The organism is Sinorhizobium garamanticum, assembly GCF_029892065.1.
Classification (GTDB): domain Bacteria; phylum Pseudomonadota; class Alphaproteobacteria; order Rhizobiales; family Rhizobiaceae; genus Sinorhizobium; species Sinorhizobium garamanticum.
Genome location: NZ_CP120373.1, coordinates 1295172 through 1352842, shown reverse-complemented (window position 1 = coordinate 1352842; position 57671 = coordinate 1295172). Strand labels below are relative to the sequence as shown.

48 protein-coding genes (2 of these 48 cut by a window edge) are annotated in these 57671 nt (G+C 61.8%); 28 read left to right on the top strand and 20 right to left on the bottom strand.

The window, feature by feature from the left end; all coding sequences use genetic code 11:
- Together PZN02_RS06365 and PZN02_RS06360 are read left to right on the top strand one after the other, a co-directional pair.
- Window positions 1-3081: the 3' portion of an NAD-glutamate dehydrogenase gene (locus tag PZN02_RS06365; RefSeq protein ID WP_280660756.1), read on the top strand. 1701 nt of this gene lie to the left of the window's left edge; the window shows 3081 of its 4782 coding nt (coding positions 1702-4782); its start codon lies off the left edge, out of view; its stop codon occupies window positions 3079-3081.
- Between the two features lie 122 nt (window positions 3082-3203).
- On the top strand, window positions 3204-4592 hold the full coding sequence (locus PZN02_RS06360) for an MFS transporter (protein WP_280660755.1): 1389 nt from the start codon (window positions 3204-3206) through the stop codon (window positions 4590-4592).
- A gap of 51 nt (window positions 4593-4643) precedes the next feature.
- Here PZN02_RS06360 and purH read toward each other — a convergent pair whose 3' ends face one another.
- The 4 genes from purH to htpX form a co-directional block, all read right to left on the bottom strand.
- Entirely contained in the window at window positions 4644-6254 is a 1611-nt protein-coding gene (gene purH, locus PZN02_RS06355) for a bifunctional phosphoribosylaminoimidazolecarboxamide formyltransferase/IMP cyclohydrolase (protein WP_280660754.1), read from the bottom strand.
- Window positions 6255-6395: 141 nt separating this feature from the next.
- Window positions 6396-8072 carry a heparinase II/III family protein gene (locus PZN02_RS06350; protein WP_280660753.1) on the bottom strand — a complete coding sequence of 559 codons (1677 nt, stop codon included), beginning with the start codon at window positions 8070-8072 and terminating at the stop codon, window positions 6396-6398.
- A gap of 416 nt (window positions 8073-8488) precedes the next feature.
- Window positions 8489-9910 (bottom strand): RsmB/NOP family class I SAM-dependent RNA methyltransferase, encoded by a 1422-nt coding sequence (locus tag PZN02_RS06345; RefSeq protein ID WP_280660752.1) that lies wholly within the window; start codon window positions 9908-9910, stop codon window positions 8489-8491.
- Entirely contained in the window at window positions 9910-10869 is a 960-nt protein-coding gene (gene htpX, locus PZN02_RS06340; RefSeq protein WP_280660751.1) for a zinc metalloprotease HtpX, read from the bottom strand. Before htpX ends, PZN02_RS06345 begins: the two co-directional genes overlap by 1 nt.
- A 186-nt stretch (window positions 10870-11055) precedes the next feature.
- Between htpX and PZN02_RS06335 the strand changes: the two genes are divergently transcribed.
- Complete coding sequence (locus PZN02_RS06335) at window positions 11056-11256, top strand: DUF1674 domain-containing protein (protein ID WP_280660750.1); 201 nt, start codon at window positions 11056-11058, stop codon at window positions 11254-11256.
- Window positions 11257-11451: 195 nt separating this feature from the next.
- On the opposite strand, the gene acs is transcribed toward PZN02_RS06335, so the two are convergent.
- Entirely contained in the window at window positions 11452-13401 is a 1950-nt protein-coding gene (gene acs / locus PZN02_RS06330; protein WP_280660749.1) for an acetate--CoA ligase, read from the bottom strand.
- A 343-nt stretch (window positions 13402-13744) separates the two neighbouring features.
- Here acs and PZN02_RS06325 point away from each other — a divergent pair, with 343 nt between their 5' ends.
- Window positions 13745-14443 carry a DUF1013 domain-containing protein gene (locus tag PZN02_RS06325; protein WP_280660748.1) on the top strand — a complete coding sequence of 233 codons (699 nt, stop codon included), beginning with the start codon at window positions 13745-13747 and terminating at the stop codon, window positions 14441-14443.
- A gap of 64 nt (window positions 14444-14507) precedes the next feature.
- Here PZN02_RS06325 and PZN02_RS06320 read toward each other — a convergent pair whose 3' ends face one another.
- Complete coding sequence (locus PZN02_RS06320) at window positions 14508-14894, bottom strand: ectoine synthase (protein WP_280660747.1); 387 nt, start codon at window positions 14892-14894, stop codon at window positions 14508-14510.
- Window positions 14895-15032: 138 nt separating this feature from the next.
- Here PZN02_RS06320 and PZN02_RS06315 point away from each other — a divergent pair, with 138 nt between their 5' ends.
- Window positions 15033-15908, top strand: a complete 876-nt coding sequence (locus PZN02_RS06315; protein WP_280660746.1) for a LysR substrate-binding domain-containing protein — start codon at window positions 15033-15035, stop codon at window positions 15906-15908.
- A 7-nt stretch (window positions 15909-15915) separates the two neighbouring features.
- Here PZN02_RS06315 and PZN02_RS06310 read toward each other — a convergent pair whose 3' ends face one another.
- Both PZN02_RS06310 and PZN02_RS06305 read right to left on the bottom strand, forming a co-directional pair.
- Window positions 15916-17823 carry an AMP-binding protein gene (locus PZN02_RS06310; RefSeq protein WP_280660745.1) on the bottom strand — a complete coding sequence of 636 codons (1908 nt, stop codon included), beginning with the start codon at window positions 17821-17823 and terminating at the stop codon, window positions 15916-15918.
- 174 nt (window positions 17824-17997) lie between these two features.
- Entirely contained in the window at window positions 17998-18657 is a 660-nt protein-coding gene (locus tag PZN02_RS06305) for a YggS family pyridoxal phosphate-dependent enzyme (protein WP_280660744.1), read from the bottom strand.
- A 213-nt stretch (window positions 18658-18870) separates the two neighbouring features.
- Here PZN02_RS06305 and leuS point away from each other — a divergent pair, with 213 nt between their 5' ends.
- From leuS to holA, 3 genes are read left to right on the top strand one after another with little or no spacing between them, the layout of a single operon-like run.
- Window positions 18871-21501: a leucine--tRNA ligase gene (leuS, locus tag PZN02_RS06300; RefSeq protein ID WP_280660743.1), complete on the top strand. Its 2631-nt coding sequence runs from the start codon at window positions 18871-18873 to the stop codon at window positions 21499-21501.
- Window positions 21488-22033 (top strand): LPS assembly lipoprotein LptE, encoded by a 546-nt coding sequence (locus PZN02_RS06295; protein ID WP_280660742.1) that lies wholly within the window; start codon window positions 21488-21490, stop codon window positions 22031-22033. The genes leuS and PZN02_RS06295 overlap by 14 nt, the downstream gene beginning before the upstream one ends.
- Before the next feature lie 10 nt (window positions 22034-22043).
- Window positions 22044-23078 carry a DNA polymerase III subunit delta gene (gene holA / locus PZN02_RS06290; protein WP_280660741.1) on the top strand — a complete coding sequence of 345 codons (1035 nt, stop codon included), beginning with the start codon at window positions 22044-22046 and terminating at the stop codon, window positions 23076-23078.
- Between the two features lie 227 nt (window positions 23079-23305).
- Here the strand turns inward: holA and PZN02_RS06285 are convergent, their stop codons facing one another.
- The 8 genes from PZN02_RS06285 to hemE form a co-directional block, all read right to left on the bottom strand.
- Window positions 23306-24196, bottom strand: a complete 891-nt coding sequence (locus tag PZN02_RS06285) for a ParB/RepB/Spo0J family partition protein (RefSeq protein ID WP_280660740.1) — start codon at window positions 24194-24196, stop codon at window positions 23306-23308.
- Window positions 24197-24229: 33 nt separating this feature from the next.
- Window positions 24230-25024 carry a ParA family protein gene (locus PZN02_RS06280; protein WP_280660739.1) on the bottom strand — a complete coding sequence of 265 codons (795 nt, stop codon included), beginning with the start codon at window positions 25022-25024 and terminating at the stop codon, window positions 24230-24232.
- 15 nt (window positions 25025-25039) lie between these two features.
- A complete protein-coding gene (gene rsmG / locus PZN02_RS06275) occupies window positions 25040-25681 on the bottom strand; it encodes a 16S rRNA (guanine(527)-N(7))-methyltransferase RsmG (protein WP_280660738.1) in 642 nt (213 codons plus the stop codon).
- Complete coding sequence (mnmG, locus tag PZN02_RS06270) at window positions 25678-27561, bottom strand: tRNA uridine-5-carboxymethylaminomethyl(34) synthesis enzyme MnmG (RefSeq protein WP_280660737.1); 1884 nt, start codon at window positions 27559-27561, stop codon at window positions 25678-25680. Before mnmG ends, rsmG begins: the two co-directional genes overlap by 4 nt.
- 106 nt (window positions 27562-27667) lie before the next feature.
- On the bottom strand, window positions 27668-28993 hold the full coding sequence (mnmE, locus tag PZN02_RS06265; protein WP_280661403.1) for a tRNA uridine-5-carboxymethylaminomethyl(34) synthesis GTPase MnmE: 1326 nt from the start codon (window positions 28991-28993) through the stop codon (window positions 27668-27670).
- Between the two features lie 478 nt (window positions 28994-29471).
- On the bottom strand, window positions 29472-30737 hold the full coding sequence (gene rho / locus PZN02_RS06260) for a transcription termination factor Rho (protein WP_280660735.1): 1266 nt from the start codon (window positions 30735-30737) through the stop codon (window positions 29472-29474).
- A gap of 194 nt (window positions 30738-30931) precedes the next feature.
- Window positions 30932-31474, bottom strand: coding sequence for a protoporphyrinogen oxidase HemJ (gene hemJ, locus PZN02_RS06255; RefSeq protein ID WP_280660734.1), 543 nt, complete (start codon window positions 31472-31474; stop codon window positions 30932-30934).
- Window positions 31471-32502 (bottom strand): uroporphyrinogen decarboxylase, encoded by a 1032-nt coding sequence (gene hemE / locus PZN02_RS06250; RefSeq protein ID WP_280660733.1) that lies wholly within the window; start codon window positions 32500-32502, stop codon window positions 31471-31473. Before hemE ends, hemJ begins: the two co-directional genes overlap by 4 nt.
- A gap of 406 nt (window positions 32503-32908) precedes the next feature.
- On the opposite strand from hemE, the gene PZN02_RS06245 reads away from it, so the two are divergent.
- The 5 genes from PZN02_RS06245 (at window position 32909) to dnaQ (ending at window position 36609) form a co-directional block, all read left to right on the top strand.
- Window positions 32909-33730, top strand: coding sequence for a pyruvate, water dikinase regulatory protein (locus PZN02_RS06245; RefSeq protein WP_280660732.1), 822 nt, complete (start codon window positions 32909-32911; stop codon window positions 33728-33730).
- Between the two features lie 28 nt (window positions 33731-33758).
- Entirely contained in the window at window positions 33759-34358 is a 600-nt protein-coding gene (locus PZN02_RS06240) for a Maf-like protein (RefSeq protein ID WP_280660731.1), read from the top strand.
- Window positions 34351-35211, top strand: a complete 861-nt coding sequence (locus tag PZN02_RS06235; protein ID WP_280660730.1) for a shikimate dehydrogenase — start codon at window positions 34351-34353, stop codon at window positions 35209-35211. The genes PZN02_RS06240 and PZN02_RS06235 overlap by 8 nt, the downstream gene beginning before the upstream one ends.
- A complete protein-coding gene (coaE, locus tag PZN02_RS06230) occupies window positions 35208-35792 on the top strand; it encodes a dephospho-CoA kinase (RefSeq protein WP_280660729.1) in 585 nt (194 codons plus the stop codon). Before PZN02_RS06235 ends, coaE begins: the two co-directional genes overlap by 4 nt.
- Window positions 35793-35910: 118 nt before the next feature.
- Complete coding sequence (gene dnaQ, locus PZN02_RS06225; protein WP_280660728.1) at window positions 35911-36609, top strand: DNA polymerase III subunit epsilon; 699 nt, start codon at window positions 35911-35913, stop codon at window positions 36607-36609.
- 112 nt (window positions 36610-36721) lie between these two features.
- Here the strand turns inward: dnaQ and secB are convergent, their stop codons facing one another.
- The gene (gene secB, locus PZN02_RS06220) at window positions 36722-37225 is read right to left on the bottom strand and encodes a protein-export chaperone SecB (protein WP_280660727.1); all 504 of its coding nucleotides are present in this window, start codon (window positions 37223-37225) and stop codon (window positions 36722-36724) included.
- 241 nt (window positions 37226-37466) lie between these two features.
- Window positions 37467-37973, bottom strand: coding sequence for an FxsA family protein (locus PZN02_RS06215; RefSeq protein WP_280660726.1), 507 nt, complete (start codon window positions 37971-37973; stop codon window positions 37467-37469).
- Window positions 37974-38107: 134 nt separating this feature from the next.
- Between PZN02_RS06215 and PZN02_RS06210 the strand changes: the two genes are divergently transcribed.
- The 5 genes from PZN02_RS06210 to gyrB all read left to right on the top strand — a co-directional run bounded on the left by PZN02_RS06210 (window position 38108) and on the right by gyrB (window position 43419).
- Complete coding sequence (locus tag PZN02_RS06210) at window positions 38108-38806, top strand: Tim44/TimA family putative adaptor protein (RefSeq protein WP_280660725.1); 699 nt, start codon at window positions 38108-38110, stop codon at window positions 38804-38806.
- Between the two features lie 7 nt (window positions 38807-38813).
- Entirely contained in the window at window positions 38814-39920 is a 1107-nt protein-coding gene (gene mltA / locus PZN02_RS06205; protein WP_280660724.1) for a murein transglycosylase A, read from the top strand.
- A complete protein-coding gene (locus PZN02_RS06200) occupies window positions 39913-40476 on the top strand; it encodes a Smr/MutS family protein (protein WP_280660723.1) in 564 nt (187 codons plus the stop codon). The genes mltA and PZN02_RS06200 overlap by 8 nt, the downstream gene beginning before the upstream one ends.
- On the top strand, window positions 40473-40850 hold the full coding sequence (locus PZN02_RS06195; protein ID WP_225108843.1) for a helix-turn-helix domain-containing protein: 378 nt from the start codon (window positions 40473-40475) through the stop codon (window positions 40848-40850). Before PZN02_RS06200 ends, PZN02_RS06195 begins: the two co-directional genes overlap by 4 nt.
- 133 nt (window positions 40851-40983) lie before the next feature.
- Window positions 40984-43419, top strand: a complete 2436-nt coding sequence (gene gyrB / locus PZN02_RS06190; protein WP_280660722.1) for a DNA topoisomerase (ATP-hydrolyzing) subunit B — start codon at window positions 40984-40986, stop codon at window positions 43417-43419.
- A 63-nt stretch (window positions 43420-43482) separates the two neighbouring features.
- On the opposite strand, the gene PZN02_RS06185 is transcribed toward gyrB, so the two are convergent.
- Window positions 43483-44079, bottom strand: coding sequence for a nitroreductase family protein (locus PZN02_RS06185; RefSeq protein WP_280660721.1), 597 nt, complete (start codon window positions 44077-44079; stop codon window positions 43483-43485).
- Window positions 44080-44311: 232 nt separating this feature from the next.
- Here PZN02_RS06185 and PZN02_RS06180 point away from each other — a divergent pair, with 232 nt between their 5' ends.
- From PZN02_RS06180 to PZN02_RS06170, 3 genes are all read left to right on the top strand, one after another.
- Complete coding sequence (locus PZN02_RS06180; RefSeq protein WP_280660720.1) at window positions 44312-45718, top strand: pyridoxal phosphate-dependent decarboxylase family protein; 1407 nt, start codon at window positions 44312-44314, stop codon at window positions 45716-45718.
- A gap of 33 nt (window positions 45719-45751) precedes the next feature.
- Window positions 45752-47206 carry an NADP-dependent succinate-semialdehyde dehydrogenase gene (gabD, locus tag PZN02_RS06175; protein ID WP_280660719.1) on the top strand — a complete coding sequence of 485 codons (1455 nt, stop codon included), beginning with the start codon at window positions 45752-45754 and terminating at the stop codon, window positions 47204-47206.
- A 392-nt stretch (window positions 47207-47598) separates the two neighbouring features.
- On the top strand, window positions 47599-48399 hold the full coding sequence (locus PZN02_RS06170; RefSeq protein ID WP_280660718.1) for an aldolase/citrate lyase family protein: 801 nt from the start codon (window positions 47599-47601) through the stop codon (window positions 48397-48399).
- A 6-nt stretch (window positions 48400-48405) separates the two neighbouring features.
- Here the strand turns inward: PZN02_RS06170 and PZN02_RS06165 are convergent, their stop codons facing one another.
- Window positions 48406-49284: a GntR family transcriptional regulator gene (locus tag PZN02_RS06165; protein ID WP_280660717.1), complete on the bottom strand. Its 879-nt coding sequence runs from the start codon at window positions 49282-49284 to the stop codon at window positions 48406-48408.
- A gap of 343 nt (window positions 49285-49627) precedes the next feature.
- Between PZN02_RS06165 and PZN02_RS06160 the strand changes: the two genes are divergently transcribed.
- The 7 genes from PZN02_RS06160 to PZN02_RS06130 all read left to right on the top strand — a co-directional run.
- Window positions 49628-51133, top strand: coding sequence for a UxaA family hydrolase (locus tag PZN02_RS06160; RefSeq protein ID WP_280660716.1), 1506 nt, complete (start codon window positions 49628-49630; stop codon window positions 51131-51133).
- A 41-nt stretch (window positions 51134-51174) separates the two neighbouring features.
- Entirely contained in the window at window positions 51175-52194 is a 1020-nt protein-coding gene (locus PZN02_RS06155; protein ID WP_280660715.1) for an aldo/keto reductase, read from the top strand.
- Between the two features lie 268 nt (window positions 52195-52462).
- Window positions 52463-53452 (top strand): ABC transporter substrate-binding protein, encoded by a 990-nt coding sequence (locus PZN02_RS06150; RefSeq protein ID WP_280660714.1) that lies wholly within the window; start codon window positions 52463-52465, stop codon window positions 53450-53452.
- A 181-nt stretch (window positions 53453-53633) separates the two neighbouring features.
- Complete coding sequence (locus PZN02_RS06145) at window positions 53634-55181, top strand: sugar ABC transporter ATP-binding protein (RefSeq protein WP_280660713.1); 1548 nt, start codon at window positions 53634-53636, stop codon at window positions 55179-55181.
- A 39-nt stretch (window positions 55182-55220) separates the two neighbouring features.
- A complete protein-coding gene (locus PZN02_RS06140; RefSeq protein ID WP_280660712.1) occupies window positions 55221-56198 on the top strand; it encodes an ABC transporter permease in 978 nt (325 codons plus the stop codon).
- An 8-nt stretch (window positions 56199-56206) separates the two neighbouring features.
- Window positions 56207-57229, top strand: a complete 1023-nt coding sequence (locus PZN02_RS06135) for a zinc-binding alcohol dehydrogenase family protein (RefSeq protein ID WP_280660711.1) — start codon at window positions 56207-56209, stop codon at window positions 57227-57229.
- Window positions 57226-57671, top strand: the 5' portion of a protein-coding gene (locus tag PZN02_RS06130; RefSeq protein ID WP_280660710.1) for an amidohydrolase family protein. The gene runs 388 nt beyond the window's last position; the window shows 446 of its 834 coding nt (coding positions 1-446); the start codon lies at window positions 57226-57228; the stop codon falls past the right edge of the window. Before PZN02_RS06135 ends, PZN02_RS06130 begins: the two co-directional genes overlap by 4 nt.

Below are 57671 nucleotides of genomic sequence, written 5' to 3'. Positions count from 1 at the left end.
CTCGAAAATCTCGGTTTCCGCGTCATCAGCGAGCAGACCTACGACATCGGCGTCACCTCCCATGCGGAAGAACAGCGGCTCGTCGTGCTGCACGACATGGAGCTCGTTCACCGTGACGGACATGCGGTGAACCTCGCCAAGACCGGTCAGGCGCTCGAAGAGGCGTTCCTCGCCGCCTGGAACGGCACGATCGAGGACGACACTTTCAACCGACTGATCTTGCTTGCGGGCCTCACCGCACGCGAAGTCACGGTGCTGCGCGCCTATGCGCGCTATCTGCGCCAGGCGGGCATCACCTATTCGCAGGGCTATATCGCCGACACGCTGAACAAGTATCCGGCGATCGCTGCCGATATCTTCCGGCTGTTTGCGACGCGCATGGATCCGAAGACCGAGGTGAAGGCGCGCACGAAGAAGGGTAATGCCTTGCTCTCGGCCATCGAGGAAGCGCTCTCGGCCGTGCCAAGCCTCGACGACGATCAGATCCTGCGCCGCTACGTCAACGTGGTCCAGTCGACGCTCCGGACCAACTATTTCCAAAGGGATGCCGACGGCAAGCCCCGCGCCGTCCTTGCTTTCAAGCTCGACCCGAAGCAGCTCGACGGCCTGCCTGAGCCTCGGCCTTTCCGCGAGATCTTCGTTTATGGCACCGAGGTCGAAGGCGTGCACCTGCGCTTCGGCAAGGTGGCGCGCGGCGGCCTTCGCTGGTCCGACCGGGCGCAGGACTACCGCACCGAGGTGCTCGGCCTCGTCAAGGCACAGCAGGTCAAGAATGCGGTCATCGTGCCGGTCGGCGCCAAGGGCGGCTTCTACCCGAAGCAGCTGCCTGTCGGCGGTACACGCGATGAAATTTTCAAGGCCGGCACCGAGGCCTACAAGACCTATGTCCGCACGCTGCTCTCGGTGACGGACAACATCGTCGGCCAAGATGTCGTGCCGCCAGCCGATACGCTGAGGCTCGACGGCGATGATCCCTATTTCGTCGTCGCGGCCGATAAAGGAACCGCGACCTTCTCCGACACGGCCAACGGGCTTGCCCAGGAAGCCGGCTTCTGGCTCGACGACGCCTTCGCCTCCGGCGGCTCGGCGGGCTACGACCATAAGAAAATGGGCATCACGGCCCGCGGCGCCTGGGAAGCCGTCAAGCGTCATTTCCGCGAAATGGACATCGACATCCAGACGACGCCCTTCACCGTCGCCGGCGTCGGCGACATGTCCGGCGACGTTTTCGGCAATGGCATGCTGCTTTCGGAGAAGATCCGGCTGATCGCCGCCTTCGACCATCGCGACATTTTCATCGATCCGAATCCGGATATCGACCTCTCCTTCGCCGAGCGCAAACGCATGTTCGCACTTCCGCGCTCGAGCTGGCAGGACTACGACCGCAAGACGCTGTCTGAGGGCGCGATGATCATCTCGCGCGCCGAGAAGTCCGTGACACTGACACCGGAAGCGATGGCGGCAATCGGCATCGACAAGCAGAAGGCGACCCCCTTCGAGATCATGAACGCCATCCTCAAGAGCCAGGTCGACCTGCTTTGGTTCGGCGGTATCGGCACCTATGTGCGCGGCAGCAACGAAACGGACGCCGAGGTCGGCGACCGCGCCAACGACGCGATCCGTGTCACAGCGGAAGAGGTGCGTGCCCGCGTGATCGGCGAAGGCGCCAATCTCGGCGTCACCCAGAAGGGCCGCATCGGCTTCTCACTCGCCGGCGGGCGCTGCAATTCGGACGCGATCGACAATTCGGCCGGCGTCAATTCCTCCGACGTTGAGGTCAACATCAAGATCGCGCTAGCCTCGGCCATGCGGGATGATCGTCTGACGAGGCCGAAGCGCAACACCCTTCTGGCGTCGATGACGGACGAGGTGGCGCATCTCGTGCTGCGCAACAACTACCAGCAATCGCTGGCAATCTCGCTCACGGAAATGCAGGGGCTCCAGAACCGCACGTCGCTTGCACGGCTGATGGCGCGGCTTGAGACCGATGGCCACCTCAACCGCAAGGTCGAGACCCTGCCGACGGAACTCGCCATGAGCGAGCGTTACCAGGCGGGCAAGCCGCTGACGCGCCCCGAGATCGGTGTGCTGCTATCCTATGCAAAGCTGGTGCTGTTCGACGAGCTGATCGTCGGCGATCTGCCGGACGATCCCTATTTCACCGCGACGCTCGAGCGCTATTTCCCGGCAAAGATGCGCAAGACCTATGCCGGCGACATCCGCGGGCACCGGCTCCGCCGTGAGATCATCGCGACGGTACTCGGCAACGAAGTGATCAACCGAGGTGGCCCCGCCTTCGTTTCAACCCTGACGGATACGACCGGCTTTCTTTCCAGCGACGTCGTCAAGGCGGCCGTGCTGGCGCTCGACGGTTTCGACTTGCAGCGGATTTACGGAGAGATCGACGCGCTCGACAACCGGATCAGCGGCGCTGTCCAGAATGCGCTCTATCAGGAAGTGAGCCGCATCTTCGCCCTCGTCACCGAAAAGGCTTTGCGCACGCGCGCCGCGAGCGGCCCGGTTTCGGATGCGGTTTCGCGTCTGCGTGACGGCTTGCAAAAGCTGCGTGGCACGATGCGTGCCGCGATGTCCGGAGCCGAAGAAGCACGATTGAAGGCCGCGACCTTCATCGAAAGCGGCGTACCGGCAAAGCTCGCGGAGGAAATTGCCGAACTGTCACTGATGACCCTTGTGCCGGAGATCATGCAAATCTCCACCGAAACGAAGGAAACGCTGAGCCGCACCGCGCAGAGTTATTTCACCGTGACGGAGAACCTCGGAATCAACCGGCTGCTCGCAGCCGCCGATCGGGTTCCGGCCACGGAGCAGTTCGAGGCGATGGCGCTTTCGCGCGCCGTCGCGGATATTGGCGTCGCAAGGCACGACATCACTATCGCGGCGCTCGTCGGGCAGAAGGGTGAACGTAATCCCGTGCTCGCCTGGCACGACAGCGATCGCCAACGTGTCTCTAGTGTCGGCGAGCAGTTGAAGCTGCTCACCGAGAAGGGCGAAACCACACTCGCCAAGATTGCTGTCGCCGCTGGCCTGCTCAACGACCTTGCACGCGCCAGGGCGAAATGACACAGTCCCATCCGGGCAATCGGCCCGGAGGACTGATTCCGCTTCGGGTTTAATCGCGATTTCAACGCGTTATCAGCCCTCGCCAAACATCGGCGAGGGCTGATAAATGCCGGGAGGGGAAATTGGACGTTACGGCCGAAGCGAGAGGGCAGTCTAGGGCTTCACGCCTCGGCATCATCGGCTGGATGCTGTTCGATTGGGCCGCGCAGCCTTTCTTCACCGTCATCACCACCTTCATCTTCGCACCCTATTTCGTTTCCCGGCTCACGGCCGACCCTGTGCATGGGCAGGCGGTCTGGGGCTATACGCTCACTGTCTCGGGCATCATCATCGCGGTCCTTTCGCCGGTGCTCGGCGCGATCGCCGACGCGACCGGACCGCGCAAGCCCTGGATCGGCTTCTTCGCCGTCATCAAGATCGTCTCGCTCGCCATGCTGTGGTTCGCCGCGCCGGGCTCGCCCATCCTCTATCCCGCGATCTTCCTCGCTCTGGCGACCGTTGCCGCCGAATTTTCGATTGTCTTCAACGATTCGATGATGACGCGGCTGGTGAGCGAGAGGGAGGTTGGCCGCGTCTCGAACATTGCCTGGGGGCTCGGCTATCTCGGTGGCATGATCGTCTTGATCGCCGTCGTTGCGCTCATTGCCGGAAATCCCGCGACGGGCAAGACGACACTCGGACTCGACCCGATTTTCGGCCTCGATCCGGCCAGAGGAGAAGACGCTCGTATCACCGGACCAATCTCGGCCGTCTGGTACCTGATCTTCATCCTGCCGATGTTCTTCTTCACGCCGGATGCGACGAAGGCGGCGATGCCGTTGGGCAGGGCCACCGCTACGGGGCTTTCGGAGTTGAAGGGCACGCTCAGAGAGCTGAAGGAGAGGTCCGGGATCCTGCGCTTCCTGATCGCCCGGATGATCTTTCAGGACGGTGTAAATGGCCTGCTGGCGCTCGGCGGCACCTTCGCGGCCGGAATGTTCGCCTGGCAGACGATGGAACTCGGCATTTACGGCATCATCCTGAACGTCGTCGCGATCGGCGGCTGCCTCTGTGCAAGCGGGCTCGATGCCCGGCTCGGCTCGAAGACGATCGTGGTATTGAGCCTTATCTGTCTCACCATCGCCACGCTCGGCATCGTCTCGACCGGCCCCGGCTTCACGCTGTTCGGGCTGCTGACGCTTCCGATGGAAGATTCCGGCGGTCTCTTCGGCACGGCGGCGGAAAAGGCCTATATTCTTTACGGTCTCCTGGTCGGCATCGCCTTCGGACCGGTTCAGGCCTCGTCCCGTTCTTACCTCGCCCGAAGCGTTGCGGTTGAGGAAGCCGGCCGTTACTTCGGCCTCTATGCCCTTTCCGGACGCGCGACCTCGTTCCTTGCCCCCGCCTCCGTCGCAACGATCACCGTGATGGCCGATTCCGCGCGCATCGGCATGATGGCGCTGGTCGCTTTCCTCGCCGTGGGTCTCGCCATCCTTCTGCGCACACCCTATCCGGCGCATCGCCCGGCATGAAAACCCGCCGCGAGGGTTTTCGCGACGGGTTCGTGAACGGTATCAACCGGCTCAATGCCGGAAATGGCGCATGCCCGTGAAGACCATGGCAACGTTGTGCTCGTTTGCCGCGGCAATCACCTCTTCGTCGCGCATCGAACCGCCCGGCTGGATGACGGCGGTGGCGCCGGCGGCGATTGCCGACAGGAGGCCATCGGCGAAAGGCAGGAACGCCTCCGATGCGACCGCAGAACCGCGGGTCAGCGGTTCGGCGAGACCGAGCGCCTTGGCGGCTTCCTCCGCCTTGATGGCGGCGATGCGGGCGGAATCGACGCGGCTCATCTGACCGGCGCCGATGCCGGCCGTCTGGCCGTCCTTGGCGTAGACGATCGCGTTCGACTTGACGTGCTTCGCCACCTTGAAGGCGAAACTCAGGTCTTCGAGCTCCTGCGCGGTCGGTGCGCGCTTGGTCACGACCTTGAGTTCGAGATCCTCGACCATGCCGTTGTCGCGCGTCTGGACGAGCAGGCCGCCGGCGACCGTCTTTGCGGAAAGACCCGGCACGCGCGGATCAGGCAAGCCGCCGGTCGCAAGCAGCCGGAGGTTCGGCTTGCGCGCGATGATCGCCTTCGCCTCGTCACTGACGGACGGCGCAATGATGACTTCGGTGAAGAGCTTGACGATCTCTTCCGCCGTCTCGGTGTCGAGCTCCTGATTGAGTGCGATGATACCGCCGTAGGCCGAGGTGGAATCGCAGGCGAGTGCCCGGCGGTAGGCTTCCGCAAGCGACGGCGCGGTTGCAACGCCGCAGGGGTTGGCGTGCTTGATGATGGCGCAGGCCGAAGCCTTCTCCGGCAGGAACTCGGCCACGAGTTCGAAGGCGGCGTCGGTGTCGTTGATGTTGTTGTAGGAGAGCTGCTTGCCCTGCAGTAGCGTCGCGGTCGCAACCCCCGGCCGGTTTTCACCGGTCACGTAGAAGCCCGCCTTTTGATGCGGGTTTTCGCCGTAACGCATTTCCTCCTTGAGTACGCCGCCAATCACGCGATGGCGCGGCATCGGCGTATCGAGAGCGTCGGCGAACCAGTTGGAAATCGCGGCATCGTAGGCTGCCGTGCGGGCATAGGCCTTCGCTGCCATTTTCTGGCGGAAGGCGTAGCGCGTCGTGCCGCCGGCGATCTCTTCGAGGAGGGGCGCGTAGTCGGCAGGATCGGTAACGATGGTGACATAGGCATGGTTCTTCGCCGAAGCCCGGATCATCGCCGGACCGCCGATGTCGATGTTCTCGACCGTCGTCGGATAGTCGGCGCCCTTGGCGCGAACCTCCTCGAACGGATAAAGATTGATGACGGCAAGGTCGATGGCGGCAATGCCGTGCTTGTCCATCGCCGCCACGTGCTCGGCGTCGTCGCGAATGGCAAGCAGGCCGCCATGAACGCCGGGGTGAAGCGTCTTGACGCGGCCGTCCATGACCTCCGGAAAGCCGGTCAACTCCGAAACGTCGCTGACGGGAAGCCCGGCGTCCGACAGTGCCTTGTGCGTGCCGCCGGTCGAAACAAGGCGCACGCCCTTTTCGTGAAGAGCACGCGCGAGCTCGACAATGCCGGTCTTGTCGGAAACCGAGAGGAGGGCGGTGCGGATCCGGACTTCGTCCGGGGCGGGGATTTTCTTGGAGGCGACAGCCATCAACCATGCTCCTTTGGCGGCGCCGGACGCTTGGGGAGAAAGGTGCCGGCGATTGGGATGGCTGCCCGTTAGCATAGCTTGCCCCGTGAAGGAACCTTCGGCACCGCCCGGAGCGGAAAATAGGCGACGATCTGGCTCTCGCTAGCTCTCGCGGGTAAGGGTCCATTGGATTTCCGGCTGTGCAGCAGCGTCGAAGGTGACGGCTATCTGCGACGAGGCCCGCACGCCCGAGGGATCGGCGAAAAAGATATCCTCCTCGATCGCTACTTCCCCATCCCGGCAGGCGAAGAGCCACGCCTCGCCATCCGGCGCGACCAGATAGATCTCGCTGTCGCTCGCCCGTCGCATCGCGATCGCCGGGTGGATGTGAAAGCGGGCAACGGCATTGGCCGCATGCGGATCGCCGCCATCCCCTCGCGAAAGCCGATCGCGTCCACGAAGCAGCCGGCCTCCATTCAAGACGCTGATATCGCGTTCATGAAGCAGCCCAAAGGAGGCGAGATAGCCGTCATGACTGGCCCAGACGGACTCGATGCGGCCCGGCTCGTCCCTTCGCTCGACCAACACCGTCGAGAGCCCGGACGTCATGATCGGCCCCAGGAAACGCGATTGGGAAAAGCGGCACGAGGACGTATCGTTGACCGTGACCGTGGAATGGGCTGCGGTCGCGCGGGCCATCTGCCGAAATCGTTCGCCAGCAAACTTCGGTGCGCCGGAATTGATGACAAAGCGGTTTCGGCCCGACGACATCTCGAAGGAGAGGCAGCCCGCATGGGCACTGCGCGAAAGGTCGATCGAAAGCGGGCGCCCGGTATCCATGATGACAACGGTTTCACCGAGCGACAGCCGCTCATAATGGGCATGGGGCATCGAGTGGAACGGCTCGCCGGCCGTTTCATCGTACCGCAGCACCGAGGCGAGCTCGTGTGCCAGAACGGAGGTCGCACCATTGAAAAGCGCGAGTTCGCCGCCTTGGTGCCGGAAGAAGCGCAAGGCCGGATACATCCGATCGATGCAGGGAATAAGCCGCGTCGGCACATCGTGGCCAAGATTGACGTAGGTTTGCCTGAGCGGCAGCAGATCGAGCAGAAGCTCGAGCCCCGCCCTGGGGCTGCGCGAGGAATGCGCTCCGTCCGGAAGGATCTGACGATCGAGTTCCAGATCGAGATTGCGGGAGGCCTTGCGGATCGCGGAAGGCGAGGCCGGCATCGACACGGATGCCATGGCGAGCGCCATGCGCACGCGCAGGCGCGCCTCGCCGTCGCAGACCGTATCCGCAATGTGCCGGAGGTAGCGAACCTGGAAAGCCAGGCTTTTCAGAAAGCGGCGGTAGAACCCGTGTTCGGCGTTTCTGAGCACCACCGGCGAATGCGACAGCCAGGCGATGATGCGCTGGGCGATCACGTCGGCCTCCCATGAGATGTCGCCGATGCTGCGGCCGTGGCTGCCGATCCAGTCGTCCACGATCTGCCGGAGCCTGACATAGCCCGCATCGTCGCGAATCGCGCGCAGATGCCGCAGCCAGCCGAAGGAATGGAGCCGGACTGCAAATTCGTGCGACGGCAAATCGATCTCGAAGGGGGATTCGCCTTCGGTATCGAGCACGCGGCCGGCAAGCGGAAAGCGGCCCTCAAGAATCTCTTCCGCAACGAAGGGATCGATCGCCCTCAGATCGGTCGGCGCAACGATCAGCCGGTCGGGCGTTGACCCGGCAAAGCGCATAGCCGTCAGGCGGCCGAGCGCGATGCGGCGCGAAAATCGACGCCAGCCTTCCCGCAGATACAGGTAAAGAAGCCTTTGCTTACCGGAAAACACCATCAGCGCCCGTCGGTTTCCCTATTCCTGCAACGGACCCTTTTGAAGCGCCTGAGGCCACTGCATGTGTCCTTAAATCGACTCCGTTTTAAGGACACACAGCAATTCTAAGTGCTACAGCGGCCTTTGGCGTCCGAAATGACGCGCGGCGCTGGAGCGCATGCCCGGCTTGCGCCAGAATCCCTTTCCAGCAGATGGTGCCGGAAAGATCATTAAACTTTTATCAATCCTGTCGAAATTGATAGGCCGACGGCCCGATAGCGTCAATGTCGCGGCAAAACAGTCTTTTGACGGCGGCTGTTGCGCCGATATCGGCCGATGCCCTACGGCGCCGCGCGTCCAATCGGACGCGCAAAGGTCTCTATAGCACCCTGAATTGCTGCATGATTTTGTCCTTAAATCGGTTCCGATTTAAGGAATCATGCAGTAGCGCGCTTGCGGCGAAGCACTGCGGCATAGAAACCGTCGAGCCCGCCGGTGAACGGCGGCCCGAGCGGTAGCATGGCGGGTGTCGTGCGAAACTCTCCGCGCTCTGTGATCGCCTCGCCAAGATCAGGCCAATCGGCGGCAGCAATCGGCACGCGCTCGCAATCTTCGCCATCCCCGACGACACGTGCGACCACCTCCTCGCCTTCGCGCGGGTCGAGCGAGCAATTGGAAAAGACCACCAGCCCACCGGGCTTCACCACGGACAGCGCTTGACGCAGCAAACGCTCCTGCAGCACCGCGAGCTTTTCGACGTCCTCCGGCCCCTTCGTCCAGAGGACGTCCGGATGGCGGCGTGTCGTTCCCGTGGAGGAGCAGGGGGCGTCGAGCAGTGCCGCATCGAAGAGTTCCTCCGGTTCGAAATCAGCCATGTTGACCTCTTTCGTCCGCGCCTCGAGGCCGAGCCTGGCGAGATTGGCCTTCAGACGCCGCAAGCGGCTGGACGACTGATCGAGCGCCATCACTTTTGCTCCGGCGAGGATAAGCTGTGCCGTCTTGCCGCCCGGCGCCGCGCAGAGGTCGATGACGCTCTTGCCTCTAAGATCGCCGAAGAGGCGCGCCGGAATGGAGGCGGCCGCATCCTGGACCCACCACTCCCCTTCCGAAAAGCCTGGCAAGGCCGGAATGGCGCCCGAGAAGGTTCCAAGGCGGACGGAGCCGGTCGGAAGAACCGTTCCCCCAAGGCGCTCGGCCCAGGCGGCGGGGTCGGACTTCACCGACAGATCGATTGCGGCTGGAACCTCTTGCGCTGCCGATATGCGCTCGGCCTGTTCCCGCCCGTAGCGATCCACAAGCCGATCGTAAAGCCAGTCGGGCATCGCCGGAATGGTCTTCACCTTGTCGAGAATGGCGTCCTTTTCACGCGAAAGCCGGCGAAGAACAGCATTGACGAGGCTCGCGAAGCGGCGATTGCGCGGATCGGCCTGCGCCTGCTCCACGGCAAGGTCGACAGCGGAATGATCCGGAATGTCGAGATAGAGAATTTGCGCCGCGGCAGTCGTCAGCACGTGGTCGAGCGCACGCGCGCCCTCAGGCAGCGGCGTTTGCAGCAGAGAGTCGATTGCCGCCCGAATGCGCGGCAGGTGCCGAAGCGCCGAATTGAGGATGGCGCGCACGAGTGCACGGTCGGCGTCATTGAGTTCGCGATAGGCTGGATTGCCGTGCTCCTGATCGAGCATGCCGTCAAGAGAAGTCTTGCGGTCGACGACGGCTGCCAAGATCTTGGCAGCCGCCTGGCGGCTCTTCAAACCCGGCTTCTCCGCTATCGCGGCGCCAGCGCTGCGCTGCGCTGTCTTCGGCAGCGCCTTGTGAGCTCGGGTTCGTTTCGGGCGTGAATCGTTCTTGTCTTCGGGCATCAGGACCAGGGACCTTTGGGCGGTTCGGAACCACCGCGACCCCAGCCGGTTTTCGGGACAGAGCGCGATTTGCGCACGGGATTATCAGTACGGACTGGCGGCGTCGAGCCCATCGACATCCCGCGCGCCATCTCCTCCAGCGCCGCAACGCGATTTTCGGTGCTCGGATGGGTCGAGAAGAGATTGTCCATTCGTTCGCCGGAAAGCGGATTGATGATGAACATATGCGCGGTCGCCGGGTTGCGCTCAGCGTCGTCATTGTGGATCACATGAGCGGCACCGGCGATTTTCTGGAGTGCCGAGGAAAGCCAGAGCGGATTGCCGCAGATTTCCGCGCCGCGCCGGTCGGCGGAATATTCGCGGGTACGGCTGATCGCCATCTGCACCAGCATCGCCGCGAGCGGCGCGACGATCATCGCGACAAGTACGCCGATGAAGCCGAGCGGATTGTTGTTGTCGCGGTTGCCGCCGAAGAAGAAGGCGAAGTTGCCGAGCATCGAAATCGCGCCGGCAAGCGTCGCCGTCAGCGTCATCGTCAAGGTGTCGCGATACTGGATATGCGCAAGCTCATGCGCCATGACGCCAGCGACTTCCTCATAGGAGAGCGAGTGCAGCAGGCCCGTGGAGGCCGCAACGGCGGCATTTTCGGGATTGCGTCCGGTCGCAAAGGCGTTCGGCTGCGGACTGTCGATGACATAGACGCGCGGCATCGGCAGAGCAGCATTCTGCGCCAGATCCCGGACGATCCCGTAATATTCGGGCGCGGTGCGTTCATCCACTTCCTGGGCCCGGTACATGGCGAGCACCATGCGATCGGAATTCCAGTAGGAGAAGAAGTTCATGCCGGCGGCCACGACAAGGGCGATCATCATCCCGCCCCGGCCGCCGATGGCGTAGCCGACGGCCATGAAGATGACGGTCATGACGGCAAGCAGCATTGCGGTGCGCATGAGGTTCATGGATGAGCTCCAGGCATATCCGTATCGTTCGGCGATTGGGTGGAAAAGCGTTTGCAGCCGCTTTCGTTCCGTTCAACTTGCCCGAACGTTTCACGTGAATCAGGGTTTCCGTTCGCACGGAAGCGCTTATATGATGGGGATAAATCTCCCGCTGTTCAATATCGTTACGGAAAGCCGGACCGCCAGATGCAGAACGACAACGACAATGCGCCCGATCGCCCCAAACGCCCGCTGCCGGCAGCCGCGCTGCGCGCGCTGAAGGAAGCGGAGGAGAGACGGCGGACGGCGGAGCCACAAGTCATGCCGACCGAGCTTGGTGGTCGCGGAGGCCTCGATCCGGCCCGCTTCGGCGATTGGGAGATCAAAGGGCGGGCGATCGATTTCTGATTCCGGGCCGGCAAGGATTGTTCCGAGTGCGAATGGAACTTGATCTCTCAGAGAACAGAGACCTCGCCCGCCGCTGTTACCGGACTCGGCCATAGCGGCCGTGGCATCCCTCTCGGCGGATTGGAATCCGGCTCAATAATTCTGAACTTTCGAATGAGTAGGCCCCGTGTCGACCGACACGGGGCCTAAATGATGTCACGCCCGATTCTGGCGATTAGCGATCAGATCGTCGACCACCGCCGGATCGGCAAGCGTGGAGGTGTCGCCCAAGGAACCGTAGTCGTCCTCGGCGATCTTGCGGAGAATGCGGCGCATGATCTTGCCGGATCGCGTCTTCGGCAGGCCGGGCGCGAACTGGATCTTGTCGGGCGTGGCGATCGGTCCGATCTCCGAGCGGACATGCTTGACGAGGTCCTGGCGAAGATCGTCGTTGCCGGTCTCGCCGGCCATCAACGAGACATAGCAGTAAATGCCCTGCCCCTTGATCGGGTGCGGATAGCCGACGACAGCGGCTTCCGAGACGAGATGGTGCGAGACGAGCGCCGACTCGACCTCGGCCGTGCCGAGGCGGTGGCCGGAAACATTGAGCACGTCATCGACGCGGCCGGTGATCCAGTAGTAGCCGTCCTCGTCGCGCCGGCAGCCGTCGCCGGTGAAATACTTACCCTTGTAGGTGGAGAAATAGGTCTGCACGAAGCGCTCGTGGTCGCCATAGACGGTGCGCATCTGTCCAGGCCAACTGTCTGCGATGCAGAGATTGCCGTCGGCCGGTCCCTCGATCACCTTGCCCTCGTTGTCGACAATCTGCGGCTGGACGCCGAAGAAGGGCCGGGTCGCAGAACCGGGTTTGAGATCGGTGGCACCCGGCAGCGGGGTGATCAGGATGCCGCCCGTTTCCGTCTGCCACCAGGTGTCGACGATCGGGCAGCGCTCCTCGCCGACGACGCGGTAGTACCACTCCCAGGCTTCCGGATTGATTGGCTCGCCGACGGTTCCGAGCAGACGCAGCGACGAGCGCGACGAGCGCTTGACGAAATCATCGCCCGCACCCATCAGCGACCGGATCGCCGTCGGCGCCGTGTAGAAGATGTCGACCTTGTGCTTGTCGACGACTTCCCAGAAACGGCCGGCATCCGGGAAATTCGGGACACCTTCGAACATCAGCGTCGTCGCGGCATTGGCGAGCGGCCCGTAGACGATATAGGAGTGGCCGGTCACCCAGCCGACGTCGGCCGTGCACCAGTAGATATCGCCATCGCGGTAGTCGAAGACATATTCGTGCGTCATCGACGCATAAACGAGATAGCCGCCGGTCGTGTGCAGCACGCCCTTCGGCTTGCCGGTCGAGCCCGAGGTGTAGAGGATGAACAGCGGGTCTTCCGCCTTCATCTTCACGGGCGGGCAATCCGGCTTCACCGTAGCGATTTCCTGGTGATACCAGAGGTCGCGTCCGGGCGCCCAACCGACCTTGCCGCCGGTGCGGCGCACGACCAGCACCTTGCTGACATTGACGTGCTGCTTGGCGGCGATATGGATCGCCGTGTCGGTGTTTTCCTTGAGCGGCACTGGCTTGCCGCCGCGGATACCTTCATCGCAGGTGATGACGAAGGTGGATTCGCAGTCGACGATGCGGCCGGCGAGCGCATCGGGAGAAAAGCCGCCGAAGACAACCGAATGGATGGCGCCGATTCGGGCGCAGGCGAGCATGGCATAGGCCGTCTCGGGGATCATCGGCATGTAGATGGTGACGCGGTCGCCCTTCTTGACGCCGTGCTTCTTCAAGACGTTGGCAAGGCGGCAGACCTGATCGTAAAGCTGATTATAGGTGATCTTCTTGTCGATATAGGGATTGTCCCCCTCCCAGATGATCGCGGTCTTCTCTCCATGCGTCTTCAGGTGTCGGTCGATGCAGTTGTAGGAAACGTTGGTCAGCCCGTCCTCGAACCACTTGATCGAAACCTTGCCCTTGAAGGACGTGTTTTTGACCTTTGTGTAGGGCTTGAACCAATCGATCCGTTTGCCGTGCTTGCCCCAGAACTTGTCCGGGTCGGACACACTTTTCTCGTACCATTTCAGATAGGTCGCGTTGTCGAGCAGCGTCCGGCTCTTGGCGGATTTCAGAACCGGATAGGTCTTTACGGACATGTATTTCCTCCCTGCGCATTCCTGGCCAGATCACGTTTGTGATTTTGGCTCGGACGACCCAAGATCACGAACGTGATCGATTCCTAAATTAGAGCGGGATGCGCGGCGGAAAACCGCACCACACATTTCCTCATCCCGCTTGAGGGGCAACCTCCCAGCCGCCCCGCTTCGGTCACGATTCATAGCAGGTCAAAACCCGCCCGCAATTAGACAAAAGGACATTCGGTACTGAAAGAATTGCAATTTCGCGACAGTGACGTTATAGAGGCGCTCAATTCCCGGAAATCAGTGGTAGACTCTACGGCCCGCGACACCGGCGCGGACGGACAAAAGGACTATATCCATGGCTCAGCAACTGCTTATGCCCAAGGCAACCGCCGTCTGGCTCGTTGACAACACAGCGCTGTCGTTCGACCAGATCGCACAGTTCTGCAAGCTGCACCCGCTCGAAGTGAAGGCAATCGCCGACGGTGAATCGGCGCAGGGCATCAAGGGCCTCGATCCGATCGCCACCGGTCAGCTCTCTCGCGACGAGATCGCGCGCGGCGAAGCAAACCCGAACCACAAGCTCAAGCTCTCCGAACCGAAGGTTCGCGTCCCGGACTCCAAGCGCAAGGGCCCGCGCTACACGCCGGTATCCAAGCGCCAGGACCGTCCGAACGCCATCCTCTGGCTGGTGCGCAACCATCCGGAGCTGAAGGACGCACAGATTTCGCGGCTGGTCGGCACAACGAAGACGACGATCGAGCAGATTCGCGAGCGCACCCATTGGAACTCAGCCAACCTGACGCCGATGGACCCGGTGACGCTTGGCCTCTGCTCGCAGATCGACCTCGATCTGGAAGTCGAGCGCGCCTCCAAGGGCCGCCCGCTGCCGACCGCAGCCGAGGCCGGTGCGACGCTGGAGGCAGCGCAGGAGACCGAAAAGCTCGGCTACAACTTCGACCGCGAGGAAGAGAAGGAAATCGACGCCGATGCCGTCTTCGCCAAGCTGAAGTCGCTGAAGTCGGATCGCAAGGACGACGAAGACGAAGACTATTGATCGTTTGTCGACAGCAAGCATGCGCAAAACCCGGATCTCGCGATCCGGGTTTTTTGTTGCCCGCTCAGTAGGCCGAGCCTGACGGGTCGTCGAGATTGTGTCGCTCGGTTCCCTTGAGCGGAGGATTGAAGATGCTGACGAGTATCAGGTCTTCGTCGCGGCCGCCGCGCAAATAATGCTTGTCGTGCTGGTCGAGCACATAGATGTCGCCCTTGCGGATCGGGAAGACGTTGCCCTGCATGTCCTCGACCTCGCCTTCGCCGGCGATGCAATAGCAGGCTTCGAGATGATTGCGGTATTCGAGCAGCGAAACCGTATTGGCGTGCACCACCGTGTGGCAGACGGTAAATCCCATGCCGTCCTTTTGCGTCAGCAGCCGATGGCTCGTACCGCTTCCCCATTCGACGAAATAGTCTGTCGCTTCGACATCCCTCAGGCTGCGCACGAACATGCGGCTCTCCTACTGTAAGAAAATTTGACAAAGGCGGCGACGCGAACTCAGATCGGATCGCAGTGAGCTCTGTATCTGCTGGGTTCGCTTTTTGCACAAATGACGATTCCTCACCGGATCGTTGAGGAGAACTTACAGATGATGCCACCACTCGGCGCGCTCAGGGTTTTCGAAGCCGCAGCACGCCTGGCGAGCTTTTCGCGCGCAGCCGACGAGCTGCATGTGACGCATGCCGCTGTCAGCCACCAGATCCGGCAATTGGAGGAATGGTTCGGGCGACCCCTGTTCCTGCGGGAAAAACGCGGTGTCCGTCTGGCGCCGGAAGCCGAAAGGCTGGCCGAAATCCTGTCGGCCAGTTTCGAACGCGTTTCGGCCGAAGCGGAGGCATTGAAACAGAGAACGAAGTCCGAGATCACCGTTGCGTGCATTCCCTCGATCGCAACGCGCTGGCTGATCCCGGCGCTTGGCGATTTCCTTGCCGCCAACGCCGACATCACGGTTAAGGTCGTTTACGCCATGGCCGCACAGCGCCTGCGCGAGACGGGTTGCGATGTCCTGATCACGCTTGGCGCCGACACTTCGGATGGTGTCGCTTGCGAGCGGCTCTTTTCGCGCGTCAATAGGCCGGTCGCCAGCCCGCGCTACCTCGAGCGCAAGGGCAGCATCAGCACGCCCGACGAGATCGCTGCAGCGGACCTGCTCCATGACGAGACGACGAGACACTGGCAGCATTGGCTTACCAAGGCCGAGCTATCGCTCTGCCAGCCGCTTAGCGGACCGGTCTTCCAGGACTTCAATCTGTTGGCGACAGCCGCCATCGCCGGTCACGGCGTGGCGCTTTGTCCGGTCGAAGTCTGCCGGCGGGAAATCGAAAACGGCGACCTGATCGTGCTCTCCGACATCGCCGTCCTGGAAGACGAGAGCTATTTTCTCATCAGCAAGATCTCGCGGCAGAAGGCGGTTTCCGCCTTCTGCGCGTGGTTCAAAGCAGTCGTCAACCCGGTGGCGGGATGACGCTCGCTTACAGACCGATACCCTTCGCGTGCAGCGCTTCGGTGATCTCTTCGAGAATCGCCGGGTCATCGATCGTTGCCGGCATCTTCCAGGGCTGGCGGTCGGCAATCTTCTGAATCGTCGCCCGCAGAATCTTGCCGGAGCGCGTCTTCGGCAACCGCTTGACGCAGATCGCCGTCCTGAAGGCGGCGACCGGCCCGATCCGCTCGCGCACGAGCGTTACGACTTCCCTTTCGATTTCCGACGTTTCACGGGAAACATTGGAATTGATCACCAGGAAGCCCGCCGGGATCTGCCCCTTCAGCGGATCGGCGATACCGATCACCGCGCATTCCGCCACGTCAGGATGGCTGGCGCAGACCTCCTCCATCGCGCCGGTCGACAGCCGGTGGCCGGCCACATTGATGATGTCGTCGGTGCGGGCCATGATGAAGATGTAGCCGTCGTCATCGACATAGCCGGCATCCGCCGTCTTGTAGAAGCCGGGATATTCGTCGAGATAGGCCGCGCGGAAGCGATCGTCGGCGTTCCAGAGCGTCGGCAGGCAGCCGGGCGGAAGCGGCAGCTTGACCACCACATTGCCCAGCGTGCCTGGCCCCACCGGGTGCCCGGCATCGTCGAGCACCTGAACGTCGTAGCCGGGCAGGGGAACAGATGGAGAGCCGTATTTTACCGGCAGCAGCCCCAGGCCCAGCGGATTGCCTGCCACCGGCCATCCCGTCTCCGTCTGCCACCAGTGATCGATGACCGGAACGCCGAGCGCTCGCTCGGCCCAATGGATCGTGTCCGGGTCTGCCCGCTCGCCGGCAAGGTACAGCGCCCGGAAACGCGAGATGTCGTAGCGGGACACGTAAGTGGCTTCGGGATCCTCCTTGCGGATCGCCCGCAATGCCGTGGGCGCCGTGAACATGACCGCGACGCCGTGCTCGGCGATGATACGCCAATAGGTTCCGGGATCGGGCGTGCCGACTGGCTTGCCTTCGAAGAGGACGGACGTGTTGCCGTTGAGAAGCGGCCCATAGACGATGTAAGAGTGCCCGACCACCCAACCGATGTCGGAAGCGGCCCAGAAGACCTCGCCGGGCCGCACGCCGAAGAAATGCTCCATCGACCATTTGAGCGCGACCATGTGGCCGCCATTGTCGCGTACGACGCCCTTCGGCTGCCCCGTGGTCCCGGACGTATAGAGCACGTAAAGCGGATCGGTCGATGCGACCGGGGTGCAGGGCGCCTCTTCGCCGGCTTCCTTCGCCGCTGCGAGCGCCCGGGCAAAGTCGATGTCGCGGCCCGGAACCATGTCGGCGGCGAACATGTCGCGCTGAAAAATCAGGCAATGGGCCGGCTTGTTGGCGGCGATCTCGATGGCCGCATCGAGAAGCGGCTTGTAGGCGACTGTGCGCCCGGGTTCGAGACCGCAGCTCGCTGAGACGACCAACTTCGCCTGGCAATCGTCGATGCGCACGGCAAGCTCGTTGGCGGCAAAACCGCCAAAGACGACCGAATGCACCGCGCCGATCCGCGCGGCGGCGAGCATTGCCACCGCCGCCTGAGGGATCATCGGCATGTAGATGATGATCCGGTCACCCTTGCCGATCCCGAGATTGCGATAGACGGCAGCCACCGCCTTCACGTCGGTGAGCAAATCGGCATAGGAAATCTTTTCGATCCGGCCGGTGAGGGGGCTGTCATAGATGAAGGCGGGCTGCTGAGCCCGGCCACCTTCCACATGGCGGTCGAGACAGTTGTAGCAGGTGTTCGTCACGCCATCGGGAAACCAGTGCCCATAGGTTCCGCGCTCGGACTCGAAAATGCGCTCGGGTGGTTGGATCCAGTCGATCGATCCGGCCGCATCGGCCCAAAATCCGTGCGGATCTGCCTTCCATGCGGCGTACACTTCGGAATAGCGGCTCGCCATATCCGTTCTCCTCCCACTGACTTTTCCGGACAAAGCCCGGCTCCTCGGCCAGAGAAGATAGGCCAACGGAGGCAAACGAGAACCCCGACGAAAGGGTAATAGGGTTCTCTGGGGGCGGCGGACTGAGGCATCGGCTCCGGGTCCCCGACCCAGTCATATGCGAATAGGAAAGCCTCAGCGCGCCCCAAAAATCGCCGAGCCAACCCGGACGCTGGTGGCGCCGAAGGCGATTGCCGTCTCGAAATCACCAGACATGCCCATCGAGAGCTTGTCGAGACCGCATTCGGCGGCAAGCTTCGCAAGTAGCGCGAAATGCGGGCCGGGATTCTCGTCGACCGGAGGAATGCACATCAGGCCCTCGATCTTCATCGCCAGTTCGCTGCGACAAAGCTCGACGAAGGCGGCGGTGTCTTCCGGGGCGACGCCCGCCTTCTGCGGTTCAAGACCGGTGTTGACCTGGACATAGAGACGAAGATTGCGTCCCTGCCGCTTCATCTCGGCGGAAACCGCCCGTGCAATCTTCTCGCGATCGATGGTCTCGATGACATCGAAGAGCGCGACCGCATCCGCGGCCTTGTTCGACTGCAGCGGGCCGATCAGATGCAGTTCGATATCCGGCGTCTCGAGACGGAGCGCTGGCCACTTGCGCTCTGCCTCCTGGACGCGATTTTCGCCGAACACGCGCTGGCCTGCGGCAATCGCCGGACGTATCGCGTCGGCATCGAAGGTTTTCGACACGGCGACCAGAGTGACGGCATCGTCGGGCCGTTTTGCCGCTTTTTCGCTGGTGCGAATCCGGCTCACGACATCGTTCAACCACTCCTGCACTTCCATCCTTGCGCTCCCACGTCCGAAGACCACGATAAACCTTCTCTGCCGCTTATTGAAACTTGCGATCCTTGCCAAGGCCTGTCCGCCTAAACATGGCCAAAGTGCACTGCCAACCCCTTCAAAACTTGACGCTCAAGCGGTTTCGTGATGAAGGTCACGCAGCTATCATGAGGGTGCCTGAGCGCCCCCCAGAATTTCCGGAACATCGAAAAAGACATGGCGACCGAACGATATAATCCGCGTGATGCCGAACCGCGCTGGCAGCAGGAATGGGATGCAGGCAAGGTCTTCGAGACCAGCAACGACGACCCGCGCGAAAAATACTACGTGCTCGAGATGTTCCCCTATCCCTCGGGCCGTATCCACATGGGGCACGTGCGCAACTACACCATGGGTGACGTCGTTGCCCGCTACAAGCGCGCCCGCGGCTTCAACGTGCTGCACCCGATGGGCTGGGATGCCTTCGGCATGCCGGCGGAAAACGCCGCCATGGAACGCGGGGTACATCCGGCGAGCTGGACCTATCAGAACATCGCCTCGATGAAGGCGCAGTTGAAGGTGATGGGCCTGTCGCTCGACTGGAACCGCGAGTTCGCCACCTGCGACCCGGCCTATTACCAGCGCCAGCAACATCTCTTCCTCGATTTCCTCGAGAAGGGTCTCGTCTACCGCAAGCAGTCGAAGGTCAATTGGGACCCGGTCGACAACACCGTACTTGCCAACGAGCAGGTGATCGACGGTCGCGGCTGGCGTTCCGGCGCATTGGTAGAGCAGCGCGAACTGACGCAATGGTTCTTCCGCATCACCGATTTCAGCCAAGACCTGCTCGACGCACTCGACGGGCTTGACCAGTGGCCGGAAAAGGTCCGGCTGATGCAGAAGAACTGGATCGGCCGCTCCGAGGGTCTGCTGGTGCGATGGGAGCTCGATGCCGCGACCGTTCCGGACGGAACGACAGAACTGACCGTCTATACGACACGCCCCGATACGCTTTTCGGCGCCTCGTTTCTGGCAATTTCGGCGGACCACCCGCTCGCCAAGGAGGCCGCCGCCAAGAATGCCGAGATCGAGGCCTTCTGCGAGGAATGCCGGCGCGCCGGCACCTCGCTCGCTGCGCTCGAAACGGCCGAAAAGAAAGGCATCGATACCGGCATTCGCGCAAAGCACCCGCTCGATCCGAGCTGGGAACTGCCGGTTTATATCGCCAATTTCGTGCTGATGGACTACGGCACGGGCGCCATCTTCGGCTGCCCGTCCGGTGACCAGCGCGACCTGGACTTCGCCCGTAAATACGGCCTGCCGGTCATCCCCGTGGTGATGCCGAAGGAAGCCGACGCGGCGAGCTTCAAGATCGAGAACGAAGCCTATGTCGGCGACGGGGTAATGATCAATTCGCGCTTCCTCGACGGCCTTTCGACGGAGGAAGCCTTCGAGACGGTCGCCTCGAGGCTCGAGAAGGAGATGCTGGGCGGCACGCCGCGCGCGGAGCGGAGGGTCAATTTCCGCCTGCGCGACTGGGGCATCTCGCGGCAGCGCTATTGGGGCTGCCCGATTCCGGTGATCCATTGCGACGACTGTGGCGTGGTGCCGGTGCCGAAGGCGGACCTGCCCGTGACGCTGCCGCCGGACGTGACCTTCGACAAGCCAGGCAATCCGCTCGATCGTCATCCGACCTGGCGGCATGTCGCCTGCCCTGAGTGCGGCAAGGACGCCCGGCGCGAAACCGATACCATGGACACCTTCGTCGATTCCTCCTGGTACTTCACGCGCTTCACCGCGCCCTGGGAGGACAATCCGACCGACCCGAAAGTCGCCAACCATTGGCTCCCGGTCGACCAGTATATCGGCGGCATCGAGCACGCGATCCTGCACCTGCTCTATTCGCGCTTCTTCACCCGCGCGATGAAGGCGACGGGCCACGTGGCACTCGACGAACCGTTCAAGGGCCTGTTCACCCAGGGCATGGTGGTGCACGAGACCTACAGCCGCGGTGAGGGCGCCCAGCGCGAATGGATCACGCCGGCCGAGGTCCGCGTCGAGGAAATCGACGGTGAGCGGCGCGCGCTTCTGATCGAGACCGGCGAGGAAATCGCCATCGGTTCGATCGAGAAGATGTCGAAGTCGAAGAAGAACGTTGTCGATCCGGACGACATCATCGGCTCCTACGGCGCCGACACGGCCCGCTTCTTCGTGCTTTCTGATTCGCCGCCGGATCGCGACGTGATCTGGTCCGAAGCGGGCGTCGAGGGAGCTCATCGTTTCGTTCAGCGCGTCTGGAGGCTCATCGCCGAGGCCGCGGAAAACCTGCGCCCAATTGAAGCTTCGCCGGCCAAGGAAGGCGACGGCCTCGCTATCTCCCAAGCCGCGCACAGGACGCTGCGCGCGGTCGAAGCCGACTACGATAAGCTCGCCTTCAACAAGGCGGTCGCGCGGATCTACGAACTCGTCAACGTTCTGGCAGCTCCGCTGACCCAGGTGGCCAGCGGCAAGACCGATCCGGCGGTCACGGCGGCGGTCAAGGACGCCGTTGCAATCCTGATCAATCTGATCGCGCCGATGATGCCGCACCTGGCGGAAGAATGCTGGCGCGAAATCGGCGGCGACGGCTTGATTGCCGAGCGCGCCTGGCCGAGCTTTGACCCGGTCCTGGTCGTCGAGAACGAAATCACCCTGCCGGTCCAGATCAACGGCAAGAAGCGCGCCGATTTGACAATCGCCCGCGACGCTGATCAGAGTGCGATCGAACGCGCCGTGCTTGCTCTCGACGCCGTCAAAGCGGCGCTCAACGGCAGCAACCCGAAAAAGATCATCGTCGTGCCGCAGAGGATCGTCAATGTCGTTGTCTGATAAAGCCGCCCTTCGCCTCCGGTCATTTCCGATACTGGCGGGCGGCCTGCTGCTGACCGCCTTGGCGGGTTGCCAAGTGAGGCCGCTTTACTCCGACGGCCCAACCGGCTCGACATCGGTGGCACTCGCCTCGATCGAGATCTCGGAGGCCGACGACCGTGTCGAGCAGGAGGTGCGCAACGCCCTCGTCTTCCTCGCCTCGCGCGGCGCTGGCGAGCCGGTCAATCCGCAGTACCATCTCGCACTCAACGTTTCGCACCGGACCATGGGTGTGCTGTTTGACACGACGGATAATGACCGTGACGATGACGACGCGGGAGCCGGCCGCATTGTCGTGAAGGCGGACTACAACCTGACTAAAACCGCCACCGGCGAAACCGTGAGGGCGGGCAACCGAACAGCCGTCGCGCTGGTCGACTTCCCTCAGCAGGAATTCGCCAAGGTTCGCGCCATTCGCGACGGCGAGAACCGCGCAGCGAAGGAACTGGCGGAGATCATCGGCGCCGACATCGCAGCGGCCCTCGGCCGCTGATCCGGGTCCGATGAGCGAGATCAAGTCGCACGAGTTCGACGGCTTCCTGCAGAGGGCGGCTGGAAGCTACCGGCTTTTCTTGCTCTATGGCCCCGATCGCGGTCTCGTTTCCGAACGCGCCGCTTCGCTTGCTTCAAGATTCGGCATCCCGCTCGATGACCCGTTTGCCGTCGTCAAGCTCGACGCCAGCGACCTGCAGCAGGATCCCGGGCGATTGCTTGACGAGGTCAATGCCATCGGCCTTTTTGGCGGCGAGAAGCTCGTCTGGATCCGCGGCGCCTCAACCGAGAAGGCGCTTTCCGAAGCTTTGCAGATCCTTACCGATGAGCCGCCCACCGGCAGCTACCTCATCATAGAGGCCGGCGACCTTAAGAAGGGGGCTGCCCTTCGAAAGGCCGGCGAATCAGCCCGTTCAATTGCGTCGATCGCCTGCTACAGCGACGACGCCCGCAGCCTGCACGCGCTCATCGATCAGGAACTCGCCGAAGCAGGGCTTCGACTGAGCCCGGCCGCACGCGAGCGCCTGCTCGGAGCGCTTGGCGGCGATCGTCTTGCCTCGCGCAATGAGGTGCGAAAACTCGCGCTTTACTGCCGCGGCAAGGAGATGGTGGACGAGGGCGACGTGCTCGATATCGTCGGCGATGCCAGCGCGATTTCTGTCGACGATGCGGTCGATGCCGTGCTGAAGGGCGACGTGGACGCGCTGCTCCACGCCATGAGGAAGATTACAACGTCGAAGACGCCGCCGTTTCTCGTGCTCCAGGCTTGCCTGCGGCAGTTCCAGCAACTGGACGCCATGCGCGCCGAAATAGACGCCAGCCGCCAATCTTCGAGCCAAGTGATCGCCAGCCTCGGAAGGAACCTGCATTTCCGGCGCAAACCGATTGTCGAAGCAGCACTTCGGCACTGGACCGGGCCGGCAATCCGGCGGGAAATGAGCCGGCTACAGGCGACGATCTATCAAAGCCGTACACGGCCGAGCCTCGAAGATAGCCTCGTTCTGCAGAACCTCCTGGCGATCACCGTTCAGTCGGCACGGCGTTGAAAATTCGCCGCCGGTTCAATGTTTTGAGGCCGCAGACATCGCCCACCTGATCGCATTGTCGAGATGCGGCGGGAGCACGATGCACTGCCAGTTTGGCCGAAGCGCCACGCACATCCGATCGGCCTCGACAACCGGGACATTGCCCAGTTACGGCGCCGCCGCGCCTTCTTGTGAAGGCGCGGAACAGAAAAACACTGAAAGATCAATGCGTTACGCTATTGGACGCGTTAGCGGCGCTCCAGCAACCGGCAGATCTCTTCGAGCTGGTCGAGCGTCTTATAAGCGATGCGCAGGTGCCCGCCGGACGCCTTGTGGCTGACGGTAACTTCGAGCCCGAGGCTGTCTGACAGCGTGCGCTCGAGCGCCAGGGTATCGGCATCCTTTTCCTCGCGGCGCGGCGCTTTGGCGAAATTGGGATCGTTTTGCGCCCGGATGTCGTTCTGCGCCAGGCGTTCGGCCTCGCGCACCGAAAGCCCCTTTGCGACGATATTGCGCGCCAGGGCCACCGGGTCGGAGGTCGGGACCAGCGCCCGTGCATGGCCGGCCGACAGGCTGCCATCCGACAGCATGTCACGCACCGGTTCCGGCAGCTTCAGCAGTCGCAGGCTGTTCGCCACATGGCTGCGGCTCTTGCCGATGATGTCGCCGAGGTCATTTTGCGTATAGCCGTGTTCAGCGATCAGCTGTTCGTAGCCCAGCGCCTCTTCGAGCGGGTTGAGATCGGATCGCTGGACGTTCTCGACGATCGCGATTTCCAGCGCAGTGCGATCGTCCACGTCCCGCACAATCACCGGGATCTCGGTAAAACCCGCAAGTTGGGCCGCCCGCCAGCGGCGCTCGCCGGCAATGATCTCGTAGCGGTCGTGACCAACGGTGCGCACGACGACCGGTTGCACGATGCCGTGCTGGCGGATCGAGCTCGCCAGATCCTGCAGTTCCGCTTCGTCAAACTGGCGGCGCGGGTTGCGGGGATTGCGCGATACAAACTCGATCGGCACACGGCGATCGGGATTGAAGGGCGTCTGCGGGGTGGCGCTCCCTTGCAACGGCTGATCCATTTCGCCGATCAACGCCGCGAGACCGCGGCCCAGACGCCTTTTGGAGCTGTCGTCGTTCATCTGTCATCCAATCTTATTACGATTCCGAAACGATTACGCAGCCTTGCGTTGCCGCTCGCGTTGGATCACTTCGGACGCCAATTGCAGATATGCCTGGCTTCCGGCGCACTTCAAATCGTAGAGAATGGCCGGCTTGCCATAGGAGGGTGCCTCCGAAACCCGGACATTTCGCGGAATTAAAGTGTGATAGACCTTGTCGCCCAGATGGGTGCGGACATCGCTCACGACCTGCTGAGCGAGATTGTTACGGGAATCAAACATCGTCAGGACGATTCCCTGGATATCCAGGCTCGGATTGACCGTCCGACGCACCTGATCGACCGTTTCCAGCAACTGGCTCAAGCCTTCCAGCGCAAAGAACTCGCACTGCAATGGTACAAGCACGGAATGCGCGGCGGCCATCGCATTCATCGTCAGTAGATTGAAGGATGGCGGGCAGTCGACGAGGACATAGGAATAGGCGAGGGCCTCATGGCCCGCGAGCGCCTTGCGAAGGCGAAACACCCGGTCGGATTCCCGAGCGATTTCCATCTCGATGCCGAGCAGATCCATGGTCGAAGGGACGATCGAGAGATTCGGCACCGCCGTGTTTTGGGCGATATCGCCGATCGAATGGCTTCCCATCATCAATTCATAGGAGGAAAGGTGCCGGTCGCGGCGCTGAATCCCGAGGCCGGTGCTGGCATTCCCCTGCGGATCGAGGTCGACAATCAGAACTTTCTCGCCAATTGCGGCCAAAGCGGTCGCAAGATTGATTGCGGTTGTCGTTTTTCCGACCCCGCCTTTCTGGTTAGCAATTGTGATAATCCGATTTCTGGGGCCAAACATGTTTTCGCTCGCCTATCACTTCGTCCGACGTGAAAGATTTGCAATCTCGAGCACGACCGAATCTCGCTCGACGACACTCGCATGTTTTACCAGATCGAATTGAAACCGGCTAACGGCTTTGTCGATTTCCTGCTGGTAATCCCGCCCTTTATGAAAGTATGCGACCGCATTGGCACCTTCTCCGAGCATCCAAGGGGCGCAATAGTCCAGCAATTGGCTCAGATCGGCGAGTGCACGTGCCGAAATGGCGTCGCAGTGAGGGATGATTGCACTCGCGTTTTCGATTCGAATCGGGTGCACGGAGCCCCGGGCGCCGGTTTCGTTCAGCGCGACGCGCAGAAAGGCGCATTTCTTGTTGTTGCTTTCGACCAGATGGACCCAACCGTCAGCGAGCTCCGACAGGCAGATCGCCGTTATTACGCCGGGAAACCCACCGCCACTGCCGAGATCGACCCAGACCTTCGGCGTCGGCGCCAGTTGGAAGATCTGCAGGCTGTCGACGATGTGGCGCCGCCATAGATCCTCGAGTGTCGACGGCGCGACGAGGTTTATCGACTTCGCCCATTTCTGAAACAGGGCGCCAAAGTGCTCGAGTTTCTCGATCGTTTCACGTGAAACACGCAATCCGTTCAAGCTTCCGGCCAGACTCGTTTTCATTGTAAGGCTTGCCTCGCCACACGCAGCTCTTCACGATCCTGGCGCTTCAGCCAGGTGAGGATCAGCGACACCGCCGCCGGAGTCATACCGTCGACCTTCGTTGCCTGGGCCAGATTGCGCGGTCTTTGTTGGGTCAGCTTCTGCTTCAACTCGTTCGATAATCCCGGCAGCAGACTATAGTCGAAGTCCTCGGGAATGCTGGTGCTTTCTTCGCGGCGAATGCCAGCAATGTCTGCCGCCTGCCTTTCCATATAGACCGCATAGGCGGCGTCGATCTCCAGCGCTTCGACGACACGCCCGTCGATCGTCGCAAGTTCCGGCCATAGCGGCTTCAACCCGTCGATCGATTGCTCGGGGTAGGACAGGATCTCAAACGCGGATCGGCGCTGGCCATCCTGATTGAGCTTCAGGCCAAACCGCTTACCCTCCGTCGGTGTGATGGAAAGAGCCTGCAACAGCGCGCGACCGCGCTCATAGCTGCCTCTCCAGTCTTCGAACCGCTGCCGACGGCTCTCGCCCACTAGGCCCAGGTCGATACCGATCGGCGTCAGCCGCATGTCGGCGTTATCGGCTCGAAGCGACAGCCGATACTCGGCGCGCGATGTAAACATCCGATAGGGCTCGGCGATGCCACGCGACGTCAGATCATCGATCATAACGCCGATGTAGGAATCGGTGCGGCTGAAATGGAACGGTGCGCGGCCCGACGCGGCAAGAGCGGCATTCAATCCCGCGACCAAGCCCTGGGCCCCCGCCTCTTCATAACCCGTCGTGCCATTGATCTGGCCGGCAAGAAACAGGCCGGGGGCCTTTCGCACCGCCAGAGAAAGTTCCAGTTCCCGCGGATCGACATGGTCGTATTCGATTGCGTAACCGGGCTGCAGGATCGTCACGTCCTCCAAGCCCGGGATGGTCCTGATGAACGCATCCTGGACTTCCTCGGGCAGCGAGGTCGAAATGCCGTTGGGATAGACAGTGTCGTCGTCCAAGCCCTCCGGCTCCAGGAAGATCTGGTGGCCATCGCGCTCACCAAAGCGAACGATCTTGTCCTCGATCGACGGGCAGTAGCGGGGACCGACGCCTTCGATCTGGCCGGAATACATTGCCGAGCGATGGATGTTCGCGGCGATGAGCCTGTGTGTGGCTTCGGTCGTGCGCGTTACACCGCAGTCGATCTGCCGATTCACGATCTCGTCGGTCAGGAATGAGAATGGCACCGGATCCTCATCCGGCCCCTGGCGACCGACTCGGTCCCAATCGATCGTCCGGCCATCGAGCCGGGCCGGTGTACCCGTCTTCAATCTTCCGAGATTGAGGCCGAAGCGCGCCAATGTTTCCGAAAGACCAAGCGACGGCTCTTCTCCGACACGACCGGCCGGAATCTTGCGATCGCCAATATGGATCAGACCTTTCAGGAAAGTGCCGGTCGTGAGCACAACCGCTGCCGCTTGAAAGGTCCGGCCGTCCTTCATGACAACGCCGCGGACCGCGCCGTCTTCGGTCAGCAGGTCGAAAGCATCACCCTCGATGACCGAAAGATTGTCCACCGCAGCGATAGCGTGCTGCATCGCCTTCCGATAGAGTTTGCGATCTGCCTGCGTCCGGGGACCGCGCACGGCAGGCCCCTTGCGACGGTTAAGCAGGCGAAACTGGATGCCGGCCGCGTCGGCGACGCGTCCCATCAGGCCGTCCAGAGCGTCAATCTCCCGCACCAGATGGCCCTTGCCCAGGCCGCCGATGGCGGGATTGCACGACATGACCCCGATAGTGTCGCGCCTATGCGTGATGAGGGCGGTGCGGGCGCCAAGCCGCGCCGAGGCCGAAGCGGCCTCGCAGCCGGCATGTCCGCCGCCAATCACGATGACATCATAACTCGACATTCCAATGCTCCAGCTACTCAGGGCCCTGATTCTGAATTTCACTCCGCCGAGTCAAGTGGTTTCACGTGAAACGCTGCGATTGACTCGTTATCGTTGTACCGGTCGCTCACTTGCCGATACAAAACTCTGAAAATATCACATCGAGCAGGTTCTCGACATCGACGCGCCCGGTGATTCGGCCGAGAGCATCCCCCGCCACGCGCAGTTGCTCCGCCTGAATGTCCAGCCCCAATGCCTCCGCCGACAGGCTGCGCTCCAGCGCAGCGCTTGCCTGACGGAGGCAGTCGACGTGGCGTTTCCGCGATGGCATCGACAAGGATGTCTTGCCTGCCAGGTCCGGAAGGTATGTTCCCAGCGCCTGCAACAGATCGGCGATGCCCGCGCCTGTCCTGGTTGATAGGAATATATCCGCATCGCTCGGCAGCCACGAAACGTCGTCCCGGTCAATCTTCGTCGCGACCCTTATGATTGGGACGTTTTCCGGAATAGCTTCGCCCGCAGAGAAACGTGCCGGATTATCCGATAGCAGCAGCACGAGATCGGCTCGTCCGATAGTTTCGCGTGCACGGCGAATTCCCTCGCGTTCGATGACCTCATCGGTTTCCCGCAACCCCGCCGTGTCAAACAGTTTCACGGAGAATCCGGCTAATGAAAGGTCGACCGAGATGATGTCTCGGGTCGTCCCGGCGATCTCCGTGACGATCGCGACGTCGCGCTTTGCCAGCGCATTCAAGAGACTCGACTTGCCCGCATTTGGCTCGCCGGCAATGACGATCTTAAGGCCATCGCGAATGATCTCCGCCAGCCCCGCCTGGGCGATATGCTCCTCGATTTCACCGCGGAGCTTCGCCATGTCTTTCCAGATCGAAGCGCTGACCGATCCCGGAACATCATCCTCGTCGGCGAAATCGAGCTCGGCTTCGATCATAGCGCGCGCATGCGTCAGGCGCCGCGCCCAACCTTCGTAAAGCGCCGACTGGCCACCACCCGAATGCTCGAGTGCCAGGCGACGTTGCATCTCGGTCTCGGCCGCGATCAGGTCCGCAAGGCCCTCCACCTCCACCAGGTCCATCTTGCCATTTTGAAACGCGCGCCTCGAAAACTCGCCCGCCTCCGCGTGACGCAGACCGTCAACCTCCGCAAGCTCTTCCAATATCGCGTGGACGACTGCCCGCCCGCCATGCACCTGCATTTCGCAGCAATCCTCGCCGGTGAAGGAAGCCGGTCCCGGAAAGTAAAGCACCAGCCCGCTATCCAGCGGCTCACCGTTTCGAGTCCGAATCGTTCTCAAGGTCGCGGTGCGGGCTGGCGGCAGGGGCCCACAAAGTCGCGCAATTGCCTCGGCTGTGGCCGGGCCGCTGATGCGGACAACGGCAACGCCGGCGGGCAGGGCGCCGCTCGAAAGTGCATAGATCGTATCCGTAAACTGCATTCGGCCACCACGCGTCCCCGAGCACAACACCTTGTCCGCAAGCTCGGTTTTCATCTTCTCTCGTTGAGAGAGTTACTGCATGATTCCTTAAATCGGAATCGACTTAAGGGCAAAATCATGCAGAAATTCAAAGTGCTACAGCGGCCTTTGCGCGTCCGATTGGACGCGCGGCGCTGTGGGGCTAGTTGCGTCGTGGGACCATCATTTTCGCCCGAGCAACTCTCGCTATTTCTGCACGGGTGCAGAGCGCCGCGACTTATGCACCTCCCAGCATGGGAAATCAAGCATCTCCGACTGACCCAGCCGCCCACACACGCCGCAGGACGTGTTTCACGTGAATCATCGTGGAACTGGCATACGACTTCTCTGATCAGCCGCCTTTGGCGAATCCGGCTAAGGGAATGGATTGCCGTAAAACGGAAAATGGCCAGGACGCGACACGCCCCCGGCCATTTTTCACAAAAGACCTGAAACTAGGTCAGGTGTTCATCGATTCGAAGAAGTCGCTGTTGGTCTTCGTCTGTTTCAGCTTGTCGATCAGGAACTCGATCGCATCGGTCGTGCCCATTGGAGCGAGGATGCGGCGCAGAACGAAGATCTTCTGGAGATCCTGCCGCGGCACCAGAAGATCCTCCTTACGTGTGCCGGACTTCAGGATGTCCATAGCCGGGAAGATGCGCTTGTCGGCGACCTTGCGGTCCAGCACGATTTCGGAGTTGCCGGTGCCCTTGAACTCTTCGAAGATCACTTCGTCCATGCGGCTGCCGGTATCGATCAGGGCCGTCGCGATGATCGTCAGCGAGCCGCCTTCCTCGATGTTACGCGCCGCGCCGAAGAAACGCTTCGGACGCTGAAGCGCGTTGGCGTCGACACCGCCGGTGAGCACCTTGCCGGATGACGGCACTACGGTGTTGTAGGCGCGGCCAAGACGGGTAATCGAATCGAGCAGAATGACGACGTCCCTGCCATGCTCGACGAGACGTTTCGCCTTCTCGATGACCATTTCCGCAACCTGGACGTGGCGCGTCGCCGGCTCGTCGAAGGTCGAGGATACCACCTCGCCCTTCACCGAGCGCTGCATGTCGGTCACTTCTTCCGGACGTTCATCGATCAAGAGAACGATCAGATAGCACTCCGGATGGTTCGCGGTGATCGAATGGGCGATGTTCTGCAGGAGCACGGTCTTACCGGTGCGCGGCGGCGCCACGATCAGCCCGCGCTGGCCCTTGCCAAGCGGCGCTACCAGATCGATGACGCGAGCGGAAAGGTCCTTCGACGTCGGAACCTCGAGCTCCATCTTAAACCGCTCGTTCGGGTAGAGCGGCGTCAGGTTGTCGAAGTGCACCTTGTGCCGGATCTTTTCCGGATCGTCGAAGTTTATCGTGTTGACCTTCAGCAGCGCGAAGTAGCGCTCGCCTTCTTTCGGACCGCGAATTGGCCCTTCGACCGTGTCACCGCTCTTCAGCGAAAAGCGTCGGATCTGCGAGGGAGAGATATAGATATCGTCCGGGCCGGGAAGGTAGTTTGCGTTAGCGGAGCGCAGGAAGCCGAAACCGTCCTGCAGCACCTCGACGACGCCTTCACCGATAATCTCGATCTCCTGCGTCGCGAGCATCTTGAGGATTGCGAACATCAGCTCCTGCTTGCGCATCGTGCTGGCATTCTCGACCTCGAGCTCTTCGGCAAAGGCCAGGAGATCGGTCGGCGTCTTGTTCTTAAGTTCTTGAAGCTTCATTTCAGCCATGAAGGGTCCATGTGTCGTATGGGAATGGGAGTTGGCGTGATTTTTGTAAGGGAGCTGCGAGAAGGAGGAGGCAGGCTCTAAACTTTGTCAGGCCACAGGAAGAAGGAGATGGGTGAAAATAGCGATTCACGTGAAACGCCGCAAGGGGCTCACGCAAATTAGCGACAACTATTGCAGCTAAAAATCGATTGAATTCAAAATGGTTTCACCACGACCATGATGACGATGAGAATCATCAGCAGCGTTGGGGCCTCGTTCAGCAGCCGCCAGTAGCGTGCATCACGGCGATTCTCGTCACGCTCGAATGCTTTCACCGCACGGCTGAAATGCACATGCACGATGGTCAAGAGCACGACGAAAAAGAGCTTGGCGTGCAGCCAGCCACCCTGAAAGCCATATACGCTCCAGGCGAGGTAGAGGCCGAGCGCCCACGAGATCATCATCGCCGGGTTCATGATGACCTTGAGCAGGCGCTGCTCCATCATCTTGAACGTCTCGGACTGCGCCGATCCCGGCGCCGCGTCGGTGTGGTAGATGAACAGTCGCGGCATGTAGAGAAGCGCCGCCATCCAGGATATCACCGCAATGACGTGCAGCGCCTTGATCCAGAGGTAGAGATCGTCCGGCTGCAACACGAAGAGGCCGACCAGCAGCAGGGCAAAAGCGGAGAGGGCTATCCAGGCGCGCAGGCGCGCCCTCTTCCCTGGGCCGCTGTCGGTCTGGCGCTCGGCCATCATCGCCTCCCGCGGACACGCGACACCAATGCCGTCACGTTAGCCGGGTCCGCCTGCGGAGTAATCCCGTGTCCGAGATTGAAGATCAGCGGTCCGTTTCCGAGCACATCGAGAATCCGGTCGATTCCGCTTTCCAACGCCGCACCGCCGGCCACGACCCGCATCGGATCCAGATTGCCCTGTACCGGGCCATCCTTCTGCAGCTCAGCCGCGAACGACAGCGGCACCGACCAATCGAGCCCGATCGCATCCGCACCGGTCGACTGCCGGTAGTTCTTGAGCAAGAGCCCCGCGCCTTTAGCGAAGGCAATGACCTTGGCTGACGGCCGCCGTGCTCGAACAGACGCGATCATCCGGCGCACGGGCTCGGCTGCAAAGCGGGCAAATTCCTCCTCGCCGAGCACGCCCGCCCAGGAGTCGAAGATCTGCACCGCATCCGCCCCCGCGTCGAACTGCTCCACCAGGTAGTCCGCGGAGATGTCAGCGAGGAACGCCAGCAGATCGTCAAATTCCTTTGGATAGCGATAGGCGAAGAGGCGGGCAGGGGCCTGATCCGGCGTTCCGTGACCCGCAATCATGTAAGTCGCGACGGTCCATGGCGCGCCACAGAAGCCAAGCAGCGTCGTCTCCGCCGGCAATTCCCGCCGTAGCCGTGAAACTGTCTCGATGACGGGCCGCAGGTGATCGGAGACGCCAGCGGCGTTGAGCCGGGCAATGCCGTCCGCATCGATCGGATCCATCCTCGGCCCATGGCCTTCCTCGAAGCGAACATTTCGATGAAGAGCGTCCGGGATGACCAGGATATCGGAAAAGAGAATCGCCGCATCGAAGGCATAGCGCCGGATGGGCTGCAATGTCACTTCCACAGCCAAATCGGGCGTGTAGCAGAGATCGAGGAAGCTTCCCGCCTTCGTCCGCGTCTCGCGATATTCCGGGAGGTAACGTCCCGCCTGGCGCATGAGCCAGATCGGTGGAGGCCTCAGACATTTCCCGTCCAGCACCTCGAGGACCTTGCGACGTTTCTCGCTCACTCGCGGCTTCTCCCAAAATATAATCAAACTGAATCTAAGAGGTTTCTATTTCTTAGAGTCGGTGACTATCAAGGATTAAAATCCGTCCGCAATTCATCCAAAGACCGTGCAGCCGCCGCCAGACACGTGGAGAAATAAGCCGACCTCCCAGCGCAGAATAAGGAAAGCGCAAAAAACGGCCGAGAATCAGTGCCTTACGTTCATTTCCGGTCTCGTTCTTTCTGTGGACAAGCTGTCGAAACACGTGACATTTTGTCGTCGCCATGAGTCTTGTCCACATGGCCCGTTCGACATTCTCCGGCCGGGTCAAGGATGTGAATAAGTCGGCGCTTTTCCACTTGCCTGAACAGCCGCGGCGCCGTTACCTGTTTCTGTCCCGGCCTATCAACAGCCCCCGGAGAATTGCGTGGAGAACCGAAAAAACTATTTCCACCTGCACCTCGTCTCCGATTCGACGGGCGAAACACTGATTGCCGCGGGACGTGCCGCCGCGGCGCAGTTCCAGTCGTCGCATGCGTTGGAGCATGTCTATCCGCTGATCCGGAACCGGAAGCAGCTCATGCAGGTGCTGGAAGCGATCGACGGTGCGCCGGGTATTGTTCTTTACACGATCGTCGACCGCGAGCTTGCCGACGTGATCAATCAGCGTTGCCGCGAGATCGGTGTCCCCTGCGTCTCGGTGCTCGATCCGATCATCGACTTGTTTCAATCTTATCTTGGCTCGCCGTCCCGCCGCCGGTCGGGGGCGCAACACGTCATGGATGCGGAATATTTCGCCCGGATCGAGGCGCTGAACTTCACCATGGACCATGACGACGGCCAGATGCCGGCGGATTTCGACGAGGCCGATGTCGTTCTTGTCGGCGTAAGTCGGACATCGAAGACGCCGACGAGCATCTATCTTGCCAATCGCGGCATCAAGACGGCGAACATCCCGATCGTGCCCGGCGTGCCGCTGCCGGACGGTCTGCTCAGTGCGACGAAACCGCTGGTCGTCGGGCTTATCGCGACAGCCGACAGGATCGCGCAAGTACGCCAGCACCGCCTGCTCGGAACAACTCAGAGCTTCCACGGTGAAGATTATACCGACCGGGCCTCGATCGCCGAGGAGTTGAAATATGCCCGCTCGCTTTGCGCGCGCAACAATTGGCCAATGATCGACGTGACGCGCCGCTCGATCGAGGAAACTGCCGCCGCGATCGTTGCCCTGCGTCCGCGGCTCAGATAGAGCGAAGCGAAGGATCCGGGATAGAACAATGACGACTCCCCTTGTGTTGGCATCCGCCAGTCCATTTCGCCGAGCCCTGTTGGAAAACGCCGGGCTTGTGTTTCAGGCGAGGGCGGCGCAGGTCGATGAGCGGGCATTGGAGCAGCCGCTTGAGGCTGCAGGCGCCTCGCCTGTCGACGTCGCGCTGGCTTTGGCTGAGGCCAAGGCAAAGGATGTTGGGCGGCATTTCGAAGGCGCGCTCGTCATCGGTTCGGACCAGACGATGTCACTCGAGTCGCGCGTCTATCACAAGCCCAAGGATATGGCGGAGGCTGCCGATCACCTCCTCTCGCTGTCCGGCAAGACGCACAGTCTGAACAGCGCGGTTGTTCTTGTCCGTGACGGGGAGGTCGTCTGGCGCCACGTTTCGTCGGCCCACATGACCGTGCGCCCGCTTAGTCGGGGCTTCATCGAAAGACACCTTGCAAGGGTTGGCGAGAAGGCGCTTGCCAGCGTCGGCGCCTATCAGCTCGAAGGCGAGGGCATCCAGCTCTTCGAAAAGATCGAAGGCGACTATTTTACGATTCTCGGTTTGCCGATGCTGCCGCTACTTTCCAAACTCCGTGACCTGGGCTCGATCGATGCGTGATTCACGTGAAACATTTGTTAACCATGCCTTCGTCACCGGATTTCCGGTGAAGCATTCGCGCTCGCCGCTGATCCACGGCTACTGGCTGAGGGAGCTGGGGATCGCCGGTAGCTACCAGGCCCATGAGGTCTCGCCGGAAGATTTTCCGGATTTCATGCGTCAATTGAAGAGCGGCGCCTCCGGTTTCTGCGGCGGCAATGTCACCATTCCACATAAGGAAGCCGCTTTCCGTCTTTCCGATCGGCCGGACGAGCTGAGCGCCGAGCTCGGTGCTGCCAATACCTTGTGGGTCGAGGACGGAGAGATTTGCGCGACGAACACCGACGGGCAAGGCTTCGTCGCCAACCTCGACGAGCGCGCGGAAGGATGGGACCAGATTTCGACCGCCGTCGTCCTCGGCGCCGGCGGTGCCAGCCGCGCCGTCATCCAGGCGGTTCGCGACCGCGGCATCAAGGCGATTCATGTGGTCAACCGGACGCCGGCGCGGGCACAGGAATTGGCGGATCGTTTTGGCGCCGCTGTTCACGCTCACCCGCTCGGGGCTCTGTCCGAAGTGATGACCGAGGCCGGGCTCTTCATCAACACAACCTCGCTTGGCATGGATGGCGAACCGGCGCCCGAGATCGATTTCTCGATGTTGGCCAAGGATGCCGTTGTCACGGACATCGTCTATGTGCCACTGAAAACACCGTTGCTGCGCCAGGCCGAAGCGCAGGGCTTTGCGATTGTCGATGGGCTTGGCATGCTGTTGCATCAGGCGGTGCCTGGATTTGAAAAATGGTTTGGCCGTCGGCCGGTCGTCGACGAAACCCTTCGGCAGCTCATCATTGACGATATGGACAGTCACAAATGATCATTGTCGGCCTCACGGGATCAATCGGAATGGGCAAGTCGACCGCGGCAGAGATGTTCCGCGAGCTCGGCGTCCCGGTGAATGATGCCGACGAAGCCGTACACGAGCTCTATCGCGGTGAGGCCGTGGCGTCTGTCGAGGCGGCGTTTCCCGGCGTGGTAAAGGACGGCGTCATCGACCGGACGGAACTGTCACGGCAGCTTCTCGCGGCGCCGCAGCGGCTTGGCGAACTGGAGCAAATCGTCCATCCGCTCGTTCGTGCCAAGGAGAGGGAATTTATTGCCACGTACCGGGCCGCCGGTGCCCCCTTTGTGGTCCTCGATATACCGCTGCTTTTCGAGACGAAGGCGGAAGGACGCGTCGACCAGGTCGTTGTCGTCACCTGCGCGCCCGAAATACAGCGGGAAAGGGTGATGAAGCGACCGGGAATGACGCCGGAAAAATTCGCCATGATCCTCGCGCGCCAGGTCCCCGACAGCGAAAAGCGCGCGCGGGCGGACCACATCATCGACACGAGCGACAGTTTCGATGTCACCCGAGAGCAAATTCGGTCGGTCGTCGACCGATTGCGCGCGAGCTAGCGGATGGGCCGCATGCGCGGCGGATTTTTGCGCCAGACGGCCATTCAAGTTGCTAGAATCAGTCACGCGTGGTTCCGGATTGATTCGCTCCGATCCAGCGTGACCCAGGAGAGATTGTATGCGTGAAATCATCTTCGACACGGAAACGACCGGCCTCGACAGCCGCGATGACCGCGTGATCGAAATTGGCGGCGTCGAGCTCGAGAACCAGTTTCCGACGGGGCGCACGCTGCATCTCTACATCAATCCGGGCGACCGCAAGGTCCATCCGGATGCCTTGGCCGTTCACGGCATCACCGACGAGTTCCTGAAGGACAAGCCCACCTTTGCCGATGTCGCCGACCAGATCCTTGATTTCTTCGGCGGCGCGCGCTGGGTGGCGCACAACGCGACGTTCGACATCAGCTTTATCAATACCGAATTTGCCCGTTTGGGCCTTCCGCCGGTGGCAGGTGAACTGGTGACGGACACCCTCGTGCTTGCCAGGCGAAAACATCCGATGGGTCCGAATTCGCTCGATGCCCTCTGCCGCCGGTATGGCATCGACAATTCTCATCGCGCCAAGCACGGCGCGCTGCTCGATTCGGAACTGCTCGCGGAAGTCTACATCGAGATGATCGGCGGCCGGCAGGCGGCGCTCGGCCTCGTGACGGGCGTGGCCGGAGGCCAGACGATCGAAGCGGAGGAGGGGCCGATTATCGTCCTGCAGAGACCGAGACCCTTGCCCGCCCGGTTGACGGAGGTCGAGATTGCGGCGCATGCCGCCCTTATCGCCAAGATCGGCACCAAGGCAATCTGGTCGAAATACGAGTGCTGAATGAAAAAGGCCCGGCGAAAACCGGGCCTTTTCCTCAAGGGTAAAGCAATTCCAGAAGAGTGCGTAACGTTTTCCGTCCGGAATTGCGTCGTCCAAAGAGTTGGATGGCCGATCAGTTGGCCGTGTCGTTGCTGTTGGCGACCTGAGCGCGGACCTTTTCCTCGGCCATGCGCTGGGCAAACATCTGCGCAAAATCGATCGGGTCGATCATCAGCGGCGGGAAGCCGCCGTTACGGGTTGCGTCGGAGACGATCTGGCGTGCAAAGGGGAAGAGCAGACGCGGGCACTCAATGAAGAGCAGCGGCAGCATGTGTTCCTGCGGGAAACCGGAAACGCGGAACACACCGCCGTAGGCGAGTTCGACGTTGAACAGAACCTTGTCGCCGTCCTTCGCTTCCGCGTTCAGTGACAGAACGACATCGAAATCGTTCTCGGCGAGCGGATTGGCGTTGACGTTGACATTGATGTTGATCGACGGCGCACGTTCACGAGCCTGCAGAGAACGCGGCGCACCGGGATTCTCGAAGGAAAGATCCTTGACATACTGGGCCAGGATGTTGAGCGCGGGGCTTTGCTGCGTGCCGCCGTTGCCAGTGGATGCGGTATCAGTCGTCATAAGGGTTTCCTCGGACTTCAAATCAGTGAGGCCATCTATCATTTCGGGCATGGGCTTACAACCCTTGCCGCCCGGGCCTCTCTTGGGGAGCGGGACAAGCGATTTTCGCCCTTTCCCGTAGCGTGCGGCGTATATTATAGACCTGTTGCCACGCCGATGGGCTACTGCATGTTCCCTAGATCGTACTCGCTGCGCTGTAGAAGCGCGAAGACGCTATCCCGCTTGCTATCGTTTTAGATTTCTACCGGGAGATCCGGTTCGTCGGCGAGGACCCGTCGTCATCCTTCTTCTCGCGGGAGAATTCGTCTTCGTTCAGGTCGATGACGTGCGGTCCGGTGCGTTCTTCGCGTCCGCCAGGACCAGAGCGGTAGAAACCCGTTCCGGCCGTCACTATAGTCATTCTTGTCTGCAGGAATGTGGCGACAGCACGCCTTACCGGTGGTAGGAACAAGATGAGGCCAATGATGTCGCTGATGAAGCCTGGCACGATCAGGAGGATAGCGGCGACGAAAACCAGCGCACCCTCGAGAACCTCGCGGCCCGGGTCGCGGCCCGCCCGAGCGGATTCCTGAACGCGGCGAAACACCTCGAAACCCTGGACGCGTAGCAGCGCGATACCGACTGCGCCGCTCAGGAATACGAGGAGCAGCGTCATGAGCAGCCCAACTTCGCGACCGACGATGACGAAGCCGGCGATTTCCGCGAGCGGCAGCCCGAGGATGACGAGCGGAAGGATCAAGGAACGCATCGACGGCACTCGTCAGAAGTTTCGTGCAATTGGTTGGCCTCCGGTTTAAGGGTGCGACATCGCCATTTGAATGGTTTATCCTTGCGGACTATATGGGATAGTAAAAGAAAATCTAACAGCGGTTCCGGGTGGAAATGGGCTCTTTTGACTTCATCACGTTTTTTTTCCTGATCGCTGCCGTGGTCATCTTTCTGCAGTTGCGCAGCGTTCTGGGGCGCCGGACCGGCAGTGAACGCCCGCCTTTCGATCCCTATTCGCCGCGCGAGGTGAGCAAGGGTCCGGAGGGCGCCGACAATGGCAAGGTCGTGCAACTTCCACGCCGCGAAAGCGCCGTCGAAGACGAGTCTCGCTACGCGGCCATCGATGCCGTCGCCAAGGCGGGCACGCCTTTGAACGGCCAACTCAGGGCCTTGAGCGACGCCGACCGCAGCTTCAATCCGGAGGACTTCGTCAACGGCGCCAAGATGGCCTATGAGATGATCGTCATGGCTTTCGCCGACGGCGACCGCAAGACACTGAAGGGACTGCTGTCGCGCGAGGTCTATGAGGGCTTCGATGCCGCCATTTCCGAACGGGAAGCCAAGGGCGAGGTGGTCAAGTCGACTTTTGTCGGCATCGAGAAGGCCGACATCACCCATGCCGAGATCAAGGACAACGAGGAAAATATCACCGTCCGGATCATCAGCCAGCTCATCTCGGCCACCTATGACAAGCAGGGCAAACTGATCGACGGCGATGCGGACTCCGTTGCCGAAGTGAACGACCTTTGGACCTTTTCGCGTGATATTCGATCGCGCGATCCCAACTGGAAACTGATCGCTACGGAAAACTGAGGCGAGCATGGCCTTTCATTTGGAGCCGGTCGCCTTTTCCGAACTGCCCGGCTGGCAGGCCGACGATCCGACACCTGTTATTGCCGCCCTTCGCCGCTGCCATCGTCACGTCACCACGGCGAAACCCTACAAGACAGGCTCACTCGGCATTTCCGTGGCGGACCTGTTGCCTGCTTTCGAGGCCGCCCGCGCGCAAGTCTCAGACGCAGCTGCGGCGCGCGCCTTTTTCGAGGAGCAGTTTCTTCCATTCAGGGTTCGAACCGGCGAGAGCGGCAGGGGATTCGTTACCGCTTTTTACGAGCCGGAGATCGAGGTCCGTGCCGAAGCGGACGAGATTTTTCGCTTCCCCCTCTACCGCCAGCCGGGCGATTTGATCGACATCGACGACGCGAACCGGCCGCATGGCATGGATCCGTATTTCGCCTTCGGGCGCCTTCGTGGCGACGAGATCGAGGAATACCCGGACCGCGAGGCGATCGAGCGGGGCTTTCTCGCGGGGCGCGGGCTTGAGATCGCCTATGCCCGGTCGAAGGTCGACGTCTTTTTCGTTCATGTCCAGGGTGCGGCCCGGCTCGTCTATCCGAATGGAAAGCGCCGGCGCATCACCTATGCGGCAAAGACCGGGCACCGTTTTTCCGCAATCGGAAAGCTGCTGATCGATCGCGGCGAAATCGATGCCGCGACCGTATCGATGGCCACCATCCGCGCCTGGCTTGCGGCACATCCCGAAAGGGTGGACGAGATCCTGTGGCACAACCGCTCCTTCATCTTTTTCCGCGAGGCGTCGGTAGATGATGATGGCTTGGGCCCGGTTGCCGCAGCGAAGGTCCCGCTGGAGCCCGGTCGATCGCTGGCCGTCGATCGGCTGATCCATACCTTCGGCGTTCCCTTCTATATTGCGAGCGAGACCGTTACCCATCTCGACGGCGGACGGTCGTTCGCGCGTCTGATGCTTGCGTTGGACACGGGTTCGGCGATCGTCGGCCCCGCGCGCGGAGACATTTTCACCGGCTCCGGCGATGAGGCGGGCAATCTCGCGGGATCCGTCCGCAATGCCGCGGACTTCTTCATCTTCGTCCCTAGAACAGCCGCGGCCAGATACCGCCATGGCTAGGGAAAAGAAGCTTTCGCCGGAGGATCGCATTCTTTGGGGGAAGGTTGCACGTTCGACCCGGCCAATGCCTGGCCGTCTCGAAGATCTCGCGGATCTGCTTGGCGAGAGCGAAGAGGTTGCGCCGGCAGCGCCGGATTCGTCGAAGGTCGCGACAACACCGCACGAAAAGGCCGAACCGGGCTTCACGCTCAGCAAAGGCAAGGCCGAGCGCCGCCACCATCCGCTTGAAAGGCCGGTGAAGCGCAAGCTCGCAAAGGGCCGTGTGGCGCTCGAAGCGCGGATCGACCTCCACGGCATGATCCAGAGCGAAGCGCACGGCCTGCTCCTGCAGTTTCTCCTGAAGGCGCACGAGCGTGGCCTTCGACACGTCCTGGTGATCACCGGCAAGGGCACGTCGCTCGGAAGCGACGGTGCGCTGAAGCGGGCGGTGCCGCTCTGGTTTTCGCTGCCGGAGTTTCGTCCGCTGATCTCGTCCTATGAGCCGGCGGCGCGAAGTCACGGGGGTGAGGGCGCGCTCTATGTCCGCCTGGCGCGCGCCAAGGGAAGTGCGACATGACGCCATTTGGCGAGGCCATGCGCGAGCTGCGGCGCAAAAAGGGTGTGTCGCAAAAGCAGATGGCGGCGGCGATCGGTGTTTCCGCGGCCTATCTTTCGGCGCTGGAGCACGGCAAGCGTGGTGCGCCGAGCTTCGACTTTCTGCAGCGCGTCGCCGGCTATTTCAATGTGATCTGGGACGAGGCGGACGAGCTCTTCCGGATCGCCGATATCTCCGACCCGAAGGTGGTGCTCGATACGTCCGGCCTGCCACCCGGCCACACCGCATTTGCCAACCGGCTGAGCGGACAGATACGCGGTTTGTCGGAAGAGACGATCAGGGCTCTGGAAGATATTTTGGAAAAAGCCACAATTCCTGATAATGACAGGGGATGAAAGCCTGTTCCCGACCGCCAAGCGCGGCCCGGGATTTGGAAGCTGTGGACAAATTTCCTATAGTCCGTGAGGCCTCCGCGCTGTGATTCGCACCGAATCACGACGTTCGTAACCTGGAAAGACCTGAAGCCGAATGACCGATTTTCCTGAGACCGAAACCGGCGCCATCGCCGAATATGGTGCCGATTCCATCAAGGTGTTGAAAGGGCTCGATGCCGTCCGCAAGCGGCCGGGCATGTATATCGGCGACACCGACGATGGCTCCGGTCTGCACCACATGGTCTATGAGGTCGTCGACAATGCGATCGACGAAGCGCTGGCCGGTCATGCGGATATCGTCACGGTAACCCTCAATCCCGATGGTTCGGTTACGGTCACTGACAACGGCCGCGGCATCCCGACGGATATTCACAAGGGGGAAGGCGTGTCCGCCGCCGAGGTCATCATGACCCAGCTTCACGCCGGCGGAAAATTCGACCAGAATTCCTACAAAGTCTCGGGCGGCCTGCATGGCGTCGGCGTTTCGGTCGTCAACGCACTTTCCACGTCCTTGAAGCTCAAGATCCGCCGCAACGGCAAGATCCACGAAATGAGCTTCACCCACGGGGTTGCCGACGGCCCGCTTCAAGTGACGGGCGATGCCGGCACCGACACCGGCACGGAGGTCACCTTCCTGCCTAGCGAGCAGACCTTCTCGAACGTCGAATTCGACTATTCGACGCTCGAGCACCGCCTGCGCGAACTAGCCTTCCTGAATTCCGGCGTCCGTATCGTGCTTACCGACAAGCGTCATTCGGATATCCGCCGCGACGAGTTGATGTATGAAGGCGGGCTGGAGGCGTTCGTCGCCTATCTCGATCGCGCCAAAAAGCCCCTTGTGCACAATCCGGTCTCGATCCGTGGCGAGAAGGACGGCATTACCGTTGAGGTGGCGATGTGGTGGAACGACAGCTACCATGAAAACGTGCTCTGCTTCACCAACAACATTCCGCAGCGTGACGGCGGCACTCATATGGCCGGCTTCCGCGGCGCGCTGACACGCCAGGTGACCTCCTATGCCGATTCATCCGGAATCACCAAAAGGGAAAAGGTCACGCTTCAGGGTGAGGATTGCCGTGAAGGCTTGACGGCGGTTCTCTCTGTCAAGGTGCCGGATCCGAAGTTTTCCTCGCAGACCAAGGACAAGCTCGTTTCTTCCGAGGTCCGACCTGTGGTCGAGAGCTTGGTGAACGAAGCACTGAGCACGTGGTTCGAGGAGCACCCAAGCGAGGCCAAGATACTCGTCGGCAAGGTCGTCGAGGCGGCCGCGGCGCGCGAAGCGGCGCGCAAGGCGCGCGAGTTAACACGCCGCAAGGGTGCGCTCGATATCTCTTCGCTGCCCGGCAAGCTCGCCGACTGTTCCGAGCGCGACCCGGCGAAATCGGAAGTGTTCCTGGTGGAGGGCGATTCGGCAGGTGGATCGGCCAAGCAAGGGCGTTCGCGCGAAAACCAGGCTATCCTTCCGCTGCGCGGCAAGATCCTGAACGTCGAGCGCGCGCGCTTCGACAAGATGCTTTCGAGCCAGGAAATCGGCACGCTGATCACGGCGCTCGGCACCTCGATCGGCAAGGACGAGTTCAACGCCGACAAGCTGCGCTATCACAAGATCATCATCATGACGGATGCCGACGTCGACGGCGCCCACATCCGCACGCTGCTGCTCACCTTCTTCTTCCGGCAGATGCCGGAGCTGATCGAGCGCGGGCACCTCTATATCGCCCAGCCGCCGCTCTACAAGGTGACGCGCGGCAAATCCACGCAGTACCTGAAGGACGAGAAGGCACTCGAAGATTACCTGATCAGCATGGGCCTCGAGGAAGCGTCGCTGGCGCTCGCGTCCGGCGAAGTGAGAGCCGGACAGGACCTGCGTGAAGTCATCAACGACGCGCTGCGCCTGCGCTCGCTGATGGACGGGCTGCATTCCCGCTACAACCGGGCGATCGTCGAGCAGGCTGCCATTGCCGGCGCGCTGAACGTCGAACTGAATGGCCGGCGCGATGAATATCAGGATGTGGCGGCGGAAGTGGCGCGCCGACTCGACGTCATCGCCGAGGAGACCGAGCGCGGCTGGACCGGAACGGTCACTGCGGAAGGCGGCCTGAAACTTGAGCGCATGGTTCGCGGCGTCAAGGAAGTCGCGATACTCGACATGGCGCTGATCGGCTCTTCCGATGCCCGCCATATCGATCAGCTGACGGCGAAACTGAAGGAAGTCTATTCCGAACCGCCGGTATTGCGCCGCCGTGACGGCACCCAGGACATCAGCGGACCGCGTGCCCTGCTCGACGCGATTTTCGCGGCCGGCCGCAAGGGCCTCTCGATGCAGCGCTATAAGGGTCTCGGCGAGATGAATGCCGAGCAGCTCTGGGAAACGACGCTCGATCCGAACGTCCGTTCGCTGCTGCAGGTCAGGGTTGCCGATGCGACCGACGCCGACGGTTTATTCTCGCGCCTGATGGGCGACGAGGTGGAGCCGCGGCGCGATTTCATCCAGGAAAACGCTCTCAGCGTCGCCAATCTCGATATCTGATCTGCTTGATCCCAGGATGCAGATTTGGCCGGCGCCGAAAGGCGCCGGTTTTCTTTTGCGTGATCAGTCGGCCTTGAACTGGCCTTCGAAAACGATATCGGCAAGCGGCTTGCGCTGGCTCGGTTTTTCCCGCTCGCGCAGGTCGTCCGGAAGCGTCGACGGGTCGGCAAGTTTGCCGATCGCGACCGCGGCTTCGACCCGATAATGCTCCGGCACGCCGAGCACGCGCATGGCCTTGTCCCGGTCGATTCCCGCCATCGCATGCGCGTGCAAGCCGACAAGTTGCGTCTGCAGCGCGAGCGCGAACCATGCGGCACCGGTGTCGAAGGCATGGGTGTAGGCCGTCCGCATCTCGCCGTTTGACGTAAGCCTGTGGGTCTTCGAAAGAATGATCACGATCGCCGAGGCGTTTTTCGCCCAGCGCTGGTTGCTTTCATCGAGAATGTCTAAGAGCGACGCAAAGTGCTCGGTGCCGCGGCGGGCATAGACGAAGCGCCAGGGCTGGTTGTTGCTCGCCGAAGGCGCCCAACGAGCCGCCTCAAACAGGGCAAGCAGATCTTTTTCGCTGATTTCCTCGCCGGTAAAGGCGCGCGGCGACCAGCGCTCCAGGAAGATCGAGTGGATCGGGTGGTCGGCTCTTCTATGGTTGATTTCTGTCACGAACGAACATCCTTATTGCGCGTGAATCCTCTTGGGGGGTCCTACTGCATGTTGCCTTTAATCGTAGCCGATTAAAGGACAAAAACATGCAGCAATTCAAAGTGCTACAGCGTCCTTTGCGCGTCTGATAAGACGCGCGGCGCTGTAGCGTCTCGGCCAGTAGGGCGGATTCGGCGTCACGCTACAAAAGTTCCAGCATGGATGGAACCGCAACATGGAAAGGGAGGGAACGATGGACGAGGCAACGTTCAGATATTGGTCGGCCAAGGCCGCGGATTGGGGTGTGGACTATCGGCAATCGCTTCGGGACCGTCCCGTCCGAGCGCAGACGACTGCCGGTGAGATAGCGGGCCAAATCGCACAATCTCCTCCGGAATCCGGTGAGTCGATGGAGCGGATCTTCGAGGACTTCGAGACGATTGTCATGCCGGGCATGACCCATTGGCAGCACCCACGTTTCTTCGCCTATTTCCCGGCCAATGCCGCGCCCGTCTCCGTCGTCGCCGAATATCTTGTCACTGCGGTTGCCGCGCAATGCATGCTCTGGCAGACCTCGCCGGCGGCGACCGAGCTCGAGACGAAGATGCTCGATTGGCTCCGGCAGGCGATCGGCCTGTCTGCCAGCTTTTCCGGCGTCATCCAGGATTCCGCGTCCTCCGCCACGCTCGCCGCGGTCCTTGTGATGCGCGAAAAGGCTCTTGCCTGGAACGGCAATCGGGCAGGGCTCGCCGGCAATCCCAGTGTCCGCATCTATTCCTCCGATCAGGTCCACACCTCGATCGACCGCGCCATCTGGGTGAGCGGGATAGGGGAAGAGAATCTTGTCCGGATACCGACCGTCGGCGAGCGTCGGGCGATGGATTGCACCGCTCTTGCGAGCGCGATCGAGGCGGATCGCAAGGCGGGCTATCTCCCGGCGGGCATTATCGCCTGCACCGGCGGCACCAGCACCGGCGCCTGCGACGACATCGCCGAGGTCGTCCGCGTCGCCCGTGAACACGGGCTCTACGTCCATGTCGATGCGGCCTGGGCGGGCGCGGCGATGATCTGCGAGGAATTTCGCCATCTGTGGCAAGGCGTCGAGGGCGCCGATTCGGTCGTCTTCAATCCGCACAAATGGCTGGGTGCCCAGTTCGACTGCTCCGCCCATTTCGTCCGCAGCCCCGACGACTTGGTACGCACATTGGCAATTCAGCCGGAATATCTGATGACGCACGGGCAGGACGGGATCATCAATTATTCCGAATGGTCTGTTCCGCTGGGCCGGCGCTTTCGCGCCCTGAAGCTGTGGTTCTTGCTGCGCTTTCACGGCCTTTCGGGATTGCGGCAGATGATCCGCAACCATGTGCGCTGGGCGGAGGCTCTCGCCGAACGTTTGCGGAACGAACCGGGCTTCGAAATCGTTACTGAACCGGTTCTGTCTCTCTTTTCGTTTCGACATGCCGGCGGCTCCGATGCCGACGCCCATAACCTCGCCCTGGTGAAGGCGATCAACGATGACGGCCGCATCTACCTGACGCAGACACGTGTCGACGGACGCATCGCCATTCGTTTCCAGGCAGGGCAATTCAGCATGGCCGAGGAGGATGCAGAAACGGCATTCACGACCATTGTCGAGTTGGCGAAAAAAATTGTATAAGTTCTGTAGATATTTTCCGAGGAAGGACGCGCCATGAACTTGAAAGATCCGTCGCTGTTTCGCCAGGCCGCTCTCGTGGGCGAAAACTGGATCGAAGCCGACCCGAAAAACGCGATCGAGGTGAACAACCCCGCAACCGGCGAGATCATCGGCCGCGTTCCGAAGCTCGGTGCCGCCGAGACGCGGGCTGCGATCGAGACCGCGGCGCGGGTGCAGAAGGAATGGGCGGCGCGTACCGCCAAGGAGCGCGCGGGCGTTCTGCGCCGCTGGTTCGAGCTGATGATCGAGAACAAGGACGATCTCGGCCAGATCCTGACGATCGAGCAGGGCAAGCCGCTGGCCGAGGCGACCGGCGAAATCGTCTATGGCGCAAGTTTCATCGAGTGGTTTGCGGAAGAGGGGCGTCGCGTCTATGGCGACTTGGTGCCGGGCCATCAGAAGGACAAGCGCATCCTGGTGATGAAGCAGCCGATCGGCGTCGTCGCCGCGATCACCCCATGGAACTTCCCGAACGCGATGATCACCCGCAAGGCCGGCCCCGCCTTCGCCGCCGGTTGCGCCATGGTGCTGAAGCCGGCCGGACAGACGCCCTTCTCCGCGATTGCCATCGCCGTGCTCGCGGAACGTGCAGGCATGCCGAAGGGCCTCTTTTCCGTCATCACCGGCTCGGCGCGCGAGATCGGCGCCGAGATGACTTCCAACCCGACCGTGCGCAAGCTGACCTTTACCGGCTCAACGGAAGTCGGCGCCGAGCTCTATCGCCAGAGCGCGACCACGATCAAGAAGCTCGGTCTGGAGCTTGGCGGCAACGCGCCCTTCATCGTCTTCGACGACGCCGATCTCGACGCGGCGGTCGAGGGGGCATTGATCGCCAAGTTCCGCAACAACGGCCAGACCTGCGTCTGTGCCAACCGCATCTATGTTCAGGACGGCGTCTACGAGGCCTTCTCCGAGAAGCTTGCCACCGCGGTCACCAAGCTGAAGACCGGCAACGGCATGGAGGAAGGCGTCATTCTCGGCCCGCTGATCGATCAGCCGGCGCTCGCCAAGGTCGAGGAGCATGTGGCCGATGCGCTTGCCAAGGGCGCCCGCGTCGTCCAGGGCGGCCGACGCCACGCGCTTGGCGGCACATTCTTCGAGGCGACGGTGCTTGCCGATGTCACGCAGGCGATGGCGGTCGCCCGCGAAGAGACTTTCGGGCCCGTTGCGCCGCTCTTCCGCTTCAAGGATGAGGCGGACGTGATCGCTCAGGCCAACGATACCGAGTTCGGTCTCGCCTCCTATTTTTACGCCAAGGATCTCGCCCGGGTCTTCCGGGTCGCGGAAGCACTCGAATACGGCATGGTCGGCGTCAATACCGGGCTCATTTCCACGGCCGAAGCGCCCTTCGGCGGCGTCAAGCTTTCCGGCCTCGGCCGCGAAGGCTCGAAATACGGCATCGAGGAATTCATGGAGATCAAATACGTCTGCCTCGGCGGTATTGCTTGAGGTAGAGCCCGTCGAAAACAAGCCGGCCGGTACGTTCTGGCCGGTTTTCTTTTGCGGGTAATAAGTTAGCCTTGTCATCGATTCTGAGTGATTGAGTACCAGGACCTTTCTTGAGCGGGGTTGCAAAAGCTGCGGCCATTGCCCCCTCATCCGCCTGCCGGCACCTTCTCCCCGCTTGCGGGGGAGAAGGGACAAGCAGTGACGTCCCAATCCCCTCTCCCCCGCCGGGAGAGGGCTACTGCATGATTCCTTAAATCGGAATCGATTTAAGGACAAAATCATGCAGCAATTCAAAGTGCTACAGCGACCTTTGCACGTCTGATAAGACGCGCGGCGCTGTAGGGTGAGGGGCAATCCGCTCCGATCATTAGTTCCGCTAAAGGAGAGCAATCATGCCAGCCCCGAAGAATCCCTTTAAAGCGGCGATCCGCGAAAACCGCTTCCAGCTCGGCCTGTGGGTGGCGCTGGCGAGCCCCTACGCCGCCGAAGTCGTGGCCGACAGCGGCTACGATTGGCTCCTGATCGACGGCGAGCACGCGCCGAACGATCTGCCGCTTCTCTCGGCGCAGTTCCACGCGATCTCCGGGCGCGGCAGTCATCCGATCGTCCGTCTCCCCGTCGGCGATACGGCGCTTATCAAACAGGCGCTCGATACGGGCGTTCAGACGCTGCTTATTCCGATGGTCGATAGCGTCGAGCAGGCGCAGCAATTGGTCCGCGCCGTGCGTTATCCGCCGCACGGCATCAGAGGCGTCGGCGCCGCTCTTGGCCGCGCCTCGAATTTCGGGCGGATCGGCGACTACCTGCAGACGGCCAACGAAGAAATTTGCCTCATCCTGCAGATCGAGAGCCGCAAGGGGTTGGACGCGATCGATGAGGTCGCTGCGCTCGACGGCGTGGACGGCCTCTTTATCGGCCCGGCCGACCTTGCCGCGGACATGGGCCATCTCGGCAATTCAGGTCATCCCGAAGTCCGGGCCGCAATCGTCGACGCCTTCGCGCGCATCAAGCGCGCCGGCAAGGCGCGCGGCATCATGACCCTCGACCCCGTCCAGGCGCGCGACTATCGCGATCTCGGCGCCGATTTCATGGCCATCGGCACCGACGTCACGCTCCTCGTCAGCGCAACGCAGCGCTTGCGGCAAGAATTTTCGGGCGAGCAACCGACTTCGCGATCTGAATCCGGCTACTGATCCGCGCTACGGAATGGATTGCAGCAAGGTCTCCCGCGCCGATTTCAAATGGCGCCGGCAAGCCTGGTCCACTTGCTTCGGGTCGCGCGACTGGAGTGCGGCGATATAGGCGAGATGCTCTTCGAGCGCGCGCGCATTGCGTTCACGCGAGTTCGCCTTGTTCCACTGATAGTGATAGTGGAAGACGATCGCGATGATGTCGTAGAAATCGATGATGAAGCGGTTGCTGGACGATTTATGGACCAGCAAGTGGAAGCGCTCGTCGAGTTCGGAAAATTCCTTGTAGCGGTTGTCGATGTCCGCCAGGATTTCGCGGTGCACCGCCTCGATCTCTTTCAGCTCCTCCCAGGCGGGGTGGTCCTTCGGCAGGCCGACGAAGCTCGCCGCGGACCTGAGCTCGAACATTTCCCGCACTTCCGTCAGTTCGAGCGCGAATTCGCGGGTAAAACCCTTGAGCACCCAGTGGCTGTTCGGTCGCTTCTCAATCAGGCCGAAGCGGCTGAAGCGGATCAGGAACTCACGCACGCTCGTCGTACCGGTGCCGATCTCGCGTGCCAGTTCGAGCTCGTTGATCTGCATGCCAGGCTCGGCGCCGCCGGCCAGAATTCGGCGCATGAAACTGCGTTCGATGATTTCTGCGAGCGAGTTGGTCTCTTCCGTCGGAAAATAATCGGAGGGCTCCGGGCGGCGCAGCACGATTTTCCGGCGCTTGTCCCAGATGATGAGCTTGAGTTCCTCGCAGCGGGTGAGAATGGCACGAACGGTGGTGCGGCTCACCCCGAGCACCTGTCCGAGTTCGGGCTCGGACGGCAGCGTGGAGGTCTCCGCCAAGAGCTTCAGGCAGCGATTGAAGGCATCCTTGAAAACTGTGTTCTGCTTCGCCATGGAAGGTCCGGCTGGTTCCCTGTTGCTGCGGGCGTCGGCCCGAAACTTGTTGTTGCTCTATCGCGCGGCGCGTCTTGCCAGACGCGGAAAGGGTCGCTGTGCTACTGTCAATCGCCCGTTGATCCTTCGTCCGAAACCGTCCGAAGAAGTCACGCTGTAGCGCGCGAGCGCGCGTTTGTCTTGGCCGTCGCGGACATATTTCGACTTCCCACTTCGGCTGACGGCCACCGCCGCCGCCGGTTTTCGACCATAATACCTGTTGACGTATTTCTGTCTATTGTGGATAAAAGACAAATTGATTGCGCGACCATTGCACGTGAAACGAAATCCAGGAGTGCCGCTTTTGTCCGCCCCGTCTTCAATCCTTCTTTCGCCGGAGGACAATGTCGCCGTAGCCACCTTTCCGATCGAGGCAGGGCAGCTGCTTCCGGGTGGCGCCAGGGCCAGGGTGCGGATCGAGCCCGGGCACAAGGTCGCGGTACGAGCGATTGGAAGCGGCGAGCCGGTGATCAAGTACGCCCAGGCGATCGGCCGCGCGACCAGCGACATCGGCGCCGGGGAACACGTGCATTCGCACAATCTCGCCTTTGACCAGGACCGTCTGGCGATTGGCGCCGCAGCTGCGCCCGAATCCGCAAGCGCCGCAGACAGGGCGCGGACCTTCCTTGGTTACCGCAGGGCCGACGGACGGGCCGCCACGCGCAACTATATCGGCATTATCGCCAGCGTGAACTGTTCCACCACGGTCTGTCGCGCCATCGCCGACGAGGCCAACCGGCGGATTCTGCCGAGATATGAGGGCATCGATGGCTTCGTGCCGATCGTGCATGACCAGGGCTGCGGCATGTCATCCACCGGCGACGGCATGAAGAACCTGCACCGGACGCTTGCCGGATATGCCCGCCATGCCAATTTCGGCGGCGTGCTGATGGTTGGGCTTGGTTGCGAGGTCAACCAGTTGACGCTCTACGGCCAGAGCGGATCTGGCGCGGAAAAGCGCCATTTCAACATTCAGGAGGCCGGCGGCTCGCGCCGTTCGGTCGAGCGCGCGCTCGGCGTGCTTGATGAGATAGCCCAGGAAGTCGCAACGGCGCGGCGTGTGCCGATACCGGTCAGCGAGATCATCGTCGGTCTGCAATGCGGCGGCTCCGACGGGCTTTCGGGCGTCACGGCCAACCCCGCACTCGGCGCCGCCGTCGATATTCTCGCCGGTGCCGGCGGCACCGCGATCCTCTCGGAAACCTCGGAGATATACGGCGCTGAACATCTGTTGCGCAGCCGCGCGGTCAATGAGGACGTCGCGGTCAAGCTCGATAGCCTGATTTCCTGGTGGGAAAACTACGTTGCCCTGCATGGAGCGTCGCTCGACAACAATCCTTCGCCGGGCAACAAGCGCGGCGGTCTCACCACCATCCTGGAAAAATCGCTTGGTGCAGTCGCGAAGGGCGGACGGTCGCCGTTGACGGCTGTCTACAATTACGCCGAGCGCGTGACCGAGCACGGGTTGGTCTTCATGGATACGCCCGGTTACGACCCGGTTTCGGCAACCGGCCAGGTCGCCGGCGGGGCCAATGTCATCGCGTTTACCACGGGACGCGGCAGCTGTTTTGGCTGTCGTCCCGCGCCATCGATCAAGCTCACCAGCAACACGCCGCTTTATCGTGCCATGGAGGAAGACATGGACATCGACTGCGGCGTGATCGCCTCGGGAGAGGCGACCATCGCCGGGCTTGGCCGTGAAATCTTCGACCTGATCATCGATACCGCTTCCGGCCGCAAGACCAAGAGCGAACTGTTCGGCTACGGCGACAATGAATTCGTGCCCTGGCATCTGGGGGCGACACTCTGACGATGTGAGAAACGCGCATCCTTGGAGGGAGGAGACAGGGAATGCAGACAAGAAAAATCGGCCGCACGGATCTCTCCGTGACCGAATACAGCTTCGGCGCGGCCGGGCTTGGCGGCCTCTATCGCGAATGCACGCGCGAAGCCGCAATGGCGACGCTGGACGCCGCTTGGGCCGTCGGCATCCGCTATTTCGACGTGGCGCCCTATTACGGGCTTGGACTGGCCGAGCGGCGCGTCGGCGATTTCCTGCAGGACAAGCCGCGCGACAGCTTCGTGCTCTCGACAAAAGTCGGCCGCCTGCTGCGTCCCGTGCCGGAAGGCGCGGTACCCGACTATTCCTACGTCAAACCGCTGAATTTCGACGTCACTTTCGACTATAGCTATGACGCGATCATGCGGTCCGTCGAGCTCAGCTACGCCCGCCTCGGTCTCAATCGCATCGACATCCTTTATGTCCATGACATCGGCGTCTACACGCACGGCGCCGCGAAGAATGCCGTGCTATTGCGGCAACTGATGGATTCCGGCCTGAAGGCTCTGGACGAGCTGAAATCGAGCGGTGTCATCTCGGCCTATGGACTGGGTGTCAACGAAGTGCCGGTCTGCCTTGAGGTCATGCGGCGGGCCGATATCGACTGCATCCTCTTGGCCGGGCGCTACACGCTTCTCGACCGCTCGGCGGTCGCTGAGTTGCTCCCCCTCTGCGAGAAGAAGGGGACGTCGCTCGTTGTTGGCGGCGTGTTCAATTCCGGCATCCTCGCGACCGGACCGGTGGAAGGCGCCCATTTCGACTACATGCCGGCCAGCGACGACGTGCGGAAGCGGGTTGCCGCGATGGAAAAAATCGCACGTGACCGCGGCATGCCGCTTGCCGCCCCCGCGCTCCAGTTTCCGCTTGCCAACCGCCAAGTTGCCTCGGTCCTGCTCGGGACTGCGAAGCCTTCAAGCCTCGAACGCAATATGGAACTCACCCAACGGAAGATCGCTGCGGAAGACTTCGCCGACTTCGAACCTTACACGCTTGTCGCGCCAGAGCTCGGGCGCGAGGCGGTAAGGGCCTGACACGTGGCGCTGGCTCGATGTCGGCGCCGCGACCAAAAAAGGGGACACCGGCCCGCCGGTGGCCCGTCCAGACACCGAAACGCCTATGAAAAAACATGTTGTTGCGTCTGGGAGGAACGCAATGAATGGAACCGGCAGAACGGCTTGCCATTTCAAATTCACTGCGCTAGCGTGCCATCTGTTTTTTATAGATAAAAGATCGATCCGTGTGCACCTTGCGGATCGCATTCGATAACGGAACAGGTGTATTTGAGAGAGGAGAAACCCGATGAGCATCATCAAGCATATTCTATCCCGCCGTGCCTTTACCGCACTGGCCGGTGCCGCCTTCCTTGCAACGATGGCGCCGGTCGCGTCATTCGCGCAGGACGTTACGATCCCGATCATCGTGAAGGATACTACCTCCTTCTATTGGCAGATCGTTCTCGCGGGAGCGCGCGCCGCCGGTAAGGATCTCGGCGTGAATGTGCCGGAACTTGGCGCCCAGTCCGAATCGGACATCAATGGCCAGATCAGCATTCTCGAAAATGCCGTTGCCGGCTCGCCAGCTGCGGTCGTGATCTCGCCGACCGAGTTCAAGGCTCTCGGCAAGCCGATCGACGAGGCAGCAAAAGCTGTTCCGATCATCGGCATCGATTCGGCCGCTGACTCGAAGGCGTTCACCTCGTTCCTGACGACCGACAATGTACAGGGTGGCCGTATCGCCGCTGACGGGCTCGCCGCCGCAATCAAGGAAGCGACCGGCAAGGAGGAAGGCGAAATCGCCATCATCACCAGCCTGCCGGGCGTCGGCTCGCTCGACCAGCGCCGCGAGGGTTTCCTCGATCAGATGAAGACCAAATATCCGGGCTTCAAGGTCGTTGCCGACAAATATGCCGATGGCCAAGCTACGACCGGTCTCAACATGATGACCGATCTGATCACCGCCAACCCGAATCTCGTCGGGGTCTTCGCCTCCAACCTGATCATGGCGCAGGGCGTCGGCCAGGCGATCGCGGAAAACAATCTCGGCGACAAGATCAAGGTGATCGGCTTCGACAGCGACGAAAAGACCGTCGGCTTCCTCAAGGAAGGCGTGCTGGCAGGGCTCGTCGTGCAGGACCCCTATCGCATGGGGTATGACGGCGTGAAGACGGCGCTTGCGGTCTCGAAAGGCGAGAAGGTCGAAGCCAACGTCGATACCGGCGCGAACCTCGTCACCAAGGCCAACATGGCCGAGCCGAAAATCGATGCGCTTTTGAACCCGAAAGTAAACTAGACCCGGAGGCGTGAACGCGCGTCTGGTCAGACGCGCGGCGCTGTAGGCGACGGCAGGTACGAGGGGGCGCCGTCGCCATCCGGGTTGGCGCATAACCCCGGGAAGTGATTTTCGGGGTTATGCGCGGATAGGTGTTGCAACGGCGCGTCGGCTTTCACGCTGTCGCGGAGGAGGGCATTTCATGATTGGACTTCAAGAGGTCGGCCATCGACACGGGCTGAGGACGCCCGCCGGCCACCCCGTTCCCAAGGGTGAACCGATCCTCGAGTTGCACAGCCTGCGGAAGAACTACGGCGCCGTCGAAGCACTGAAACCCGCGACCATGACATTCCTCTCGGGTGAGGTGCACGCAATCGTGGGCGAAAACGGCGCCGGCAAGTCGACGCTAATCAAACTGCTGACTGGTGTGATAACCCGAACCTCGGGTGAGATCCTCTGGTGCGGCGAGCCGGTCCAGCTCGCAACTCCCAACGAGGCGATTTCGCGCGGCATCAACGCTGTCCACCAGGAAGTCGTGCTCTGCCCGCATCTCTCCGTCGCGGCCAACATGTTCCTCGGTGATGAGATGAACCGGCGCGGCTTGATGCGTAAGCGCGCGATGACCGATGCGGCCCAAGGTGTGCTCGACGATCTCGGTTTCAACCTGCCCGCAGCCGCGGTGCTCGGCAGCCTGACGATCGGCCAACAGCAACTGGTCGCCACGGCGCGGGCGGCGATGCGCGGCACCCAGTTCCTGATCTTCGACGAGCCGACCGCCTATCTTACGCGACAGGAATCCGAGCAACTGTTCCGCCTCATTCGCCGGCTGCAGAGCGAAGGCGTCACCATCGTCTATATCAGCCATCGTCTGGAGGAGGTGTTCGAGCTTGCCGACCGGGTTTCCGTTCTGCGCGACGGCACCCATGTCGGCACGCGGCCAATCGGCGAGGCGAATGAGGCCGAACTGATCGCGCTGATGATCAATCGCACGATCGAACAGATTTATCACAAGGAACATTTTCCAGCGGGCGAGACGCTCATTGAGACGCGCGGGCTGACTGGGCCGGGCTTTGCCGACGTGTCACTGACGGTCAGGGCCGGCGAAATCGTCGGCCTTTACGGCCTGATCGGTGCCGGACGGAGCGAATTTGCGCTCGGCCTTTATGGTCGCCATCGACTTAGCGCCGGAGAGGTATTCTGGCAGGGCAGGAAGGTCGAAATCGACAGCGAGCGAAAGGCGATGGAACTCGGGATCGCGCTTGCGCCGGAGAGCCGCCGGGATCAGGGGCTCTGCCTCAACCTGCCGATCGGCCTCAACATCAACTTGCCGGTTTTCCGCAGGCTGACGCGCGGGCTCACGATCAACCGCGCTGAGGAGGCGGCGAACGCCGATCGCCAGATCCGTGATCTGAAGATCAAGACGCCGTCACGCCGGGTGCTGGCATCGGCCATGTCCGGCGGCAACCAGCAGAAGATCGTCATCGGAAAATGGCTTAGCCACGGGGCGAAGCTGTTCATCTTCGATGAGCCGACCGTCGGCGTCGATGTCGGCACCAAGGCCGAGATCTATCGGCTTTTCGCGCGGCTCTTGGAGAAGGGGGCGGGCATTATTCTGATCTCGTCCTACTTTCCGGAGGTCTACGAACTGTCGGATCGGCTGCATGTCTTCCGGCAGGGGCGGGTCGTGGGAAGCCACGGCTACCGGACGGCCAGCCATGAAGAGGTGCTGGCGCAGGCGATCGGCGCGTGATTGCGAGAAACAGGCATAGGGACTGCAGGGAGGAACGATATGAGTGTGGAAACGGTTGAAAGCAGCGCGGGGCCGACGCCGAGGAAAGGGATCAGCATCCTGTTCGGCCTGACGCTGCTCGGGCTTCTGCTCTTCCTCTGGCTGCTCCTTGGCTTCGCGACCAACAGCTTCTGGACGCCGAACAACATCAGCAACCTGTTACGCCAGGGCGCGATGACGGCGATCCTTGCGGTCGGCCAGACCTTCGTGATCATCACCGCCGGTATCGACCTCTCGGTCGGGGCGGTGGTGGGCTTCACCAGCGTCATCGTCGCATGGTTGCTTGCCGCAGGCGTTCCGCTTTGGCTTGCCGTCATCGCCACCTTGGCGATCGGCGTCCTGATCGGCGCTTTTCACGCCTTCGGCATCGTCCGCATGGGCCTGCCGGCTTTCATCATCACGCTTGCGACGTTGACGTCGCTCCGCGGTATCGGCCTGCTCATCACCAACGGCTCGACAATCTCGATCACCAACGAGGCCTTCACCAATTTCTCGCGGGCCAACTTTCTCGGTGTGCCGAGCCTGTTCTGGATGGTAATCGTCGTCGCCGTCCCGGCCTATATCTTTCTGCACCTGAGCCGGTTCGGCCGCTATCTCTTTGCCGTCGGCTCCAACAGCGAGGCGGCCCGCCTTTCCGGCGTCAACGTCAACCGCACGACCTATCTCGCCTATATCCTGTCATCGACCTGCGCCGCCTTTGTCGGCCTGCTGCTTGCCTCGCGCATCGGCATCGGCAACGCCACGCAGGCAGAGGGCTGGGAACTGCAGGCGATCGCCTCGTCGGTGATCGGCGGCACGAGCCTCTTCGGCGCCGTCGGTTCGGTCCACGGTCCGCTGCTCGGCGCTTTCATTCTGGCGACGATCAACAACGGCGCCAATCTCTTGAACGTCAATTCCTTCTGGCAGCGCATCATCACCGGGCTGCTCATCATCGTCATCGTCTACTTCGACCAGCTCCGGCGGCGGGGCGAGCGATGAGCGGGGGCATGAAAGCCATCCTCTGTACGGAACCGGGCCGCCTCGAGATCGTCGACCGCAGCCGGCCCGCGGCTCCGGCCGCCGGCTGGGTGCGCCTCGCCGTCAGCCATGTCGGCATCTGCGGCACCGACTACCACATCTTCGAAGGCAAGCATCCCTTCCTGCAATATCCCCGCGTGATGGGACACGAAATCTCGGCGAGGGTGATCGAAGCGGGGCCCGAAACGTCTCTCGCGCCCGGGACGCTGGTCGTGGTCAATCCTTATATCTCCTGCGGAAGCTGTGTGGCCTGCCGAAGCGGGAAGCCGAATTGCTGCACGGCGATCCGTGTGCTCGGTGTCCACGCCGATGGTGCCTTCTGCGAGGAGATCGTCATGCCGGCAGAAAATCTCTATCCGGCTCAGGATCTGTCGCCCGAAGCGGCCGCTACGGTCGAGTTCCTCGCAATCGGCGCCCATGCCGTGCGTCGGTCGAAGGCTGCGCCGGGTGCCCGTTCGCTGGTCATCGGAGCCGGCCCGATCGGCCTTGGAACGGCGCTCTTCTCGCGCATTGCTGGACACGACGTGACCCTTCTCGACACGAGCGTGGAACGACTGGCCTTCGCCGCCGACGGGCTCGGCTTCTCAAGCCGCATTGTTGCCGATGGTGACACGGAACGTGCAATCGCGCAGGCGACGGATGGCGATGGCTTCGATGTCGTCTTCGATGCCACCGGCAATGGCGTGTCGATGGAGCGGTCGTTCGCCCACGTCGCCCATGGCGGAACGCTGGTCTTCGTCAGCGTTGTCAAGGATGATATCCGCTTCTCCGATCCGGAGTTCCACAAACGCGAGATGACGCTGGTTGCCAGCCGCAATGCCACACGGGCTGATTTCGATCATGTCATCGCGTCGATCCGTGACGGCCTGGTCCCGGTCGACGCGTTGATCACCCATCGCACGACACTCGCTCAGGTGGTGACGGATCTGCCGCGCTGGGCGCACGACAAGGGCGGCCTCGTCAAGGCCGTCATCGAAGTGGGTGCCGCATGACCTTCATCGATGCTCACCAGCATTATTGGACCCTCGGGCTTGGCCATAACAACTGGCCGGGGCCGGATCTCGCGCCGATCTACCGGGATTTCGGGCCGGAAGACCTGAAGCCTAACCTCGCGGCGTCAGGAATTTCGCGGACCGTTCTCGTTCAGGCCGCGCCGAATGTGAAGGAAACCGAGTTCCTGCTTTCGCTCGCCGAGCGGGAGGAGAGTGTTGCGGCCGTGGTCGGCTGGGTCAACATTCTGGCCACCGATGCCGTTTCGGAGATCAGTCGGCTCAAGGCCAACCCGAAGCTCAAGGGCATCCGCCCGATGCTGCAATCCATTCTGGAAACCGCCTGGATTCTGCAGCCGCAGGCGATCGCCACGCTGCAGGCGCTGCCCGGACTGGATATGCGGTTCGACGCCCTGATCCAGCCGCGGCATTTGCCGGTCATCGC

Coding starts and splice junctions, on each gene's coding strand:
- purH (WP_280660754.1), bottom strand. CDS start 6,254: ATGGCTGTCGCCTCCAAGAAAATCCCCGCCCCGGACGAAGTCCGGATC.
- PZN02_RS06350 (WP_280660753.1), bottom strand. CDS start 8,072: ATGGTGTTTTCCGGTAAGCAAAGGCTTCTTTACCTGTATCTGCGGGAA.
- PZN02_RS06345 (WP_280660752.1), bottom strand. CDS start 9,910: ATGCCCGAAGACAAGAACGATTCACGCCCGAAACGAACCCGAGCTCAC.
- htpX (WP_280660751.1), bottom strand. CDS start 10,869: ATGAACCTCATGCGCACCGCAATGCTGCTTGCCGTCATGACCGTCATC.
- PZN02_RS06335 (WP_280660750.1), top strand. CDS start 11,056: ATGCAGAACGACAACGACAATGCGCCCGATCGCCCCAAACGCCCGCTG.
- acs (WP_280660749.1), bottom strand. CDS start 13,401: ATGTCCGTAAAGACCTATCCGGTTCTGAAATCCGCCAAGAGCCGGACG.
- PZN02_RS06325 (WP_280660748.1), top strand. CDS start 13,745: ATGGCTCAGCAACTGCTTATGCCCAAGGCAACCGCCGTCTGGCTCGTT.
- PZN02_RS06320 (WP_280660747.1), bottom strand. CDS start 14,894: ATGTTCGTGCGCAGCCTGAGGGATGTCGAAGCGACAGACTATTTCGTC.
- PZN02_RS06315 (WP_280660746.1), top strand. CDS start 15,033: ATGATGCCACCACTCGGCGCGCTCAGGGTTTTCGAAGCCGCAGCACGC.
- PZN02_RS06310 (WP_280660745.1), bottom strand. CDS start 17,823: ATGGCGAGCCGCTATTCCGAAGTGTACGCCGCATGGAAGGCAGATCCG.
- PZN02_RS06305 (WP_280660744.1), bottom strand. CDS start 18,657: ATGGAAGTGCAGGAGTGGTTGAACGATGTCGTGAGCCGGATTCGCACC.
- leuS (WP_280660743.1), top strand. CDS start 18,871: ATGGCGACCGAACGATATAATCCGCGTGATGCCGAACCGCGCTGGCAG.
- PZN02_RS06295 (WP_280660742.1), top strand. CDS start 21,488: ATGTCGTTGTCTGATAAAGCCGCCCTTCGCCTCCGGTCATTTCCGATA.
- holA (WP_280660741.1), top strand. CDS start 22,044: ATGAGCGAGATCAAGTCGCACGAGTTCGACGGCTTCCTGCAGAGGGCG.
- PZN02_RS06285 (WP_280660740.1), bottom strand. CDS start 24,196: ATGAACGACGACAGCTCCAAAAGGCGTCTGGGCCGCGGTCTCGCGGCG.
- PZN02_RS06280 (WP_280660739.1), bottom strand. CDS start 25,024: ATGTTTGGCCCCAGAAATCGGATTATCACAATTGCTAACCAGAAAGGC.
- rsmG (WP_280660738.1), bottom strand. CDS start 25,681: ATGAAAACGAGTCTGGCCGGAAGCTTGAACGGATTGCGTGTTTCACGT.
- mnmG (WP_280660737.1), bottom strand. CDS start 27,561: ATGTCGAGTTATGATGTCATCGTGATTGGCGGCGGACATGCCGGCTGC.
- mnmE (WP_280661403.1), bottom strand. CDS start 28,993: ATGCAGTTTACGGATACGATCTATGCACTTTCGAGCGGCGCCCTGCCC.
- rho (WP_280660735.1), bottom strand. CDS start 30,737: ATGGCTGAAATGAAGCTTCAAGAACTTAAGAACAAGACGCCGACCGAT.
- hemJ (WP_280660734.1), bottom strand. CDS start 31,474: ATGATGGCCGAGCGCCAGACCGACAGCGGCCCAGGGAAGAGGGCGCGC.
- PZN02_RS06240 (WP_280660731.1), top strand. CDS start 33,759: ATGACGACTCCCCTTGTGTTGGCATCCGCCAGTCCATTTCGCCGAGCC.
- PZN02_RS06235 (WP_280660730.1), top strand. CDS start 34,351: ATGCGTGATTCACGTGAAACATTTGTTAACCATGCCTTCGTCACCGGA.
- coaE (WP_280660729.1), top strand. CDS start 35,208: ATGATCATTGTCGGCCTCACGGGATCAATCGGAATGGGCAAGTCGACC.
- dnaQ (WP_280660728.1), top strand. CDS start 35,911: ATGCGTGAAATCATCTTCGACACGGAAACGACCGGCCTCGACAGCCGC.
- secB (WP_280660727.1), bottom strand. CDS start 37,225: ATGACGACTGATACCGCATCCACTGGCAACGGCGGCACGCAGCAAAGC.
- PZN02_RS06215 (WP_280660726.1), bottom strand. CDS start 37,973: ATGCGTTCCTTGATCCTTCCGCTCGTCATCCTCGGGCTGCCGCTCGCG.
- PZN02_RS06210 (WP_280660725.1), top strand. CDS start 38,108: ATGGGCTCTTTTGACTTCATCACGTTTTTTTTCCTGATCGCTGCCGTG.
- mltA (WP_280660724.1), top strand. CDS start 38,814: ATGGCCTTTCATTTGGAGCCGGTCGCCTTTTCCGAACTGCCCGGCTGG.
- PZN02_RS06200 (WP_280660723.1), top strand. CDS start 39,913: ATGGCTAGGGAAAAGAAGCTTTCGCCGGAGGATCGCATTCTTTGGGGG.
- PZN02_RS06195 (WP_225108843.1), top strand. CDS start 40,473: ATGACGCCATTTGGCGAGGCCATGCGCGAGCTGCGGCGCAAAAAGGGT.
- gyrB (WP_280660722.1), top strand. CDS start 40,984: ATGACCGATTTTCCTGAGACCGAAACCGGCGCCATCGCCGAATATGGT.
- PZN02_RS06180 (WP_280660720.1), top strand. CDS start 44,312: ATGGACGAGGCAACGTTCAGATATTGGTCGGCCAAGGCCGCGGATTGG.
- gabD (WP_280660719.1), top strand. CDS start 45,752: ATGAACTTGAAAGATCCGTCGCTGTTTCGCCAGGCCGCTCTCGTGGGC.
- PZN02_RS06170 (WP_280660718.1), top strand. CDS start 47,599: ATGCCAGCCCCGAAGAATCCCTTTAAAGCGGCGATCCGCGAAAACCGC.
- PZN02_RS06165 (WP_280660717.1), bottom strand. CDS start 49,284: ATGGCGAAGCAGAACACAGTTTTCAAGGATGCCTTCAATCGCTGCCTG.
- PZN02_RS06155 (WP_280660715.1), top strand. CDS start 51,175: ATGCAGACAAGAAAAATCGGCCGCACGGATCTCTCCGTGACCGAATAC.
- PZN02_RS06150 (WP_280660714.1), top strand. CDS start 52,463: ATGAGCATCATCAAGCATATTCTATCCCGCCGTGCCTTTACCGCACTG.
- PZN02_RS06145 (WP_280660713.1), top strand. CDS start 53,634: ATGATTGGACTTCAAGAGGTCGGCCATCGACACGGGCTGAGGACGCCC.
- PZN02_RS06140 (WP_280660712.1), top strand. CDS start 55,221: ATGAGTGTGGAAACGGTTGAAAGCAGCGCGGGGCCGACGCCGAGGAAA.
- PZN02_RS06135 (WP_280660711.1), top strand. CDS start 56,207: ATGAAAGCCATCCTCTGTACGGAACCGGGCCGCCTCGAGATCGTCGAC.